The organism is Blastopirellula marina DSM 3645 (genome assembly GCF_000153105.1).
GTDB classification, from domain to species: Bacteria; Planctomycetota; Planctomycetia; order Pirellulales; family Pirellulaceae; genus Blastopirellula; species Blastopirellula marina.
Map to the genome: position 1 here is coordinate 1,503,090 of NZ_CH672377.1, position 55,540 is coordinate 1,558,629.

Sequence of the window (55,540 nt, forward strand, 5' to 3'; positions counted from 1 at the left end):
TTGGGCCACGATACCGGCCATGATCAACAAGCTAATCCCGTTGCCGATCCCGTATTCGTCAATCTGCTCACCCAACCACATCAGGAAGATCGTGCCGCAGGTCATGATCATGACCGCGACAAATTGCCAGCCTAAGGTGAGTGTTGGATTGTCTGGACTCGTCCAGAAGGCGGAATTCACAATGGTGTCACCATCGGCGCCTGGCAGCAGCATCATCCGGACATAGACGAAGCTTTGTATCAAACAGAGCACGACCGTTGCGTAGCGCGTGTATTCGTTGATCTTCTTTCGCCCGGTCTCTCCTTCCTTCTGCAGGTCCTCGATCGGTTTATAGACCGTTCCGAGCAGCTGGAAGATAATCGACGCCGAAATGTACGGCATGATTCCCAGACCAAAGATCGTCATCTGTTGCAGGCTGCTAGCGCTGAAAACCGACACCTGTTGCAGAAACTGCGAAAAGGTGTCGTTTTGCTCAGCGCTCTGCCGTGCGATCGCTTCAGCGTCGACCATCGGCAACGTGATCTGCCACCCGACGCGATAAATCGCGAGCAAGAAGAGGGTGAGCAGAATTCGCTTGCGAAGTTCCGGAACGGTGAATATGACGCGGATCTTTTCCCACATTGTTCCGTATCCATTTCGACGGAACCATGATCGGGAAAATGCGTTTTCCGCCGTAGTTCCGTGCGATGCTATTGCAATGAAAGACAGCAGTATAAGTCACCGACTCGCATCGGCGATAGGTTACTTCTTCGCTTTCGCTTCGCGAGCCGCTTTCTTCTTATCTTCCACCGGCGTTTTGCCAGGGATGATAACGCACGAGCCGCCAGCGGCTTCGATCTTTTCTTTGGCCGAGGCGCTGAAGCGATGAGCCGACACCGTCAGCTTCTTCGTCAGTTCACCAGTGCCCAAGATCTTCAATTCGTCATAACGACGCTTGGCCAAGCCTTTAGCGCGAAGCGACTCTAGCGTAACTTCTTCGCCGGCGCTGAATTCGCGTTCGAGGTCCGTGATGTTGATCGCGGCGACCGTGATGGCGAACTTGTTAAAGAAGCCCCGTTTCGGCACCCGACGAACCAACGGCATCGTACCGCCCTGGAAGATCGGATTGCGCGAGTAACCGGCACGGCTCTTGGCGCCCTTGTGACCACGTCCCGAGGTCTTACCGTGACCGGAACCTGGTCCACGACCAATACGCTTGCGTTTGCGGTTCTTTTGGATACCGCTGTGTACTTCGTTGAATTCCATTAGAGGGCGACTCCTCGCAGGCGTTGAATGTCGTCTCGAGTGCGCAACTGCTTCAGACCTTCGATCGTGGCTTTCACCAGAATGACCGGGTTGGTCGAGCCGAAGCTTTTGGTCAATACGTCGTGGATTCCGACCGCTTCACAAACGGCGCGAACCGATGCGCCCGCGATGATACCGGTACCCGGACGAGCCGGAACCATGACCACCTTGCCGGCGCCGTAGCGGCCAATCACCTTGTGAGGGATCGAGCCGTTGACAATGTTCACCGCCGCGAGCGAACGTTCGGCTTGTTTAACAGCCTTTTCCACGCTCGGCGGAACTTCATTGGCCTTGCCGTAACCGCAACCGACTTTGCCTTTACCGTCGCCACACACAACCATGGCGGCGAAGCTAAAGCGGCGACCACCCTTCACCACGGCGGCACAGCGCTTGATCTTTACGACCTTTTCCACAAAGGCGCTTTGTCGGCCGCCCTTATCTCCGCCGCGTCGATTGTCTTTCGCCACGTTTGGCTCCTTTTCGCCCCTGGGTTTTCCCCGGGACTCGATCAATATCTAGTATGTATTAGAACTGCAGGCCAGCTTCACGCGCGGCGTCGGCCAGCGCGGCCAAGCGGCCGATGTATCGAAAATGTCCGCGATCAAAGCAAACCTGAGTCACGCCAGCGGCGGCGGCTCGTCCGGCGATCGCTTTGCCCACGGTTGCGGCGGCGGCGCAGTTGCTGCCCGACGCGTCGCTACGCAATTCGGTATCGCGAGTCGAAGCCGAGGCCAGCGTCACGCCACGCTCATCGTCAATCAGCTGACAATAGATGTGCATGTTACTGCGAAAAACCATCAGACGGGGGCGTTCAGCCGTACCGCGGACTTTTTTTCGGTTATGACGACGACGACGAAGTCGCTGCTTATTGATGAATTTTTCGTGATTCACGTTACGTTTCTCTCCTCGCTGGGATGAACCCTGTGATTCGCCATGCGATCATAAACGCGTTAATTATTTGGATGCAGCCTTGCCAGGCTTCAACTTGATCAATTCGCCTTGGTATCGCACGCCCTTGCCTTTGTACGGCTCTGGCTTGCGCGCCGAGCGGCATTCGGCGGCGAACTGCCCAACGCGCTGTTTGTCGATCCCTTTGATCAGCACATGCGTCTGATCCGGGCACGTCACGGTCAAATCAGCCGGGATCTTTTTATGGATCTCGTTCGCATAGCCAACCCGCATTTGCAGGATGTCGCCAGCGATCGCCGCCAAGTAGCCGACGCCCACGATTTCGAGACGCTTCTCGTAACCTTTGGAAACGCCTTCTAGCATGTTCGAGACCAAGGCGCGAGTCAGACCATGAAAGGCCTTCGACTCCCGCGAATCGCTCGCAGCGGCGACAACAACTTCGTTGCTGTCGGAATTGACCGTAACAGACACCTCTGGGCGATGCTCATACGAGAGCTTCCCCAAAGGGCCTTCTACGTTGATTACACCGTTAGTAACCGAGATGGTTACTTTTTCGGGAATCGCAACTGGTTTTTTGCCGAGTCGTGACATCGGAAGGATAATCCTGTTTCGTCAGTGAGCCCGCTTTGCAATTGGGCCCTGAAGCGGTAGCGCGACGCTTACCAAATCTCACATAAAATTTCGCCGCCGACGTTCTTTTGTCGGGCTTCGCGATCGCTAATTACGCCATGGCTCGTGCTGATCACACTGATGCCCAGGCCGTCGAGGACCGGTCGTAGGTCGCGGCTTTTGGTGTAAATACGACGTCCCGGCTTACTGATGCGACGGATCGTTTGGATCACGCGCTCACCGTTCGGACCGTATTTTAACTCTAACCGGATTTGATTGGCCGGTTCAGCCTCAACCTCTTCCCAGTCCCAGATGTAGCCCTCGCGCTTCAGCACGTCGGCTACGCCTTGTTTGACCTTCGAAGAAGGCATTTCGACGTGCGGGTGTTCAACGCGAACCGCATTGCGGATACGTGTTAGCATGTCGGCGATCGGGTCAGTCATCATCGTCTATGGGTCCCCTTTACCAGCTCGCCTTGCGGAGTCCAGGAATCAAGCCGCGGTCGGCCAATTTGCGGATGCAAATACGGCAGACCCCAAACTTGCGATAGACGGCGCGCGGCCGGCCGCACAGATTGCAACGCCGTTCGCTACGCGAGGAGAACTTCGGCTCCCGCTTCGCTTTTGCGATTTTGGATTTGCTCGCCACGGTACTCTACCTGTGTGGATGAAAAAAAGCTTTTCGATTGGAAGCGTTGCGTTAGCGACGAGCGCCGGGCTTCGACTTCTTCTTGACTTTACGCTTCGCATCTTTCGAGAATGGAAGTCCCAAGAGCGATAGCAGCTCCAGCGATTCTTCATCGCTCTTCGTCGAACAGACGAAGGTGATGTCCATTCCTTGCGGACGCGTGTACTTGTCCGGGTTCAATTCCGGGAACACCAGCTGTTCGCTGATGCCCATCGTGTAGTTTCCGTTGCCGTCAAAGCATTTCGGGCTGATGCCGCGAAAGTCGCGAACCTGCGGAAGCGCCAGTGAAATCAGGCGATCCAGAAATTCGTACATTCGTTGGCGTCGCAAGGTAACCTTGCAACCGATCGGCATTCCTTCGCGTAGGCGAAAGTTTGCGATGCTTTTGCGAGCGCGGCAGATCAATGGACGCTGACCGGTAAATTCGGCCATCGCCGAGACTGCCTCGTCGACGTGCTTCTTTTCCGAGACGGCAGTACCGACGCCCATATTGACGACGATCTTCTGCAATCGAGGAAGCGACAGTCGATTGGTGCGACCGAGCTTCTCCGCAAGTGCGGTGAGCACTTCGTTCTCGAACTTTTCTTGTAAACGGGGTTTCATCGTTTACTCTTTCCCTTCGCGGCTGCGAAGGCACATGTATCAGTGGATGAATTTACGACTAACTAGCAGGTTTCCGGGCCGGGGCGATTTCGCCCTGGTCGGCGTTACACTTCTTGCAGAAGCGAACTTTGACGCCGGAATCAAGCTGCTTGACTCCCAAACGCGAACGTTGACCGCAAGCGTTGCAAACGTACATGACGTTCGACATTTGAATCGGGGCTTCCCGAATCAAGCGTCCGCCTTGCGGATTTCGCTGCGAAGGCTTCACGTGCTTGTACATTTTGTTGACCCCTTCGACGACTACTTTGCCAGTCGACGGAATCACTTTGAGCACTTTGCCTTGAACAACCTTGTCAGCTCCCTTGGCGGGGCGAGAGCGGTATTCGCCGGCGATGATCTCAACTCGATCATTCACTTTAATAAGCATTACAGCACCTCGTTGGCCAAGCTGACAATTCGCATGAATTTCTTCTCTCGCAGTTCGCGAGCAACCGCTCCGAAGATGCGAGTGCCACGCGGGTTGCCGTCTTTGTCGACGATGACCACTGCGTTGCTATCAAAACGGATGTAGCTGCCGTCAGCTCGACGCGTCGGTTTTTTGACGCGGACGATGACGGCTCGCACGACCGCTTTTTTCTTTACGTCGGCGCCGGCAATCACTTCCTTCACCGAGCAAATGATGACGTCGCCCAGGCCGGCGGTTCGCTTGCGCGTTCCGCCCAGAACCTTGATGCACATCACTTGCTTGGCGCCGGTATTGTCAGCGACAGAAAGTCTGGTTTCTTGTTGGATCATGACTGTTTCGTCCTACTACCCGCAATGTGCAGGAGCTATGCCTTACGATTCGCTCGCCAGATTCTCGGCCGCCTGATCGCGGGCAGCCTTGAGGGCGGCGACATCGACTTCACGGCTCTTTTCTACGATACGAACGAGCGCCCAACGCTTTGTCTTCGACAGCGGTCGGCTCTCGATAATTTCCACCATGTCGCCCTGGCCCGACTCGTTAGACTCGTCGTGAACGTGGCAGACCATGCGGCGGGAGTAGTACTTACCGTACAACGGATGACGCAAGCGACGGGTGATTTCGACGCGACGCGTCTTATCCATCTTGTCGCTGGTCACTTTCCCGACCAATACTTTCTTGGGCATCGTATCTAATTCCGAAGCTGAATGGTTAGCGAATCGACCGCTAGTTCGCCGTTGCGGCGGCTCGCGTTCGTTCGTTTTGAATCGTTTTAATACGGGCGATCAGGCGACGACGACGAAGCAGCTCGGTAGGAGCGTCAAGTCGTTCGGTCTGAGCCTGCATCTTTAAGCGAAAGATCGATTCGGCGGCGTCCTTCAAGGTCGCAACCAATTGATCGTCGCTCATTTCCCGCAGTTCGTTCGCTTTCATCGTTCTCTACTCTGCTGACTTGAGCTGGAGCCAAATTACGCGTCGCCGGCGGCGGTCGTCAGGTCAGGACGCTTACGTACGAAGCGACAACGAACCGGCATCTTGTGAGCTACACGAGCTAAACAAATACGTGCTTGCTCTTCAGTTACGCCTGACAACTCGTACAAGACGGTGCCTGGCTTTACGACGGCAGCCCAGTAATCCACTTCGCCTTTACCCTTACCCATGCGGGTTTCGAGCGGCGTCGAGGTTACCGACTTTTGCGGAAAAATCCGAATAAACAAGCGACCGATTCCGCGGACATATTGTTGAGCGGCGATACGACCGGCTTCGATCGTGGCTGCTTTAATATATCCAGCTTGCGTCGTTTGAAGACCGTAATCGCCTAGCTCCACGGTGTTACCGCGGGTAGCGTTACCTCTTATACGCCTTCTTTGACTTTTTCGGTGCTTGACCCTCCGCGGCATTCGCGACATCGGATTCATTCTCCTCGTAAAAACCGTTGTTTATCCAAACCTGGACCCCGATGTGTCCCTGCGCTGTTTTCGCTTCGGTGAAGCCATAGTCGATCTTCGCACGGATCGTCGACAACGGAATCGAGCCTTGAATCGCTTTTTCGCGACGAGCCATTTCGGCCCCGCCCAAACGACCAGCCAGCTGCACCTTGATGCCGCGGGCGCCAGCTTCCATCGTCGATTCCAAAGCACGTTTCATCGTGCGGCGGAAGCTCGAACGCTTCGCAAGCTGATCGGCTATATCTTCCGCCACCAATTGAGCACGCAGCTCGGGGCGACCGATTTCCTCGATCTTCATGTTGATGCGGCGGCCGACGAGGTTCTGCAGTTCTTCCTGCAGTTTCTCGACTTCTTGACCCTTCTGACCAATGATCAGACCAGGTCGCGCCACGAACAACGTTACCTTGACTTCGTCGCGAGTACGGTCGATCTCGATGCGATCGATACCGGCGTTGCGATACTTCTGTCGAATTTTTTCGTCCGGATGTCCGCCGATGAACTTGCGAATCCGCTGATCTTCAAACAGCAGATCGGCGTAGTCCTTCTTCGACGCGAACCAGCGGCTTTTCCACCCCTGCATCACGCCTGTACGGAAAGCGATCGGATTAACTTTTTGACCCATGCGTCAATATCCTGGTCGAATCATAAACGGCGAACCGCTTATACTTCGATCTCCTCCAAGGTGACGTGAATATGACTGGTACGCTTCAGAATCGGGTAAGCGGTGCCGCGTGCCCGAGGGCGAAAGCGTTTGATAATCGGTCCGCCGTCGACTCGCGCCTCGGCGATGACCAAATTATCTTGCTTCAACGACTGTCCGCGACTCTGACTGACGTCCTGAGCGTTACCCAGGGCGCTTTGAATCACCTTCTCGAGCATCCGTGCGCCGCGGTGCGGCTGAAAACGCAGGATGTCGAGCGCCTCATCGGCAAACTTGCCCCGCACCAGGTCCGCGAGCGGACGCACCTTGCGGGCGCTGATGCGAGCCAGCCGGTGGGATGCTTTAAATGCCATGACGATTCTCCGAAAAACCTTCGCCTTCGCGAAGTTTGCACTGGGCTACGTGTTATTTCTTCTTCTTGTCAGATCCGTGACCACGGAAAGTACGCGTCGGGCTGAATTCGCCCAATTTGTGCCCGACCATGTCTTCTGTCACGTATACCTTCAAGTGCGCTTTGCCGTTGTGAACCATGAACGTGTGCCCAATGAATTCCGGCACAATCGTGCAGGCGCGGGCCCAGGTCTTGATGGGGTCTTTGCGGCCGGTGTCTTCCATCTTCTGCACTTTGAAGTACAGCTTCGGTTCGACGTACGGCCCTTTTTTTTGTGATCGACTCATATGTAGGTCTCGTTAGGCGATATCTGCTTTCGCATTCTGGGCGGCTTACTTGATCAGTTTCAAGACGCCGTACCGACGAGAACGACGGCGACGAATAATCGCCTTGTTCGAAGCCTTTTTCTTGTGACGCGTGTGGCCGCCCTTGGTTGGCTTGCCTTGCGGCGTCACCGGGTGACGTCCACCCTTGGTTCGACCTTCACCACCACCATGCGGGTGATCGACCGGGTTCATCGCAGTACCGCGAACATGCGGACGACGACCCAACCAACGCTTACGGCCAGCTTTACCGAGCACGACTTTCTCGTGTTCCGGGTTGCTAACTTTCCCGATCGTGGCGCGGCAACGGGCCGGAACGCGACGAATTTCACCGCTGGGCAAAGACAACTGAGCCCAGTCAGCTTCGCACGCCATCAAAGTGGCGCTGGAACCGGCGCTTCGGCACATCGTGCCTCCGCTTCCCGGCGCCAATTCGATATTGTGAACCGTCGTACCAGCCGGAATCTTGTTCAACGGCAAGCAGTTGCCAACTACCGGCGGCGCTTCAGGCCCGCTCATCACCATTTGGCCAGCGACCAAACCATCAGGAGCGAGGATGTAACGCTTTTCGCCATCGATGTAGTGCAACAGGGCGATGCGGCCAGAGCGATTCGGATCGTATTGAACCGAATCAACCTTCGCAGCGACGCCATCTTTGGAACGACGGAAGTCAATCACGCGGTAACGGCGTTTATGACCGCCGCCGCGATGACGAACCGTAATTTTACCTTGATTGTTGCGACCGCCATTCTTCGTGATTTTACGAAGCAGGCTCTTCTCCGGCTGAGCGCCCTTCGTCAATTCGGCGAAGTCACTGACCGACGCGTTTCGGCGTCCAGCGGAGGTCGGCTTGTATTTGCGAATTCCCATTGTCTTTTATCTCGTTGGCTGAACAGGCTGAAGAGCCATGTCGCTCGTCATGATGAACGGTTTAGAAGAAGTCGATGCGATGTTCGGCGTCGAGCGTCACCAATGCCTTCTTCCAGGCCTTCGTCATGCCGTTACGAAATTTGTAACGGCGAGTCTTCCCTTTTCGCGTTTGCGTGCGAACTTTGGCGACCTTCACTTCGAAGAGCGTTTCGACGGCGCGTCGAACGTCTTCTTTGGTCGCTTGCGGACTCACTTCAAATGCGTATTGATTCTGTTCCGTCGAACGCTCCACACCTTTTTCGGTGACAAGCGGACGGACGAGGACCTGATGAGGGTCCAGCGTTAGTTTTGAATTGTTCGTGGTCGTAGCCATTGCGGCCTCTACGTGCTAACGAAGCTGATTCGCGTTACTCGGCGGTATCGCCTGACGGCGCCTTGGCGGACTTCGCCTGAGCAGCCTTCTCTTTGATCGCATCCATCGCCGACTTGGTGACGACCAAGCGTTTGGGGGACAGGATCTTCAGTGCGTTCAGCTCCGAAACCGGGCTGACCGTGACTTTTTCGATGTTGCGGGCGCTCTTGTAGACTTTGTCGTCCAAGCTCGCGATCGTGATCAACGTCGAACCGCCGTAAACCTTCAAGGCCTTCAGCGTGTTGGCGACTGCCTTGGTTTTCACTTCGGCGAGAGCCAGTTCGTTCAGGATGACCACTTGGCCGCTCTGAATCTTCGAGGCGAAGGCCATGCGAGTGGCCAACTGCAACGCTTTGCGATTCAAACGATACGAATAGTCGCGAGGACGCTTCGCATGAATATGACCGCCGCCGCGACGCACGCCGCTACGCTTGTGACCAGCACGAGCGTTACCAGTTCCCTTTTGACGATACATCTTCTTCGTCGAACCGGCGACTTCACCGCGAGCTTTCGTGCGGTGCGTACCTTGTCGCAGGTTCGCCTGGTACATAACGACCGCGTCGTGCAGCAATTGCTTGCTGATTCGCGGGGCGATATCGGTTAGCTCGATGTCGTAGCTACCGACTTTCTCGCCAGTGGTATCAAATATGGGCAAACTGGGCATGTCTCGTGACTCTTCTAGGTTTCGCTGGATCTCGCTCGACGCGCGACCGGAAACTAAACCATGTTCGTTGCTTTGACGACGACAAAACCGCCGTTCGGACCAGGCGCCGCACCGTAGACGAGAATCAGATTATTCTCCTCGTCCACCTTCACGACTTTCACGTTCCGCTGCGTCACTTTCGCATTGCCATACTGACCCGACATGTTCAAACCTTTGAACGTGCGGCTCGGATAGGCGGAGCAACCGGTGCCGCCCGTGTGACGATGAACTTTTTTCACGCCGTGCGTGGCTCGCTGACCTGCAAAGTTGTGACGTTTCATCACACCTGCATAACCGCGACCTTTGCTGGTGCCAACGATATCGACGGCCTTCACATCGGACAGGACGCCAACACTGACTTCTTGACCGATTTCAAACCCTTCGGTCGAACCACGCAATTCGCGAACGAATCGCTTGGGCTCGCAATCCGGCTTGGCGGAAGCTTCGACACCGGCGGCGGCGAGCTTCTTAGCGCGTTTACTGGAGAGAGGGGCGACTTGACCACGTTCGCTACGATTGGCCAGGCGGCGAGGCTTATCATCAAAACCCAACTGCACTGCTTCGTAGCCGTCGCGCTCCTGCGACTTCAGCTGGAGCACGTGACACGGACCTGCTTCGATGACCGTAACCGGGATGATGTTGCCAGATTCGTCAAAAACCTGGGTCATCCCGACCTTGCGGCCGAGTATGCCTTTTGTCATTTTTCGTATCTCTGTGTGGTCTGTCGCCTTGCCTGCCAGGATCGACCTGTCGGTCGATTACCCGAGAGGCTTCCAGCCATGCAGATACATCCGGGTAAAAAAATGAATGGGAACCATCGCGACTATCGCGAGGTAGCCTTGATCTTGATATCGACGCCAGCCGGCAGATTGAGCTTGTTCAAAGCTTCAATCGTCTTGGCGGTCGCCTGCACAATGTCGATCAGACGCTTGTGCGTACGAATCTCGAACTGCTGCCGAGCCTTCTTATCAACGTGCGGGCCCGACAGAACGGTGTAACGCTCAATGCGGGTCGGCAACGGAATCGGGCCATGGACTTCGGAATGCGTTCGCTTGGCGGTATCTACGATTTCTAGAGCACTCTGATCCAGGATCGAGTGGTCGTAGGCTTCCATCCGAATGCGAATAACTTCTTGGGCCACGGAACCATTTCCTTCGCTGCAAAGCTCGACTCTCGTCGAGTGAATCTCTCTTTAAGCATCCCAGCGAGTAACTGGGAAACCGCCAATCTTAAAAATTGCGGGGCCCGTCGTCAATGGGCCGCGAGTGGTTTGGCGATGAATTTCATCCGAAAAGCGAAAACTCACACCGGACCTGGGGAAATCTCGTCGCTAGCGACGACCAGGCCTGCCCCAATGGGACGATTACTACATCAAAAACGTGTTCGCGATTTCCTGCGGAGCGGCGGCATATTTCAGCGGTTCCATCGAGGAACTAGCCCTTCCCTGGCTTAAACTCCGCATGGCGCTGGAATATCCGAACAATTCGGCCAACGGCGCATGGGCCTCGATCAGCGCCTCTCCGCTACGGTGTTCCGTTTTCGCGATTTCACCGCGGCGTTTCATGATGTCGCCGACAAAATCCCCCAGATTCTCTTCTGGAGTAATGATTTGCAGCTTCATAATCGGCTCCAACAGGACCGGTTTGGCCGCTCTCATCGCTTTTTCAAAGGCATCGCCCGCCGCAATGGCGAACGCGGTCTCGGTCGAGCCGACTTCCGCGGCCTCGACGTCGAGCACTGTAATCCGGATGTCGCCAAGCGGAAAACCGCCGATAATACCGCCCCCGGCGCCCCGTTGCCGTAACTCTTCCATGGCGGCCTCGACCATGCTGAACGGCACATTGTCGGGACTGCTCTTGGTGATCACGGTGATCGGCTGCGAAGGATTGTCGACATGCTCCAGCTGAATTGTCACCTTCGCGAACAACTGCTGGCCGCCGACCATGCGATGACATTCGCCAGTCACCTTCGCCGATCCGCCGACGGTCTCGCGATAACTGACACGCGGTTTATGAACCTTCACATTCAGCTTGAAATCACGCAGCAAGCGATGGCGAATCACCTCCAAATGCAGCTCGCCCATGCCGCTGATAATCGTTTGTCCCGTGTCGGCGCTCTCCGTCGCGCGGAACGTCGGATCCTGACGTTTCATCATTTCCAACGTATCGTGCAGCTTGTCACGCTCGGCCGAAGACTCAGGCTCGATCGCCATCGCGATCACCGTCTCGGGAAACTCGATCGACTCGAGCAAAATGGGCGATTTCGTATCGCACAGCGTATCGCCGGTCACCGAGTGACGCAGGCCGATCACGCCGACGATGTCCCCTGCTCCTGCAGACTCGACCTGGTCTTTGCGGGACGCCTGGATGTGCCACAGTTGGGCGCAGTTTTCTTTGAGATTTTGCCCCGGATTGAGCAAACGCGAGTTTTGCCGGAGCGTGCCAGAATAAATCCGCACCCACGTCATATCCCCATGCTTGGCGGGCAATATCTTGAACACCAGGCCGCAGAACGGCTCATCTGGGTCAGGTTTTCGCGACTCCTTCGCATCCTTTTTGCTTGGATTCGTGCCCTCGACCGGCGGAACATCTTGCGGACTGGGCAGATAGTACGTCACCGCGTCGAGCACCGGCTGCACGCCGATTCCATCGAGCGCCGAGCCGCACAAAACCGGCTGTATTTGATGCGACAAAGTCGCCTGACGCAGGGTTTTGCGAATCAGATCGCCCGGGATCGGCTCTTCGGCCAGACTCAACTCCATTAGCTCTTCGCTAAGGTCGTAGAGCGGCTCTAGCATCTTCTCACGCCATTCTTGTGCGCGTTCGGCCTGATCTTCCGGTATCTCCGCCAGCTTCACCTGCGGCGGCGAGACGCTGTTGTCAAACGTCAGCAGCTTCATCTGCACCAGATCGATCACTCCGCTAAAGGCATTCGCCAAATGAGGCGGACCGCTGCCGATCGGAATCTGAATCGCCACGGGATTGGCTTTTAGGCGATTTCGAATATCGGCCAGAGTCCCTTCGAAATTAGCGCCCTCGCGGTCCATCTTGTTGATAAATGCGAACCGGGGAACCTTGTAGCGATTCGCTTGGCGCCAGACGGTTTCGCTTTGAGCTTCCACCCCTTCTCGCGCACTAAAGACGACCACGCCTCCGTCCAGCACGCGCAAGCAGCGCTCTACCTCGGCCGTGAAGTCGACGTGCCCAGGAGTGTCGATCAAGTTGACGACGTGCCCGCTCCATTGAAACGTGACGCACGCCGAGTAGATCGTGATTCCACGTTCACGCTCTTCTTCGTCAAAGTCGGTCTCAGTCGTGCCTTTGTCGACGGCGCCGACGCGATGCGACGTGCCGGAGTAATAAAGCATCCGCTCGGTTACGGTCGTCTTGCCGGCATCGATATGGGCGATCACCCCGATGTTGCGAATTGTCTCAAGCTTACGGTTCATTTCTCGTGTCTCTGGCCAGCACGTACTCTTAGGGAATCATTCATTTTCGGCTTCGCGACGACGGACGGCTACCCCCTTCGAAACGGACGCGAAAGGTTCGCTGAGCGCATAAAAAAACCGCACCGACATAAACCGGTGCGGTTCCTTTTGATTTGTCGCAACTACCAAGCGAAGTGGGCGAAAGCCTTATTCGCGTCGGCCATGCGGTGAACGTTCTCGCGACGCGTAACAGCGGCGCCTTCACGGTTGAATGCGGCGAACAGTTCGTCGGCCAACTTCAAGTGAGTCGGACGCCCCTTTTTGTCGCGAACGGCGAGCAGCAACCAGCGAATCGCCAGCGATTGCTGACGCGTGCGGTTGACCTGCATCGGCACCTGATAGGCGGCGCCGCCGACGCGCTTCGAGCGAACCTCGATATGCGGTTTCACATTCTCGATCGCCTGCGTGAAGACATCGAGCGGCTCCACATCAGGAGCCTTCTTCTTCAGTTCATCAAGAGCATTGTAGAAGACGTTTTGAGCGACCGTCTTCTTGCCGTCGTGCATCAAGCAATTGATGAACTTGCTGACCAGCAGCGACCCGTATCGTGGATCGGGCTTCAATGTTTCGCGGCTGGCGGTAATCCGGGCCATGTTTCTTTCCTAAGCGTTTGTTCGGGGTTGCGAGCGCGTTAGCTCTTCTTGGCGCCGTAACGGCTGCGAGACTGCTTACGACCGTTCACGCCGAGGGCGTCGAGCGAGCCGCGGACAACTTGATAGCGAACGCCCGGCAGATCGCGAACGCGGCCGCCGCGCACCAGCACGATCGAGTGTTCCTGCAGGCTGTGACCTTCGCCCGGGATGTACACGGTGACTTCTTTGCCGTTCGACAAGCGAACGCGACAAATCTTACGAAGAGCCGAGTTCGGCTTCTTCGGGGTCATCGTGCGAACCTGAAGGCAAACGCCGCGCTTTTGCGGGCACTTCTCTAGGACCGGCGACTTCGAGAATTTGCGTTTCTTCTTACGCGGCCGCCGAATCAACTGGTTAATCGTGGGCATCGAAAGTCCGTATGGCTGCTACTATTGGAGCAATTGAGTGCAGTGGAAACCAATCAAAATACCGGATCGGCGGCGGCTGTCAAGCCGTAATAGCCCGCTGGGACCGGTCAAAAAAGCAAAGGCATGCGATCTTAGAGGAAAATCTAGGAGCACGCCGAGCTGATTATTTCTGCTGATCGGCAAAATGGGAAAACCGCAACGTGCGATTTCCCCCTCGAATATCTTCTGCGTGATCCGCAAGCAATCTGCGGATCACGTGTTTTTTACATAAGGTTCGCAGCCGAACTAGCCGTCGTGTTCGTCACCGCCCAAATCGGACGGATCGAAAATTGTCGGTTCCGATGGAGCCGGACTCGGGCTTGGGCTCGGGTCTATCGGTTCCGGACTGGGAGTCGGAGTCGGACTGGGGCTCGGAGGAAGCTGGCCGCCTCCCAGCAAGTTATCCAGTGCCGACGGCGTGTTCGCGGCGCCTTCGTCCATCAACAGCGGGAAGCTCTCTTCGCGGGTCTGCTCGCGACGGAAGTTTTGCGCCATTTCGGCCAACGCTTCCGGATTGATGCGAACTTCGGCCTCTTGGAAGCTGCGGAAACCGGTACCCGCGGGGATCAAGTGCCCCAGGATCACGTTCTCTTTCAACCCGACCAGATGATCGACCTTGCCCGCCAGTGCGGCTTCGGTCAGCACCTTGGTCGTTTCCTGGAAGCTCGCCGCCGAGATAAAGCTGGAGCTTTGAACGGCCGCCTTGGTGATGCCGAGCAATTGCGTCGACGCCGTCGCCGGCTTCGGTCGCGAACCCTTCGTCGATTTCCCACCGAGAGCTTCGATCTGGGCGTTCTCTTGCTCCAATGCATCCTTCGGGACGATCATCCCTTCGCCGAACTGTTGGCTGTCGCCTGGATCGGAGATTTTCAAGCACTTGGCGAGATGCTCGTTGGCCGAGCGGAACTCAATTTTGTCCATCACCAACCCCGGCAGCAACGTGGTGTCGCCAGGCTTATCGACCATCACTTTACGCAGCATGCGAGCGACGATGATTTCGATGTGCTTGTCGTTGATTTCCACTCGCTGGCTGCGATAAACCCCTTGAATCTCGTGAAGCAGGTACTGTTGCACCGCTTCTTCGCCCGAGATTCTCAAGATATCGTGCGGCACGAGCGGCCCGTCAATCAGTGATTGACCGGCGCGAACGATGTCGCCCGAGTGAACCAGGAAGCGTTTACCGTGCGGAACCAAGTGCTCGCGTTCGACTCCGGCCTCGTTGCGGACGATGATCGTGCGTTTGCCACGCTTCTTTTCGCCCAGGATCTCGACGGTTCCATCGATTTCGGCCATGACCGCCGGGTCTTTCGGTTTGCGAGCCTCGAAAATCTCGGTAACTCGCGGCAGACCGCCGGTGATGTCCTTAATACCGCCTGATTCGCGCGGCGTATTGGCGATGACGGTACCAGCGTTGATGACGCGACCTTCGTCGACTTCGATGTTCGCCTTTTCCGGCATGTAGTAAACGTCGAGCGGCTTACCGTCTTCGTCTTCAACCACCAGCTGCGGATGCAGATCACCCTTGTGCTCGGTGATCGTACGGCGAATGGTGCCGCTGGTATCGCGTTCCAGCCGCATCGTTTCGCCTTCGACGATATCTTCGTACCGGACCTTACCGCTGACTTCCGACAAAATCGGAATCGCGTGCGGGTTCCAGGTGCAAAGAACGGCGCCGGCTGCGACTTCGTCGTTCTCTTCGACATCCAAGATGGCGCCGGTCGGAACCGAGTAGTTCTCGATTTCACGCCCCTTGGCGTCAACGATCGCGATCTCACCGTTGCGGGTCAGCACGACGTTTTTACCTTCGTCGTTCTTCGCCAACCGGAGACGCGTGAATTTGACGATACCGCCGCGATTCGACAGCTTTTCGTGTTCTTCCGTATCGGTAACCGCCACACCGCCGATATGGAACGTACGCATCGTCAACTGCGTACCAGGCTCACCAATCGATTGAGCGGCGATAATGCCGACCGCCATGCCTTCTTCGACCATGGCGCCTGACGACATGTCCATGCCGTAACAAGCTTTACAGGTGCCGAGGAATGCGTCGCAGGTCATCGGGCTGCGAACCTGAATCTTCTCCAGGCCCAATTTTTCGATGCGGCGAGCCGTTTCGAGCGTGATCATTTCGTTCTCACGAACGATCACTTCGTCGGTGATGGGATGGACGATGCTCTGACGGCTGACGCGACCCTTGATCGCATCGGCCAAAGCGACTTCCACCTTTTCTCCGCGATAAATCACGCCCTTGGTGATACCTTGGGTCGTTTCGCAGTCGTCCATCGTAATGACGACGTTCTGCGCCACGTCCGCCAGCTTACGCGTTAGGTAACCCGAGTCGGCCGTCTTCAACGCCGTATCGGCCAGACCCTTACGGGCGCCGTGCGTCGAAGAGAAGTACTCGAGTACCGTCAAACCTTCACGGAAGTTCGACTTAATCGGGGTTTCGATGATTTCGCCGGACGGCTTGGCCATCAAACCACGCATACCTGACAGCTGACGAATCTGTTCGGTACCACCACGAGCACCGGAGTCGGCCATCAAGTACACCGGGTTGATGTAGCCGAGACCGCCGCGGTCGTCGTTCTTCATCGCTTCCATCATCTCGGCGGTAATCTGCTCACGAGCATGAGTCCACGCATCGAGCACCTGATTCTTCCGCTCTTTGTCGGTGATGATGCCGCGATCGTACTGCTTCTTGAACTTCATCGCCTTCTTATCGGCTTCGGCGATAATTTTCGGCTTCGAGTCAGGCGTCACCAGGTCGTCGGTCGCAAACGACAAACCGCTGCGGGTGCTTTCGCGGAACCCGAGTTGGTTCATATCGTCCAACAGTTCGATCGTGGCGCGACGGCCTAAGCGTTGATAGCAATCCGAGATGACCTTCGACAGTTCGCTCGATCCGAGCGAATGGTTGTAGAAGTCCATGCCGTTCGGCAGCATGTCGTTAAACAAGATGCGACCGTAGGTGGTTTCGATCTGGCTGCCGTGCTTGCCGTCTTCTTCTTCCGACTTCAGGCGTTGGCCCTTCGGCAGGCGGACCTTGATCTTGGCGTGCAGATCGATGACGCCCTGACTGAAGGCGTAATCGGCTTCGTCAGTCGACGAGAACGACATCCCTTCGCCGGGGCGATTGGGAAGCGTAATCGTGATGAAGTTACAACCCATCACGACGTCCTGCGACGGGCTCATGATCGGCTTGCCGTTCGACGGTGCGAAAATGTTGTTGGTCGACAACATCAGCGTGTGCGCCTCAACTTGCGCTTCAATCGACAGCGGCAAGTGAACCGCCATCTGATCGCCGTCGAAGTCGGCGTTAAAGCCTTTACAGACCAACGGATGAAGGTGAATCGCGTTACCTTCGACCAGGATCGGCTCAAACGCTTGGATACCCATGCGGTGCAACGTCGGAGCACGGTTGAGCATCACGGGGTGATTCTGAATCACCGATTCCAAGATATCCCATACTTCTTCGTCCTTCCGCTCGAGCATCTTCTTCGCGCTCTTGATCGTGTCGGCGTGACCGAGCACTTTCAGCTTGCGGATGATGAACGGTTGATACAGCTCCAGCGCGATCTTTTTGGGTAGGCCGCATTGGTGCAGCTTCATGCGCGGACCGACCACGATCACGCTACGAGCCGAGTAATCGACGCGCTTACCGAGCAGGTTTTCGCGGAAACGACCCTGCTTGCCCTTGATCATGTCGGTCAGCGACTTCAGCGGACGATTGCTGCTGCCGAGAACCGGACGCTTGCAACGGTTGTTGTCAAACAACGCGTCAACCGATTGCTGCAGCATTCGCTTTTCGTTGCGAATAATGACTTCCGGCGCGTTCAGATCGACCAGCTTCCGCAAACGGTTGTTGCGGTTGATGATGCGGCGGTAGAGATCGTTCAAGTCGCTGGTTGCGAAGTTTCCCGAATCGAGCAGCACCAACGGACGCAAGTCCGGCGGAATGACCGGAATAACGTCGAGCACCATCCATTCCGGCTTGTTGTCGCTGTCGCGAATCGACTCGACAATCTTCAGCCGGTTGGTCAGGTCTTTTTTCTTCTGCTTTGAACCGGTCTCCTGCATATCTTTGCGGAGATCGATCGACAGCTGCACCAAATCGAGCGAACCCAGCAGTTTGCGAACCGCTTCGGCGCCCATGTCGGCTTCGAACGACCCTTCGCCGTATTGCTCGCGAGCCTGACGGAACTCTTCTTCCGTCAGCGTCTGAAATTTCGCTAGTTCGGTCGTGCCGGGATCGACGACGACGTAGTCTTGGAAGTAGATGACCTTTTCCAAGCTTGACGTCTTCATCGCCAGCAGGTTGCCCAACCGGCTGGGCATCGCTTTGAAGAACCAGATGTGAACGATCGGCGCGGCCAATTCGATATGGCCCATGCGTTTGCGACGAACGCGGCTGTGCGTGATTTTCACGCCGCAACGATCGCAGATCATCCCCTTGTACTTCATGCCGCGGTACTTGCCGCATGAGCACTCCCAGTCCTTTTCCGGGCCGAAGATGCGTTCGCAAAATAGCCCGTCTTTTTCAGGACGGTAGGTGCGGTAATTGATCGTTTCCGGCTTCTTCACTTCGCCGAACGACCAACTGCGGATGTCGTGCGGCCGCGCCAGGCTGATCTTTACCGCGGTGTAGTCGTTAATCCGGTCATACGAGCCTTCGAGAATGCTCATGTGCCTGTGCTCCTTGATGTGATCGCCGTAAGCGGCGCTGGATAATTCAGGGGAGGGGAGGCCGCTGCGGCGATTCGCAGCGGCCTTCGACCGGACGCCATTACATGCGACGTTTTTCGAGCTGCATATTCAAACCGAGACCACGAATTTCGTTGGTCAACACGTCAAAGCTGGCAGGCGTGCCGGCTTCCAAGGTGTTTTCGCCTTTGACCATTGCTTCGTAAATCTTGGTTCGCCCTTCGACGTCGTCGCTCTTCACCGTCAGCAATTCCTGGAGGATGTAAGCGGCGCCATAAGCTTCGAGCGCCCAAACTTCCATTTCTCCAAAACGCTGACCGCCGAAGCGGGCCTTGCCGCCCAGCGGCTGCTGGGTAATGAGCGAGTATGGTCCCGTGCTGCGGGCATGCACTTTGTCGTCGACCAAGTGGTGCAGCTTCAACATATAGATGTAGCCGACCGTGGTCTCTTGGTGCATCAGTTCCCCGGTACGGCCGTCTTTCAAACGAATCTTGCCGTGCCGCGGAAGTCCCGCCTCTTCCAAACAGTTATTGATGTCTTCTTCCGAAGCTCCATCGAACACCGGAGTGATCGATTGGAAGCCGAGCTTGGCGCCAGCCCAACCCAAGTGGGTCTCGAGAATCTGACCCACGTTCATACGGCTAGGCACGCCCAGCGGGTTAAGCATGATCTGAATCGGAGTTCCATCGGGCAAAAACGGCATGTCTTCGACCGGCAGGATCTTCGCGATCACACCCTTGTTACCGTGACGACCGGCCATCTTGTCGCCGACCGAAATGCAACGCTTGGTCGCGATGTAAACCTTGACCATTTGCAACACGCCGCTGCGAAGTTCATCACCCCGCTTCATGCTGTTGAGCACGCGGTCACGAACGTCCAACGCCGCTTCGACCAATGGCCAACTCGTAGCGTAGGCTTCGCGAATTTGCTGAATCCGCTCGTCGCTGCGCAAGTGCTCCACGATCTTCTTCAGGCGGAACTGCTGAGCTTGTTCCGCGATGAATTTCGGATCCTGATCTTGCGTCAACGGCGTGCCGTCTTCATCGGTCAGGGTTTTTCCAAGGATCCTCTCGAACTCGACGATCATCGCCGCGAACGCTTCCGAAATCTTGGAGTTCCCTTCGGTTTCAACTTCCTTCAGCCGCTTTTCAAAGGCCTTGCGTTCGTCGTCCGACAGGCTCATCCGACGTGCGAACTTGTCGGTGTGGATCACGATCCCTTCGATACCGGAGGGAACTTCCAACGAGTCGTTCTTCACGTCTTCGCCCGCACGACCGAAAATCGCGTGCAGCAATTTCTCTTCCGGCGTCAGTTCGGTCTTCGACTTTGGCGATACCTTACCGACCAGGATGTCGCCCGGTTTGACAAAGGTGCCGACCTGAACCACGCCTCCTTCGTCCAAGTTGCGAAGCATCTTTTCGCTGACATTGGGGATATCGCGAGTGAAGTCTTCGCGGCCGAGTTTCGTTTCGCGAATCTCCACGTCGAATTCTTCAATGTGCAGCGACGTGTAAACGTCTTGCTTCACCAACTCTTCGCTGAGGATGATCGCGTCTTCGTAGTTGTAACCGTCGAATGACATAAAGCCGACCAACACGTTACGACCCAAAGCCAACTGGCCATTGTGCGTCGCGGCGCCGTCCGCCAACACCGTACCGACTTCGACCTCTTGGCCGACCGAGATGATCGGGCGTTGGTTTAAGCAAGTACGCTCATTGAGACCGACAAATTTTCTCAATGTGTAGTTGTCAGTGCGGCCTTCGGTCGTCTTGATCACGATCCGTTCGGCGTCGACGTATTCAATCACGCCAGCACGTTTGGCCCGGATCATCATGCTCGAATTACGAGCGACTTCCGTTTCCAAGCCGGTGCAGACGATCGGCGGTTCCGCAATCAACAACGGCACCGCTTGGCGCTGCATGTTGGACCCCATGAGGGCGCGGTTCGCATCGTCGTGTTCCAGGAACGGGATCAAGCTCGCCGACACGCCGACCATCTGGCAAGGCGCCACGTCGATGTACTGGACCGTCTTCGGTTCGACCAGGTCGAAGTCAGAACGGTAACGAGCAATGATCAAATCGCCCAGCAATTGCCCCTTCGCGTCGGTCGGGGTATCGGCCGGAGCCACATACGCATCCGACTCTTCGTCCGCACGCAGCCAAACGATTTCGTCGGCGATCTTGCCGTCGCGAATCACTCGGTAGGGCGTGATCAAAAAGCCGTATTCATCCACCGCCGAATAAATCGCTAGGCTTGAGATCAAACCGATGTTCGTACCTTCCGGCGTTTCAATCGGGCAAATGCGACCATAGTGCGAAATATGAACGTCGCGAACCTCAAAGCCGGCTCGCTTACGATTCAAACCGCCCGGGCCAAGAGCCGACAGACGACGTTCGTGCGTCAACATCGAGAGGGGATTGGTCTGATCGACGACCTGCGACAATTCGCCGCGACCGAAGAAATACTCAATCGCCGCCGAGATCGACTTCGGGTTGATCAAGTTGCGAGGAGTCATGTCCTCCGCATCCTTCAGGCTCATCCGCTCTTGGACGGTGCGGCGGAGCTTCAGGAAGCCCTTACGCAATTCGTCGCAAGCCAATTCGTCGATGGTCCGCAGACGACGATTACCCAGGTGGTCAATATCGTCTTTGCGAGCCGTGCCGTCGCCGTCGAGAATCGACATGACGTATTTAATGGAGTTGATCAAGTCGCTCGGGCGAAGCGTCTGCTCCCCTTCGTTGACTTCGATCCCCAACTTCCGGTTCATACGGAAACGACCAACGCGACCCAAGCGGTAGCGGTTGTCGTCGTAGAACTTTTCGTCGAATAACGTCTTCGCTTTTTCCAGTTGCGGCGGGTTGCCCGGTCGCAGACGTTGGTAAATGCGAAGCAACGCTTCTTCGTGGCTGGAAGTGTTATCTTCGATCAACGTGTTGAAGATGATCGGAATCTTCGGCGAGTCCATCACTTCGATCTCTTCGGTGATGCCTACCGAGCAGATCAATTCGGCCGTGTTACGGCTGATCTTCTGGCCCGCCTCAACGATGATTTCGCCGCCGCGATCGCTGTCGATCGGGTAGACGATATCGTCGACGGCGATTTTGCCTTCGATCTTGGTGATGCTGCGTCCATCCTTCACGTGCACTTTGGTCGTGTCATAGAAGGCGCGAATCAAAGAGGCGTCATCACTTAGCTCGGGCGACATCGCTCGCAGCAAAGTGGTCGCAGCGAATTTCCCGCTTTGGTCGATGCGGACCGTGAACGAGTCTTTCTTCGTAATATTGATCTCAATCCAACTGCCGCGTTCCGGAATGATCCGGCAGCTGGGCAACCGACGATCCGAGGTCGTTTCGGCTTCTTCCACGAAGTCGACGCCGGGGCTGCGGTGCAATTGGCTCACCACGACGCGTTCGGCGCCGTTGATGATGAATTCGCCGCCGCCAAGCATCACGGGCATGTCGCCCAAGTAGACTTCTTCCTCAATCGGCTCTTCCTTGTTCAGGCGAAGCCAAATGCGGAACGGGAGGCCGTAAGTCAAACGAAGTTGTTTGCACTCCTGCGGCGTATATCGCGGTTTACCGAGCTCATAACGGACGTAGTCCAATTGGACGGTTCCGTCATAGCTATTAATCGGGAAGATCTCGCGCAGCACGCTTTCGATACCAATTTCAGGGTCTCTCGCGTCGGAATCTAATTCCTCCTGGAGAAACTTGGTATAGCTGTGTGTTTGAATTGTCGTGAGATCGGGGGGCGACATATAAATCGACCCGCTACCGAAACGACGAACTTCCGTAGTTTCAAGACGTCGCTTGTACGATGTAGCCATAGGACGCTGCTACTCCTGGGCAAGTTCGGAGATCGAACGACTGCGCTGCTAGCAGTACATCGCGCAGAGAAGAATCCCTGGCGACAGACGTGCGAGCGAGCAAAGGGGGAGTGAAAGACGCACGCGTGGACAAGAATTACCCCGTGGGCGGAACGTAGTCCCTTCTTGGGATATCGCCCCCTCCCTGCCGTTCACTGCGCGCACCACTCCCTGGGAATCGTCCATGCGCAGGAGAAAAGTAGAGAAACCGGTTAAATTCAAGACCACACCTCGCGACGTCGCCTCTTAGTATACGGGAGGCGACGTCGAAGTGAATACAGGTAATCCGTGAAATCGATTCGAGAAGTCGGAATCCGACTACTTGATCTCGACTTCGGCTCCTGCGTCGGTCAGTTCGGCCTTGACCTTTTCGGCGTCTTCTTTCGACACGCCTTCTTTGACCTTGCTCGGAACGCCTTCGGTCAATTCCTTGGCTTCCTTCAGACCCAAGCCGGTGATGCTGCGGATGGCTTTAATCACCGAGATCTTGTTTCCGCCGAAGCTGGTCATGACGACGTCGAATTCGGTCTGAACCGCGGCTTCTTCAGCCGGGCCAGCAGCCGGACCGGCCATCATCACGCCGCCGCCAGCGGCAGCTTCGATACCGTGGGCGTCTTTCAGGTAGTCGCCCAATTCGACCGCTTGCTTCAGGGTCAAAGTGGCGATCTTGTCGCCGAGGGTCTTCAGTTCTTCCGAAATTTCGATCGTGGCAGTTTCTTCGGACATCTTCGTGTCGATCCTTTCTCATCAAGCGCCCAGCCAAGGCCAGGCATAAAAATCTATATGTTTATTTCGTAACGGGTTTGGCGTAACAGCCGTGTGCGGACAGTTGGTCGTGAGCGACGAATTATTCGTCGTCTCCTTCGCCCAACTTTTTGATCTGACTCGCGAGCTTCGCTCCCGGGCCCTTGAGCAGGGCGCCGAGGTTGCGACCCGGACCAAGAATCTGGCCGACCAACAGGCTGAGTTGCTCAGCACGATTGGGCCATTTGCTGACTTCCACCAGCTTTTCTGCCGACAGAGCCTCGCCGTCCATCACGCCGCCTTTGGCGGTGAATTTCGGCATCTTCTTGTCTTCGTGCAGCTTGACGATCTCTTTCGCCAGGTCGACGATATCCTCGCCGCCCCAGACGATCGCGGCGCTGCCTTCGATGTCGGAGAAGGCCGGGCCGAGCGACGTGCCTTCACAGGCGCGACGGGCCAGCGTCTTCTTCACCACCAACAGGTTAATGTTGCGGCTGCGGAAGCTGCGACGAACGGCGACGGTCGAGTTCGCATCGAGACCGGCGACGTCAACCACCAAGAGATCGTTCACCCCGTCAAGGCGTTGCGAAATCTCTTTCGTCATCAACTCTTTTACGAATTTGCTCATAACTGTTCTGCTTTAAGATATATCCGCAACGGACGGACGCTTGGATTGATTTGGCCTACAGGGAGACGCGAACGCCGGGGCTCATCGTCCCTGCGATCGCGATGCTCTTCACATAAATGCCTTTCGCGGCGGCGGGCTTCATGCTGAGGATTTGATTCGTGAAGGCGCGAATATTTTCGATCAGCTTCTCTTGATCGAAGCTCATCTTGCCGACGACCGCGTGCACAATGCCGGTGGAGTCGTTGCGGAATTCGACCTTACCTGCTTTGTATTCTTTAACCACGCGAGCCACATCCGGGGTAACCGTGCCGGCACGAGGCGAAGGCATCAGACCACGCGGACCGAGCACCCGACCCAACGGACCAACCAGCCCCATCATGTCGGGCGTCGCAATACAAGCGTCGAAATCGAGCCAGCCATCTTTGATCTTCTTGGCGAGGTCTTCCGCGCCAACCGAGTCAGCGCCCGCTTCTTCGGCCAAGCGGACATTGTCACCCTTGGCGAAGACGACGACCCGCAACTCTTTGCCGATACCATGCGGCAGCACGATCGCGCCGCGGACCAGTTGGTCGGCCTGCTTCGGGTCAATGCCCAAACGCATGGCGCAGTCGACGGTCTGATCAAACTTGGTGGTGTTGTAACCCTTCAAGATCTCCACTGCCTTTTCGAGCGGCAGAGAATCTTCCGTGGCCTTGGCGGCTAGGGCGCGATATCGCTTGGAATGCTTTACCATCGTCGGACTCTTTGTTCTTCTGTGCGTGGTCTTGTATCGGAGTGCTGCGCGGGACGTAATCGCCCGACCGCCTATTCGGTAACTTCAATGCCCATGCTGCGAGCGGTGCCAGTGATCATCCGGCGAGCATGCTCCAGGTCGCTGGCGTTCAGGTCGTCCATCTTCTGCTTGCAGATTTCGTCAACCTGCTCGATCGAAACCTTGCCGACCTTGTCGACATGCGGACGACCAGCGCCGCTTGCGATACCGGCGGCCTGCTTCAACAACGCGGCGGCAGGGGGACTCTTGCAAATGAATTCAAAGGTGCGGTCGTTGTAAACGCTCACGACGACCGGAATCGGCATGCCGTTGAATTCCTTGGTCTTGTCGTTGAACTGCGTAACGAACTGACCCAGGTTCACGCCGAACTTACCGAGCGACGTACCTACCGGAGGCGCCGGAGTAGCCTTGCCGCCGGGCACTTGAAATTTCGCTTTACCAACCAGTTCCTTCGCCATGTCTCTTTTCCTCGGCGGCGAACGTTCAGTTCACCGTGGATTGCTGAATTACTTGGGTATTCGGTGGGCCGAAAACGACATCCGATCGGTCGCACTCAGGCGACGCAACCGACTGCGGCAATCGACAGGCCGACGACTCGCAATGGTTACACCGGCTCCATTTGCCAGTGTTCCATCTCGACCGGAGTCGTCCGACCGAAGATGTTGATCATGACCGTCACGCGGCCATTGGTTTCGTCGATTCCTTCGACATCCCCTTCGAAGTTCTCGAAGGTTCCTTCGGTGATGCGAACATGGTCCCCCAACTTGAAACGGATGTTGGTCTTGACCGGCTCTTCACCCGTTTCTTCGTCTTCAACCTTCTTCGTGATTCTCTCGACTTCGTGCGCCAGCATCGGAGTCGGTCGTCCTGCGGCGCCAGTGAAGTCGCCGATCCCGCCCGTCTCACGCACCAAAAACCAGGTATCATCGTTGATCGCCATGTGGACGACGATATACCCTGGATAGAGCTTACGCTTGGTGATCTTTTTCTTACCGTTTTTGAACTCGACGATGTCCTCGGTCGGAACCATGACCTCGTCAAAGTACGCTTCTAGCCCGGCCATTTTGACGCGACGCCAAAGGTTCGCGCAAATCGACTTCTCGCGATTGCTCTGCACCTTCAGGATGTACCAATCCATCTCGCCGACTTCGACAGGAGCTTCTTCCTCCTCCTCAATCAGTTCGAGCGGACCGCGGTTGCGTCCCTTCTTCGGACGAGCCGGTTTCGGCGATTCCTCGGCGACAACTTCCTCTGTCGACTCCGCGCCAACAACCGCTTCGGCCATTTCGGCCTCGGGCTCCGTCGCTTCGACTTCCGGTTCCGCAGTTTCGGCGTCGGGGGCGACGGCTTGTTCCGCTTCGGCCGGCGATTCGGTTGACTGCGATTCAAGCTGCGGCGCGTCGGACGACTCTGCCGCTTCCGGCGCAGCGCCTTCGGCGGTCACGTCCTCAGCAGACAATTCGTTTTCGTTTTTCGACTCGTTATCCACAACCTAATCCCTTGGCCAATCGCCACACTAATTGAATGCGTATCGCAGGATATCGATCCATCTTTTCAGCACAAACTGCCAAAATACGTCGTACGCAAACAGCACGGCCGCCAAAGCGAACACAAACAGGATCACGACGGCGCTGGCCCGAATCAACTCAGCCCGTGAGGGCCAAGACACTTTATTCATTTCCGCTTCGACCGCGATCAAAAAATCGGCGAACACCGGCCAATTGATCATGCGGTAAGCGACCCAAAACCCGACGATCAGTAACGCAGCCGGAACGCCGACCTGAATCCAACGATCCTGGCCTTGGTTCCGAAATACGTCGAATAACTGCCATGCTGCAACGCCGACCAACGCCCAAAGTGCGAGCATTGTCGCCTGCCGAGCGGTTCGACCTTGCGAACGCTTATAGCGTCCGGTCTGCGCCAACTCTTGGACGAAGTTTCCGGCTGTAGCGGCGGCTCTCTCTTTTGCCATCGCTGCGTGACTTTCTTCCTAAAACGTCGCTGGCCGAGCCATAGACGATGACTTAATTTACGGAACGACGAATCGATCAAAGGCGAAGGCCCCAAATCAACCGACGAAAGCAGGGGCGGAGGGAATCGAACTCTCAACCTCTGGTTTTGGAGACCAGCGCTCTGCCAATTGAGCTACGCCCCTAAATTACGGACGCCCGACCCATGTTTTCGGGCCGGGCGCCGCAAAATTTTTACTCAACGCCGTTAGGCGATAATCTTCGTCACAACGCCCGAACCCACGGTACGGCCGCCTTCGCGAATCGCGAAGCGAACGCCGTCATCCATCGCGATCGGCTTGTGCAATTCGACTTCAATGCGAACATTGTCGCCTGGCATGCACATTTCGGCGCCGATCAGGTTGGCGGTTCCGGTCACGTCAGTCGTGCGGAAGTAAAACTGCGGACGATAGCCGGAGAAGAACGGCGTGTGACGGCCCCCTTCTTCCTTCGACAAGCAGTAAATTTCCGCTTCAAACTTGGTGTGCGGGGTGATCGTACCCGGCTTGGCGAGCACCTGGCCGCGCGAAATATCTTCACGCTTGACGCCGCGGAGCAAGCAGCCGACGTTGTCGCCCGCATAACCCTCTTGCAGGATCTTGTTGAACATTTCGATACCGGTGACCGTGGTCTTGGTCGGGGCATCGTTCAAACCGATGATCAGCACTTCTTCGCCGACCTTCACCACGCCGCGCTCAATACGTCCGGTGGCGACCGTTCCACGACCTTCGATCGAGAACACGTCTTCGATCGCCATCAGGAACGGCTTGTCAGCTTCGCGAGTCGGCTCCGGAATGTAAGTATCCAGCGCTTCCATCAACTCAGTGATGCACTTGCTGGCTTCCGGATCGGCCGGATTGTTGTAGGCCGGCAGCGAGGCGCCGCGGATAACCGGGCAATCGTCGCCAGGAAATTCGTACTTGCTGAGCAGTTCACGAACTTCCAGCTCAACCAGGTCCAACAACTCTTCATCGTCGACCAGGTCGCACTTGTTCAGGAAGACGCAAACGTACGGCACGCCAACCTGACGAGCCAACAGAACGTGCTCCTTCGTCTGCGGCATCGGACCGTCAGCAGCCGACACAACCAAAATCGCTCCGTCCATCTGGGCGGCGCCGGTGATCATGTTCTTCACGAAGTCCGCGTGGCCCGGGCAGTCAATGTGGGCGTAGTGACGGTTCGGGGTTTCATATTCGACGTGCGCGACCGCAATGGTCACCGTCTTGGTCGCGTCGCGAACCGTACCGCCCTTGGCGATTTCGGAATACGCTTTGTTCTTCGCCAAACCCTTGGCCGCCTGAACGGCGAGGATAGCGCCGGTCGTGGTGGTTTTGCCATGGTCAATGTGGCCGATGGTGCCGACATTGACGTGCGGCTTAGTTCTTTGAAATACGTCCTTGGCCATGTTCTTTGTCTTTCGTAATCCCCACTGAATCAGTGCAAACTTGGAGCAAGCGGAAATAAACAACTAGCGAAGAGCTGCTGATGGGACTTGAACCCATGACCTCTTCATTACCAATGAAGTGCTCTACCACTGAGCTACAGCAGCGACATACGCGGAGTGCGCATGATCGCCACAGGTTTTCCAGAGAGAACTACGCGTCCTCTCTGAACTGCGGCTAAGCGCCGCCCAAGCGGGTGAAGGGAATCGAACCCTCGTCTTCAGCTTGGAAGGCTGTTGCTCTACCATTGAGCTACACCCGCACTCATCTCGCAACGATACCCGTCGCCATCTTACGGCAGTCGAGATCGTCGCCATTCTCACCTTTTACAACCACATCACGCCAGCGGGCATAAGCCGTTTGACGCTATTTTTTTGTAAGTGGGGGGTACAGGATTCGAACCTGTGAAGGCATTGCCAACAGATTTACAGTCTGTCCCCTTTGACCGCTCGGGAAACCCCCCGCACTTAACACCGTGTCCCACGCCCTTATCGCCGCATCTGACTGCTGCGATCGCCCGCCCGAAGGCTGGCGCGGATTCGCTTGAGTACGAAAAGCCGCATCGCGGAAGCTAGCGGAGGGAGTCGAACCCACAACCTGCTGATTACAAATCAGCTGCTCTGCCAATTGAGCTACGCCAGCCCGTTAGTCGGGCTATAATCGAAAACAGACTAATATACCGACTTGGGCAAACCCCGCAAGTCGCCTTCGCCCGCTGCTCGCCAAAAAATCATCCGAAAGTTTCTGCTGTCGAGCTCGTGCTTTCCTGGCTTACCAAATAGGTAAATTCTAAGGCTGTTTTGGCCCCTCTTTCTACTAGACGGAGCCACTCCGGGAGAGGTTCATCCCGGCTGCCCGATTCGCCATTGTAGATCAGAAATGGGATTTCAATCTCGAAGAGCGAAGCCGGTATCCGCCGCAAAATCGGCCTGGACAGCAAAACAAGGGGAGGGTGTCGCCCCAAACAGGGCGTCATTGCCGCGCAGGTTCTTAGCAGGCCTGTTCAATGTTCAGGCATATCACGCGAAATCATTGATTTCTGCTGATATTTTCATCTTCGATTTTATAAAAAGCAAAAAATCCTCTCGTCGCAAACTGATTGCCTTCCAGTGCTTTCAGCGGCTCGTCGAGAAGTGGGCATTTTAGGGCCATCGCTTCGGCACTTGCTTTGCTGACATTGCCAGCCTGTCTTCTCATCTTTTACCTGGAAGAAGTCCGCTGTGTGCAATTTCCGCAAACAGCCTTATCCATCCTTTCCTTATCTTGGATGAATTCCTAATGAACTCCCGGCACACTCGAAAATTCGGATTTACGCTTGTCGAATTGTTGGTCGTCATCGCTATCATCGGAGTTTTGATCGCATTGCTCCTGCCGGCCGTGCAGCAAGCTCGAGAAGCGGCGCGGCGCATGCAGTGCTCCAACAACATGAAGCAGTTGGGACTGGCGCTGCACAATTTTGAAAGCACCTACAAAGAACTGCCGATCGGCAACGACACCAACCACAACTGGAAAGTTCGTATTCTGCCTTTCGTGGAACAATCGGTGCTTTATGACCAACTCGATACCAGTGGGACCTATAACGCGTTCGATGGCCGCTACTTCGTCAACAATCAAGTGCTTTACACCGCGAGCGTCTCCGGACTCGTCTGCCCCTCCAGTCCACTTCCAGAGCGTAACCCGGCGATGACCTACTCCGGGACGTCGCCCAATTGGTCGCAGGTGCATGACTATGTCGGCATCTCCGGAGCCTACCCTGATCCGCTAGGACGCTCGAGCGTCTGCACGGCGGTAAATGCCGTTCAATCGGGCACCTACTGCAACAACGGCACCTTTATTAACTTCAAAGGGCGCAGGCTAGCCAATCTGATCGACGGCACCTCCAACACCTTTGTCGTGGCCGAGCAGTCTGGGCAGGTCGACGGTATCGAGAATAGCGCCAATGGTCTCGGCGGCTGGGGTGGGCTGCGAATCAATACCGTTACCAGCAGCGACGGCCGGAATACGTGGGACAAAGATACGCAAATCAGCAACATCACCTACAGCAGCGGCTACACCCAAGGAACTGCCACGTTTCGGTATCCGATCAATAGCGCCTGGCTCTCTGGAGCACCCTCTGGCGCCAACTGGTGGTTCGACGTCAATACGATCCTTAACTCGTACCATCCTGGAGGAATCGAAGTTCTGGGCGGGGATGGCTCGGTCCACTTTGTTGCAGAAGTAGCCGACATGGAAATGCTTCGCCGAGCGTTCACTGCGGATGATGGCCTCGTTATTGAAGCCAACTTCAACTAGACGCGTTCGAGGCAAGCTGAAACGCTTTGTTGTCATTGCACCAGGAAATTCCATGTCGTACCGGCCACAACGTCAATTATTGAACTCGCTGACGATCTGGTTGAGCTGTTGCGCGCTCGTGGGCTGCAGCCATCAACCGCGCTCCAATATCGAGCGCACCGACATTTCGGCGACCGTAACCAACGGAGGAAGTCCGCTTACCGGCGCTCTGATCGACCTCTCCAATCCCGAAAACGGCGAAGCGTACGGCGGAACGCTCGACGGGGAAGGGCGTGTAAGCCTTCTAGGAGTCGCTATCGGAAACTATACGATTACCGTACAGCCCCCCGCGGGCGACCCGCTCCCCGAGGCGCCAAGCCGAGTCCCGGTGGATGTTTTGCAGATCCCGCGGCAATTTCGCGCTCCGCATCAGACGCCGCTGCATGCTACCGTCTCCGACGAAAATTCGACTTTCACCTTCGACCTGCAAGACTTCGAAATATCGAAGAAACAATAAGCGTGTCAGTGCCCATAAAGCGGCCTAGAAACAAAAAAAGAACCAGAAGCCCGAAAGCCTCTGGTTCTTGCATGATGGAAATGTCATTCGCAAAGGGGCGAATGCTAGTTCACTTCAGGAATATCGAGTTTCGCTTCTTGGGCGGCGACTCGCAGCTTGTTGAGCGCTCGGGCCTCGATCTGGCGAATCCGCTCTTTCGTGACACCCAACTCGGCGCCAACTTCTTTCAACGTTTGCGGTTCGTGATCGTGATCCAAGCCGTATCGACGGATGATGATCTTCTGCTCACGTTCGTCGAGCCGATTCAAAATCCGCTGAATCTGACGTTCGCGCTGCTGTTGCATCGCTTCCTGCTCGTACTGATCGCTGCGATTATCGACTCGACCTTGGAACAACTCGTCCAAGCTCGTACGGAATCGATCGCGATGTTTGAACTCGACCGGAATTGTCCGAGCGAAGTTCTTCATGATCGCCCAACTGCAGTACGTGCTGAACTTGTTGCCGCGTGAGTAGTCGAACTTTTCGACGGCTCGAATGAGCGACATGTTGCCGTCGCTGACCAGTTCAAAGAACTCGTCGGCGGCGCCCAAATGACGCTTGGCGATCGAGACGACCAAACGCAGGTTCGATTGCACGATCTGGTTCTTCACCTCGACCGCGGCTTCGTACAAGCGTTCAATCTCGTCCATCACGCTCGCTTTGGCCTTGCTGGTTTCGACGCTCTCACGCAACTTCGCCGCGTGATGCTTTAGGTAGTTGAACTTACGGAACAGGTGATATTCCTGCTCGCGAGTCAACAGCGGAGCTTCGTACAGCGACGCGAGGTACGACGGCAAACCGGCTGGCGGTCGCGTGCGACGCGTCGCCGTTTCGGCCACCGGCAGCGGGCCGAGGATCTCTTCTTCCATGCTCGGATCGTCGAACACTTCGTTGTAAATGCAGTCGAGCGGCAACTCTTCAATATGGCTGGCCCGAACTTCATTCACGACGCGATAAACGCTGTTCTTCGTCCGATGATATCGCTCGGCCAAACGATCGACGGTCGCCCCGTCGCGATACGCTTGGAAGATTCCTTCCTTGGCGTCGTCGCTGAGCGGGCCGGTCGATCGCGGGAAAACGGCCGTGTCGGCATTCTTTTCGTCGTAGTTCTTCAGCGTGTAGCGAATCGTTTCGACGCTGCGGTTCATCCGCGTTGCGATTCGACGAGCAACTTCCGAGGGTCCGCCGCCGGCTCGCGCCAAACGTCGAGCACGTTCGATGATCTCGTCTTTTTCGACGTCGGTCAGCTGGCTGAATTGACGGCCACGCTCGATCCGATCGGCATTGGTACGAACGAAACGCTCAACGCTGCTCTTTAAAAAGCCGACGCGTTTGCGACCTTCAAACAAAAACCGGCGGCTCACGAGCCCCTGTTGTCGCCAACGAGAGATCGTTTTGGTGGAAACGTTGAACTTGCGGCTTAGCTCTTCGACCGTCAGAACTTCTTCCCCCGCCAACTCCACCGGAATATCGGCCGAATCGGAGAGATCTTCGACGAACAGCCGGAGATCGTGCGCCGTCTCTTTTCCTTCAACGGTTCCTTTCGGATTGTCATCCGGACGGAAGTCGGTGATGCGGAAATAGAGATATTCATAGGGATAGGTCTTTTTCGGGTCGATTTCGCCGAGTAGGCGTTCGGCCCGATTGGCCTGATCCATCTTTTTATCGCGCGGCGCGAACCGAACTTGTTGGTCGCGAAAACGCCGCATGCTTTCAGATTTGTAGTTCGTATTCACGGTGTCCCTCACTAGGTGAGCTGTGCCAACGGCGATTATCCCTGCGAATAACTCGCACGCGTCGGACTTTTGGGGTGCAGCGTCCTTCCCGGACGCACGTCACTCAAGCACTGGGACTGAAAACCTGCAAAGCAGGGGCCTCTTTCTGTCGAAATGCTTGCCGCTGCCGAAAAGAATTGAAATTCACTCTCTTTTTATTAGTGAACCCAAAGACTATTCGTCAGCGAATTGTTCATTGGTTTATACGCAGATAGGTGCGAAAAGGTTGCTGAAATGTTCGCATTTTTTTTCAAGTTCGCGATTGGGATATGGGAATCCCGAGATGAGAGGTGATGAGGTAGGAACCGTTAAACGATCGCCTGACTTAACTTTACGTCAAATTTTGGCTTCGTGTTCGTTCGTTATCTCACAACTCCATTTCGGTCAACCGCAGGAACAACCCCAACATCCCTCCCAATCGGCTGGACTTGGACGCCCGATTTTGACGATGCTTCCGAAGAAGCCGTTTTTCTCGCGCGACCACTGGGATCTCGTTACATGAACTTCGATGCACGATTGGCGTTATTCGTTTCGCTTTCCTTTTTCGTTCCGGCATTTTCTGCAGCCGCCGAACCAAGCGTCGAGCTGAAGGTAAATCCCGATGCCCAAAACCGTGTGGTCAAAGTAGTTATGGAGGTCGAAGGGACCGTTCGCGTAAATCCCGATGGGACCAAAATTCGCGAATTTCCCATGGCCCTGACCGGCACCCTTCAATATGACGAGCGAATCCTCGGGACAGACTCCCCTGTTGCGGCTATCCGCAAGTACGACGAAGCCTGGGCCGACATGAAGCTGAACGGCCAGGATGAGCGGACGACGCTCCCTGCCTCTAAGACGTTGGTCATCGCCGAGCTCGACGGGGGACGCCAAAATCTGTTTCTGGCCGAAGGGCACTTCAATCGCGCCGAATGCGATTTGATCAACGTTCAGTGCAGCAGTTTGCTAGCGGGGCATTTTCTGCCGAAAGAAAAAGTCAAAGTGGGGGATGAGTGGACTTTCGAAAACGATCGCCTGGCCGAACTCTTCCTGCTCGACGCCGTTTCGCAAAACGATATCAAGGCCAAGCTGATTCAGATCACAAAGACCCAAGCCAAGATCGACATCAGCGGCGCGATCGCCGGCGCCGCAGGCGGAGTTGCGACCGATCTAACGATTAAAGCCAAAGTCAATTTCAATCTCGAAAACGACACGATCGAATGGGTCGCCGCCGCGATTGACGAAAATCGCGCCATCGCCCACAACGCTCCCGGCTTCAAGGTCAAAGCAGTCATTCGAATGTTGTCGCAACCGGTCCAAGAGACCGTCGATTCGCTTAGTGACGCCAAACTGGCGAAACTCGACCTGACCCCCAACGCCGGCAAAATGCTGTTGGACTACGAGGCGAAAGAAGCTGGGTTCGGTCTGCTGCTCGAGCGTGACTGGACCATGATGAGCGAAACCGCCAAGCAGTCGGTCTTCCGTCTGGTAAAGCAGGGAGATCTGATCGCCCAATGCAACGTGACGCGGATCAGCGATTTGAAGGCCGGCGAGCAGATGACGCTCGAAGCGTTTCAGCAAGAAGTGCAGAAGTCGTTGGGCAAAAATTTCGCCCAGTTCGCCGACGCCTCGGAAGGGCTGAGCTCAAACGGTCTGCGACGCCTGCGCGTGACGGCCAACGGCGTCGCCGAGAGCATGCCGATCGAATGGATCTATTACCTGTTTTCGGACGACTCGGGTCGCCGCTATTCGATCGTCTTCACGCTTGAAACAACACTGGCCGAGAAGTTCGCCGAGGCGGATCGCAATTTCGCCTCCGGTTTCGAGATGCTCTCGCTTCCCGAACCAAAAGCGACCGCGACAACCGAAGCTGGTGCACAGCCGATGGTTCGCGCGGCAACAGCGCCGGAAGCGAGCATCCTGAAGAAGTAACCGCGCTAGGCGGAACTCTTGGGCAGCTTGCGGGGGAACGGCGAAGGCTGATAGGGAGGGAGCGGTTGCCCCGTCTCCTCTTCCCAGCCGTGGCGCTCTTCTTCGCTCGCGTAGTAGCGAAGCCAGACGTCCGGGTCGTCGTCCGGCGGAGCACAATTGAACGACAGCGAGTGGGACGGCAAGTCGACCATCTTCTCGTATGACGTCAAAATGTCCCGTTTCAAAATGCAGTAAAGCTGCCGATCGCTGAGATGATCGGTGAAGTCGAGATAGATCCGCTTGCTAGCTAGAGTCTGGATCGAATTCCAGAGAAGCTCGTGGATTTGTTCATCCGAAAGCGAATCGGGCGACGGAAGCTGCAGAGGAGGAGAGAACCACTCCCCTAACGGTAATATCGGAGCACGTTCCCAAGCCAGAATTGCGGTCAGAAATTCGTTCTCGACATGCAACGGAACGCGTCCGTTATCAAGGCACGCGATCGACTCGTCGAAATACGGCTCTAACTCATCGCGCAACTGCGCGTTGAGGAGCAGTTGGTCGACTTCGTCAGGGTGCGGGCGGCGAATTCTCACAGTGGGCAGGCCTTCATCAAAACAGCCAGGCGAAACTTCATCAATGCTCTTCGAGATGCACGTTCTCCATGACTTTAACAACAACCGATTTTGCTTCAAGATTTCGAGCATGGTTACCGGGGCAGATTTCTAGCAGTTCTGCAAACGGGACGTGTGCGATCGTTACAATCCCGATAGCTTTCCCGTTACAACCGTTTTAACCAGGCGAAATTCGGCGTCTGTTCAAAAGATTTTTGCAAGAATAACTGGACTTGCCGGAGCTAGCGGTCGACGCCTGGGCTTGCAGCGATTGCGACGCCTACTTTTTTGACCCTCTTTTTCGCCTTCAAGTTGAAAACTAGGCGGCAAGCATCTCAAGAGAGCGGCGTACGTCGGCAACGAGATCCTATCGCCGCCAAACTCTGGCGTTACAACAGCCGCTGCTATTGTCGACAACTTATCCCGAGACCGGCGACATTTTCGGAGCTGTCAAAGCTCGCCCGTAGAGGGGGAGAGCGTGAGCGTCGCCGCTAAGCATCTGTCGAGGGAAGATTCCTGCCGACTAGAGACGAAGCGAGCTGCTCACTGCGGGTCGACGCCCTGGATGGCGATCGATTCGAGCGACGTGTGGAGCACAATTCGTGATGCAAACTACAGATCCTGGGTTGGCGATCGCTAGCCCGGCGTCTTACGATAGGAGGTAGAGAGAGAACCGATCTCGCCCCCAAGGCAGCCAGCGTTGTGCCGTACGTTCAGCCCACCCACCTAATTCGTCAGTTACATCTCGCCCCAAACCAACTGGTGATGGCGGTCGCCGGCGGCGGCAGCGAGGCGATCAGCCGCCTGCTGCAAGTTCCCGGCGCTTCGCTCACCTTGTTGGAGGCGACCGTACCCTATTCCAGCATCGCACTGACCGATCTGCTGAAACGAACTCCCGAACAGTATTGCAGCGAAGCGACAGCTCGCGCCATGGCGGTCAGCGCCTTCTTGCGAGCCCGCAAGTTGTGGCAGAAAGCGGTCGAGTCCGGGCTGGCCAGCGGCGAACAACCCCCGTTGATGGGCGTCGGTTGTACGGCGAGTCTGAAATCGCATCGCGCGAAAAAAGGTCCGCATCGCGTCCACTTAGCGATTCAGACTCCGGAAGCGACCACCGTCGCTAATCTGGTGCTCACCAAAGAAGCTCGCACGCGTGACGAAGAAGAAAAACTGACCGCGGAATTGATCTTGGATCGACTTGCCGCAGCGGCCGGTCTAACCGAGACGCTACGTCTAAGCTTGCTCCCCGGCGAACAGATTGACGAAACGGTCTATCGTGCTCAACCCAGTTGGCGCGAACTGCTGCAAGGCGATATTCGGGCATGCGTAGGCGCCGGCGAGACAGTATCTCCGAGTGAGAATTCCGGCGTGGTGATGTCCGGCGCTTTCAATCCGCTGCACGAAGGTCACCTCGAAATGGCGGCGGTCGCCGAACAGATTTTGGGGCGTCCGGTCGAATATGAGATCTCGATCGAAAACGTAGAAAAGCCGCCGCTCGACTTTGGCGAAATGGCGGAGCGCGTCGACCAATTTGAACCCCCGCAGCGCTGCTGGTTGACGCGAGCGCCGACCTTTGTGGAGAAGTCGAGAATCTTTCCGGAAACGACTTTTGTGGTCGGCGCGGACACGATCGTGCGGATCGCGGACCTGCGTTACTACAACGACTCAGAAAAAAAACGGGATGCCGCTATTCGAGAATTTAACGAGCAAAACTGCCGCTTTCTGGTCTTTCCACGACAGGTCAAAGGGGAGTTCACGACGCTGGAAGAGATCGAACTTCCCACGGCGTTGCGCAGACTGAGCGATGGTGTCAGTCCAGCGATGTTTCGAGCGGATATCTCGTCTACCGAGATCCGGCGGCGAATCAGCGAGTTGGGCTAAGCACTTTTTGCGAATCTCTTTTTGTCGATTGTGACCGGCCGTCTGCTTGCCTATAGTAATTTTGTCCTCCTGGACGACCACTTCGGTCTCAAACGACAAATTCGCAATAGCTCATCTGGACGATTTCCTCCCCGTGACGACTCCTCCCTTCTTCTTCGGCGTGGACGTTGGTGGAACCAACATCAAGATCGGCCTCGTAGACGACGAAGGCCGCACGTTGGCCTATCACAAAATCGCGACAGAAGAATCGCAGGGTCCCGCGAGCGCCATCCGTCGCGTCGCGGCCGAATTGCATACGATGCTGGCCGATATTGGGCACACGATTTCTGACGTCGCAACGATCGGATTGGCGATGCCGGGAATGATCGACATCGTCAACGGCCGGACGATGGAACCGCACAATTTGCCTCATTGGTTTCACTTTCCGATTCGGCAAGCTTTGGAAGAAGAGACGGGCGCGACGGTCATTCTGGCCAACGACGCCAACGCAGCCGCGTTCGGCGAGTATTGGCTCGGTTCGGGACGCGAATTCCGCAGCATGGTCTTGCTGACGCTCGGCACCGGCGTCGGCGGCGGCATCATCGTCAACGACACGTTGGTTGAAGGGGATCATAGCTTTGGTTCGGAGTGCGGCCACATTATCATCGACTTCAATGATGACGCACGGCAGATCCCTACCGGCCAGCGCGGCCATTTGGAAGCCTACGCCAGCGGCACGGCGATCGTAAAGCGAACGCAGGAAGCATTAGAGGCGGGCGAAAAGAGCTCGCTAATGGCGCGAATGAACAAAGGCGAAAAACTGACTCCGCTGATGGTCGCCGAAGAGGCGGAACGCGGCGACGAACTCTCGCTGTTTATCGTGATGGAAACGGCTCGCTATCTTGGCGTCGGCGTCGTGTCGCTGATGCATACGATCGATCCTGGCGCCGTCGTGCTGGGCGGAGCGGTCAATTTTGGCGGCGCCGACTCGCCGCTGGGCACGATGTTTATCGAACGCGTTCGTGAAGAAGTCAAACGTCGCGCCTTCCCGGTTCCGGCCAAAAAGACGGCGATCCGCTTCACCTCGCTCGGTACCGACGCGGGTTATCTCGGCGCGTGTGGTCTGGCGCGACAAGCCTATCTGCGCGATCAACAAGCGCCCGTGACTTCGTAGCGGACGCTCGCTTTGGCGGCGATGATTGTGATTGACTCGGCGTGCGCCTACACTAAGCGAATCTCTCTCGATTCGTTTCTCTTTTTCGTATGCGCCCCACGATGAGCGATTTCGCCAACTCGAACGAAGACGTCGACGCCAAAAAACTGGGGCCGCCGGAAACGCCGCAATCCTTTTCGCCAGACGACGCGTTGCCTGAAGTAAAGCCGCCGACATCGAAGTTCTTGATGCAGCTATTTATCGCGCCGCTGCTGATCGTTCTAGGTGCGGTCTCGTTCGTATTGATCCCGCAATTTCTCGCCGGCTGGCACGGCGATCCTCGCACTTATGTCGAAGAACTGCAGCGCCCCAGCGACACCGCTTGGCAATCGGCCTGGAACCTGGCCGAGGCGCTGCATGATCGTCGCAACGAAGAGCTGAAAAACGACCCGGCGTTCGCCGCCCAGTTGTCGCATCTGCTGGACGAACAGCTGACCGACTCAGGCAAACTCGGCGAGAAAGACATTTGGCTGCGCAGTTTCCTCTGCCGCGCGATCGGCACGTTAAAGACGCCGGAAGGTTTACCTACGCTTTTACAAGCCGCCAATCAGGACGCTACGCCCGAAGATCAACAAGTTCGCCTGGCAGCCGTCGAAGCTTTAGCCGAAGCGATCGACAACCTGGGCGCCGCTGGGCTGCGAGACGATCCTCAGATCTGGGAGACGCTACAGGCGGCGTCGACCGCGCGCAGCGATTCTGCTCTCCCATTTCCGCAGCGCTATGAAGATCAGCTCCGCAGTCGAGCCTGTTTCGCATTGGGCGTCTTAGGAGGCGATCGCGCTAACGATCGCTTGGCGGAACTAACCAGCGACTCCTTCTCTGACGTTCGCTACAACGCGGCGACCGGGCTAGCGCGGCAAGGAGATCTGCGAGCGACGCCGATGCTGCTCGAGATGCTCGATCCGAACGTCCTGCCCGAGAAAGAGTTGGTCGCGCCCGCCGATATTCTGGACACGATCAGCCCTGACGATCTGCAAATTCGACAGCGCGTTCAACAAGCGTCGACAATGAACAACGCAATCCGGGCCATCGTGATTCTGGCGCATGAGAATCCCCAATTGGATCGCGCCCCGGTGATCAAGCAGCTCGAGGCGCTGCTGAAATCAGAGATCCCGCTGCAACTGCGTGACGTTGCGAGCGAAGCGAAACTGGTGCTGGAGGAGCCTACCGACTCTCTGATGCAGTAGCGCACTACTCTTCCAAAAATCGGAAGTGGTGGAAACCAACAGCGTCGATCTTGGGCTCCGCGATCGCATCGCCGACTCCCGTCGCAATCGCGCCGCGAACCGACTCCAGTTCCGGCTCATTCAATTGCGTCCGGGTAAACTCGCGAATCTTGAGAATGATCCCGTTTCGCACGCGTCGCTGTTTCAGGGCGAACTCGGCCTCAAATTGTTCGAGCTGGTACTTCGGCATGATGACGTAGGCGTGAAAGTCCAGCATGATCGTGCTGTTGGTCTTATCTTGCGGAATCGTAATATCGAACGTTCCCAAGTCGAACTCGGCCGGATCAGTCGGTTTCGGCAGGTTCTCGACATCACGAAACTGCATCGGCACTTCGCCGCATCCCAGTGCGACCAACAGCCAACAGAGTGCGGCGATCATGCTTCCGCTTCGATTCATCGCTTTGCCCAAACCTCTAAAAAACCGCAATGCCTTACTAATGTAGAACGCCGTTTGCGCCAGGGCTGACGTCGCAATCGAAACAATCGCTACAACCGCTCAGTTGCGGTAAAAACAATTTCCCATCACGAAATTGCGATCCATATTTCGGTGTCGACTTTCAAAGCTTCTCTTCTCTCTCATCTCTGGCTAAAGAACGACATGCTGACCTTATCGCTGCACAAATTGTTATGGCTGATCGGATGTCTGGCCGCTTTGGCGTCAGCATTCGGCTGCGGATCAAGTAAGCCTGCGCCAACTTCCTTCGAACCATGGATCGAAGAGAAGGTGAGCTGGGAAGAAATCGAGTTAGGCGAGTTTTCGATCACCGTCTTGGCGGCCGATGATCCGACGCGAATGCCTGACCTGGACGAATATCAAAACAGCGTCGCGATTCACTTCAACACGCATTGCCTGGTCGATCCCAACGACAAAGCCAAAGTGGTCGAGATTTTAGAATCCAGAAAAGGCCGGCTTTCGGATGAAGTGATTCGGACCTGCCGCAACGCTAACTTGATTGATCTCGCGGACCCAGAATTGCGGCTCGTCCGAGCTCAACTGCGTGACTTCTCGGATCAGTTAGTTGGGCCAAGTTTGATTAAGAGGTTCGTTTTTACCAATGTTACGCTTGAACGCTATTAGACATCTCCTATTGTTCAGCTGCGCGTCATTGGCGCTGCTTGCCGGCTGCGCGAAAGAACCGCCGGTAGAAGCGGCTCAGTCGGCCGATCTGCCTGAGGTCCCTCCGGTGGAGATGGAGATCGGCGATTTCAAGTTTCGGATGTCTGATCCGACCGCCGGCACGACCACCAAGTTTAACTTTACGCTGTATGGCCTGGTTCCCGGTGACCAGGTAACCGATGCCCAAGCGGCGATGGACGAGCGTGAGCAGCGGCTGCGTGACCGCGTGTTGCGAACGGCCCGTGAAGCGAGTCCCGTCGAACTGGAAGATCCCGATTTGACCATGTTTCGCAAACGGATGCTGCTGGAGGTCAATCGCGAGCTCGGCGAAATGTACTTCCAAGAGCTATTTCTCGACCGTTATTGGGTGAAGACGCGCTAGTTGGGACCTGCTCTCGGCAGTTTCGTGCTGTCGCTCACTCGCCGTCGACGACGAGTTTGCTAAGATGACAGGGATGACTGACAGCTCCCCCCCTGAACCGACTCAGCGCGAGACGCTCGACTCGTATGACTCTGTGCCGCCGACGCCGGCAGTTTCGCGCGCTGAAGGTGCGCCTGCGGCCGCCCCGTCGCGTCCTGTTCGCCAGCGTCGCGTCTTGCTGCCGATCTTGCTGTTTGTCGCAACGTGTCTCTCTACTTTCTTCGTCGGTTGGACCCGTTGGCAGCCGACGATGTTGCTGGGAGGAATGGTCGACGCCGAATACGATCCGCTCCTCTCCGATCCGCTGGTCGAAGGGATCCGACTTGTCCTGCGACACGTGAGCGTAAGCGACGGATTGATCTACATGGCCTGTCTGCTGGCGATCTTGTTCGCCCATGAGATGGGACATTTTCTGATGACGGTCCGCTATCGAATTCACGCTAGCTATCCGTACTTCATTCCGATCCCCATTTCGCCGATCGGCACGATGGGCGCCGTGATCGGCATGGACGGTTTGAAAGCGAATCGCCGGCAGTTATTTGACATCGGACTGGCCGGTCCGCTGGCGGGCTTGGTGATCGCGATCCCGGTGCTCTACGTCGGCATCCTGCAAATGGATTTAACCAAAACGGCGCCTTCGCCTTATTCGCTCGATGTTCCGCTGGGACTGGCTTGGGCGATGGCCTGGTTTCAGGTCCCCGGCTACTCGCTTGGCGATCCAGTCGCCCAGGCGCAGTTGAATCCCTACTTCATGGCAGGCTGGGTCGGGCTGCTGGTCACCGGTTTGAACATGCTGCCGATCAGTCAACTGGATGGAGGCCATGTCGCCTACACGCTGTTTGGCAAATGGTCCTACTTTCTGGCCTGGGGCGTCATCATCGCCGCAGTGACCGCGATGGCGTTGGGCGCTGGTTGGACCTGGATCTTGATGTTGATCCTGGTGTTAGTGATTGGTCCCTCGCATCCGCCGACCGCCGATGACAGCGTCAAAATCGGGGCCGTCCGTTGGATTGTCGGCTTTACGTCGCTGGTGATCCCGATTCTTTGCTTTCCGCCGCAGGCGATCATCACGTAGCGCCGAGCGTTCGGACGGTAAGTTGCGCATGAATTATTTCGCACACGGCAGGCTCTTTCTCGATCGACCTTACTTTCTGGCCGGCACGGCTGTCCCCGACTGGTTGAACGTCGTCGATCGCAAGATGCGCGCCCGATCGAAAGGGGCGCTGCCCCACTGCGACGCCGATGACCCTTGTATGGCGGAAGTCGCCCGCGGCGTCGTTCAGCATCATCATGACGACGATTGGTTCCATCGCACCAAAGCGTTTGGCGAACTCTCGTGGGGATTCACCGTCTTGATTCGCGATCAGGTGGGCGCCGACGACGGACTTCGTCCCAGTTTTTTGGGGCATATTGTGGTCGAACTGCTCTTGGACGCCGAACTCGCACTGCGAAATCCCGGCTTGTTGCCGGCTTACTACGACGCACTTGCGCAAATCGAACCGACGAAAGTGGAGACCGCCGTCAACCAGATCGCGACCCGCAGCAGCGACCGCTTGGCCTGGTTCATCGAACGATTCCTGGAAGTCCGTTTCCTGGAAGACTATGCCGAGGATGAAAAGCTGACTCTCCGCTTGAATCAGGTGCTTCAGCGCGTCAAACTACCGGCACTACCGAGCGGCTTCGCTCCGCTGCTGCCGACAATGCGATCAGCCGTCGCCGAGCATTTTGACGATTTACTTTGCCCCGAAGCTGACTCTTCCCATTAGATCCGCCCCTTTGCCTTGATAAGTTTTGGAGAACACCCATGAAGTTCGGCATGAACCTGCTGTTATGGTCCGGCGATCCCGATGAGAGCCTCTTGCCGGTGATCGAAAACTTGAAAGAAATGGGCTTCGACGGCGTGGAAATTCCGCTCTTCAATCTCGACGTCGACAAGTGGGGCAAGTACGGCGAAAAGATCAAAGACCTGGGTCTCGCCTGCACCGCGGTAACTGTCCGCAACGAAGAGGATAACCCGATCAGCGCTGACGCCAAAGTGCGAGCCGAAGGAGTTCGTCTGAACAAACAAACGCTCGATTGCTGCCAGGCGCTGGGCGCCGAGACGTTGGTGGGCCCTTATCATTCGGCGATTGGTCTATTCAGCGGCAATGGTCCGACCGCCGACGAGTGGAGTTGGGGCGTCGATTCGATGCGTCAAGTCGCCGAGCATGCCGGCCAGGTGAACGTGATGCTGGGCGTCGAAGCGCTCAACCGCTTTGAGTGCTATCTGCTCAACACGCATGCCGATTCGGCGCGCTTCGCTCGCGAAGTGAACCACCCTAACTGCCAGGTGATGTACGACACGTTCCACTCGAACATCGAAGAGAAGTGTATCGCCCAAGCGATTCGCGATTGCAGCGACGTGCTGACCCATGTCCATATCTCAGAAAATGATCGCAGCACCCCCGGCACAGGGCACATCCACTGGGATACGAACTTTGACGCTTTGAAAGAAGTCGGCTACGACGGCTGGATGGTGGTCGAAGCGTTTGGTCTCGCCTTGCCGGAAATCGCCGCAGCGACCAAGATCTGGCGCAAGATGTACTCGACCGAGCTCGATCTGGCTCGTGACAGCCTGGCCTTTATGAAGAGCGAAGTCGCGAAGCGTTGGAACTAAACGCCGCAAGAGGTCGCCGATGAGCAACCAGTCGCAATCTGATGACGAGCAGTTCAGCGATGACCTGGACGAAGGGCTATCGCTAGAAAAGCTGAGCGCCGCCTTCGCAGCTGCGATGGGGGGAGACGAACCGTACGCCGACAGCGAGGAAGAAGAAACCTCGCAGCCGGCGGCCGAGGAAGAGTCGTCGGAAGACGCGGTCGCTCGGGTTTTGGCGACCGAAGATGAACCGGACGACTGCGAACTCTCTCCCCGAACCATCCTCGAGTCGATGCTATTTGTCGGGAGTCCCGATAACGCTCCTCTATCCGCCGAGCGGGGATCTGCACGGATGCGGGGAGTCGCGGTCGATGAGATCGCCGACCTGGTCGAAGAGCTTAATCAGGCTTACCGAGATGAAGGCTGTCCTTACGAGATCGTCGCCTCCGGGGGCGGTTTCCGCATGAAGCTACGCGACGAGTTCACTCGCTTGCGCGAAAAGTTCTATGGCAAAGTTCGCGAAGCGAAACTCTCGCAGCCAGCGGTCGACGTGCTGGCGCTGGTCGCCTACAACCAAAATGTCACCCGCGAAAAAGTCGACAAGATGCGGGGCAAACCAAGCGGCCCGCTACTGAATCAACTCGTGCGGCGCGAACTGCTGAAGCTGGAAAGAACCGGCAAGGGGAAAGAAAAGCAGAAGACCTATGCGACGACCGAGCGTTTTCTCGAAATGTTTCAGCTCAGCACGCTCGACGATCTGCCGCAGCCGCAAGGCTTGGATCTAGAAGATTAGTCCAGTGAGAGCGTCGCGTCTTGATCGCGGGCTCCATGCAGAACGCGCAAAATAAACAAGGTGTTTTGCGAGGAATGTTAGTAGATTGCGTAACGCTTCATCAAGAAACAGCGACACTCGCCGATCTCGCCTATTTTCCGCCTTTCTCCCAGCTCTGAATTTCTCGCCAATCGCTCAAAGCGCTGCTGAAATCCAATCATGAGCCGATCAGCTGCTGCGAGACTTTCTTCCGCAAGATAGAGCCAAATGTGACTCAAATCGCTGCGAGCAGACGACGTTACGCGAATTTCTAACATCCGCTATTGGCGCGTTTTGAATCCAGCAGTTCGCGCCCCATTCGCTTGATATCTTCGACATCAAATGTGTGATGGTCTCCTTGCTCTAGTTCCTGAAAGGCGACAACCAATCGCTCAAACTCTACTTGTCGATCACGAAGTAAACCAAGTGCCGCTTCAACGACCTTGTCGGTCGACTCATAGGCGCCGCTGGCGACCTGCGCTTCGGCGAATTTCTGCTGCGCTGGCGTTAGCTGATAAGACAATGATCACTCCTCAGGTCAAAATCCGCTGTTTCCGCAATTCTAACTTCCGCGGCAGTGCGAACTAAGCTTTCGCCGTAAATGCTAGCACCGTGTTGAATTGATCTTGGCGAATGCGGGGGACTAGGTATACTCCGCGCCGCCTTATTTCTCGCCCGGCGGTTTTGTGCGCCAGCCGTCGCGGGCGAATTGACCAAGTTGCATTAGAGGACAGTTCGACATGTCCACGGCGAAAACCCGCCTTGTCGGCTTTGTTTGTTTCGCAATCGTTTTGACCTTTTTCTCGTTGCCGCTACGCAGCGAAGAGGCTGCGTCCGATGCTGCGCCGGCAAATACAAAGCAAGATGATATTGCGCCGACTCCGACGCCCAGTTCGTTTAACTCGCCAAGTCGTTTGCCGCAGTCGCCGACGAGCGGCGAATCCGTGCTGCGTATCAAGACGCCGCTGTCGAAATATCCTGACACCAAGAAAAACCGATCGCAAAACGATGGACCGCTGAAGATCTCGCGGATTCTCGACGGCAATGAAGTAAAGCCAAAAGCGAAGCCGCCCGAGCCGGCGCCGCCTATCGAGTCGAAACCGGTCACACCGATCCAACCGGCGCCGGCGATGCCGAAACCAGAACCGGTAGCGTCCGCCAAGCCAAGCGGCGGCCTCCAATGGCTCGTCGCCGGCAAGGCGCAACGGAGCCAAGTGGTTGCGTTATGGGGCGAGCCAGCAAGTCAATCGATTGTTGATGGACGCAAGCTGCTCGTTTTTAATGCGGCAGGTTTTGAACGCGCCGAGGCGACCTTTCAAGACGATACGCTAGAGACGCTTTTTTTGGTTTTGCAGGAACCAACCTCAGCCGATCAGGTTCGCCAACAATTGAAAATCGTCGAAAGCGAAGGGGCGAAAGTCCACGACGAGTTTGGCGTGCTGTTGGGCTTGGTCTATCCTGAGCGAGGCGCATTGTTCAGCTATGCTCCGCAAGAGCGACAGTTTTTGGTCGAAAGCGTCGTCATCCAACGACCAACGGCCGAGGCTTTCCTGATTCGCGCCAAGGGCTATCAGGCCGATCGAATCGAAGCGAAGCTGGCCGACCTGAACGCCGCAGTCAAACTAGAATCGTTTAACGCCTCCGCTTGGCACGAGATCGCGATTCTTCAACGTCGCTTGGGACATATGCCGGACGCACTTTCGGCCGCCCAAACTGCCGCCTCCGGCGTTGGCGCCAAGCCCGAATATCGTCTGACGCGAGCCCTGATTCAGGCCGAAATGGGCCAATATGACGATGCGTTGAATGTGACCAAAGCAATCGCCGAGAATATGGCGATGCCCAAAGAAGTTCGTGCTCGAGCCTATTGCCAATGGGGTGATTTGGTCGCACGCGGACCAAGTGAAGACGTACGCTCAGCGCTGGCTCACCATCAGTTGTCAATCAAATTGGCGGCGGAAGAAATTCGCAATCCGCTCGACGAAGTACGTCGCGCGGCCAAATTGATTCTGGTCGACGCTCACCTGGCGGTCGCGTCAGATCTGGCCGCAGGTCAGTGGCAAAATCGTGAATTAACCGTTCCTAAATGGGTCGATAGCACCGATGCCTTCGTCGCGAACCTGGTGGAGAAAGAAGGCTTTTCGCGTGAATTGGAACTTGCTCGCTTGCAGAAAGCGATCGCCGCGTTCAACTATTTTGAATCCGATTATGACACGACCGAATCGGTCGATGCGATCTTGAGCGTCGGACGTCAACTGTTGTCGCAGACCAGCGATCCCTCGTATCAGACAGTGATCGAGTGGGAAATGAGCCAAGCGTTGATTCAAGCGGTGACGATCGAGCAAAACCGGGGTGAGTTTGACGACGCAATGCGGATCGCACGCGAGACTGCGGCGCTGCTCGAACATGCGACCCAGACGCGGCAACTGTCGATTTCGGACCGGATGACGCTCGGCAATTTCTACTTTCGCGTCGGCGCCGCTCAGGTCGTCAGCAAAGGGGACCATGACGAGGCGATCCGCTGGTATGCAGACGCCGAAAAGCAATTTAAGCATTCCGACATCAAGAACGTCGCCTGCGGGCAGCGCGGCGAAGCGCTAGCCAGCATGGCGGTTTCATACTGGGAATCAGGTCGCCATCAGCAGGGTTTGGATTTAACCGAGCAAGGAGCGAATCTCCTTAAACAGGGAGTCGATGCGGGTGAAAACCAGATCGATTCGCTGATCGCTCCTTACGCGAATTTGGTGACGATGTACGAAAGCCAAGGAAACGCCGCCAAACAAGCGGAGTATGCCGGGAAACTGGCGAAGCTCCCCAAACCGGCCGCCGAAGCGGTCCCGCGACGATAGCGCCAGATTGGACGCTGAGGTGCGGCGCCGAAAAACTACTTCCTGCCGATCGGGTGATGCCGTATCATGGACGAGCAGTTCGCCGCAGCGGACTGGTAGATTGCCCCCGTCATCGTCGTTCCACACCATCTCTCCATGGAATGAAGGCCCCGCTTCCGCCATGGTCTTTGATCACATCGAAAAACTAAAACGCGAATACACCGACAAGTACGTCGTTGTCGATCATGATCGTCCTGAGCTCAAACGCTTTGCCGAAATGACCGGCGTCGTTCGGACGGTCAACATGAGCGGGCGAGCGCTGGTCGAATTCGACGGCATCAACAACATCGGCTGGTACGATATTAATGTCGACTTTCTGAAGGTCGTCGATAAACCGACTCCCAAGCCGGTTGCAGAGAAAAAGCCTGTCGCTAAAAAGCCGCCCGCGTCAGGCTCAGCCGCCAAACCGACGAGTGCGGCCGATATTCTGGCTGCCGCACGAGCCAAAAAAGGGGCCGCTACCGCCCAACCGGAAGCGAAAAAACCTGCCCCCGGCGCCAATACGGCCGACATCTTAGCAGCCGCACGCGCCAAAAAAGCGGCGCCCAATACGGCCGACATTTTGGCCGCCGCACGCGGAAAGAAGCAAGAAAGCAGCGAACCTGCCGCGGCGAAATCATCTCCTGCACCGGTGAGCACCGCCGATATCCTGGCCGCCGCGCGAGCCAAGAAAGCAGACGCTCCCGCCCAACCGGAAGCGAAGAAACCTGCTCCCGGCGCCAACACGGCCGATATTTTGGCCGCCGCACGAGCCAAAAAAGCGGTTTCGCCAGAAACCAAGCAGCCGGAGCCTGCGGCGGAGAAGAATGAACCTTCGACTCCAGCAGAAAAGCCGTCGGCCGGCCCTTTGCCGACAGCGACGGCCGATATCCTTGCTTTCTGCCGCGAGCGCGACGCATAGTCGATTACGGCCAATTGGCGTAAAATGGCGGGCCGCTCTCCGTAGATTTTTCCGCCTCAACGACCGACGCGCCCATGATCTTGCTGATCGATAATTACGACTCGTTCACGTACAACCTGGTCCAGCGACTAGGGGAAATTGACCCCGGTCTGGATCTGCGCGTCGTCCGCAACGACAAAATCACCCTCGACGAAATCGAGCAGTTGGCGCCTAGCCATTTGATCGTTTCGCCCGGCCCCTGTACGCCCAACGAAGCGGGGATCTCGGTCGAGTCGATCCAGCGCTTCGCCGGCAAACTGCCGATCTTGGGTGTCTGTCTGGGGCATCAATCGATGGGACAAGCCTTTGGCGGCGTCATCGTCCGGGCCGAACGTCTGATGCACGGCAAGACCGACGAAATCCATCATGACGACAAAGGCCTGTTCGCCGGCATGCCTAATCCTTTTATCGCGACGCGGTATCACAGTCTGGTGATTCGTCCTGATACGCTGCCGGAAGGATTTGAGGTCTCGGCTTGGAGTTTCCTCCCCAACGGCGAACGAGAGATCATGGGCATTCGCCATCGCGACTGGCCCATGGAAGGGCTGCAATTTCATCCAGAGAGCTTTTTGAGCGAAACCGGTACCGATATGCTCACGCGGTTTCTGCAGATGACCTCTCCGCAAGCGGCCTCAGGGATAAAATGATCTCGATCACCGAAGCGCTGGACCTGATTGATCAACACGCCGCCAAGTCGCCGGCCCAGCAGGTCGCCGCACTCGAAGCAGTTGGCTGCTTGCTGGCTGAAGATGTCGCCAGCGACATCGACTCTCCTCCGTACGATAAAGCGATGATGGACGGGTATGCCGTCGTGGCCGCTGATCTGGCAAGCGACTCCGCCGAACTGGACGTTATCGAAGTGATCACCGCCGGCAACGTGCCGACCAAGAAAGTCGCTGCTTCCCAAGCGGCGCAGATCATGACCGGAGCGCCGATTCCTGCCGGCGCCGACGCTGTTGTGATGATTGAGCAAACGCAAATGATCGGCGAAGCTCGTGTACGGATCGAAGCGCCCAACATCACGGCGGGCAAAAACATCATGCCGAAGGCAAGTTCGCTTGCTCGCGGAGCAACCGTTCTCTCGGCCGGCAAGCGTTTGCGTCCGCTGGAGGTGGGCATCTTGGCCGAAGTGGGACGCGATCATGTTTCGGTCGTTCCTCAGCCGCGCGTCGCTATTCTTTCGACTGGGGACGAGTTGGTGGAAGTTGGAGAAATGCCTGGTCCGGGACGCATTCGGAACAGCAACGGGCCGATGCTGGCCGCGCAAATCGCCGCCGCTGAAGGCACGCCCATAAACTTGGGAATTGCACGAGACGTGCGGCAGGAACTGACCGAGAAGATTGCTCGCGGCTTGGAAGCCGACATTCTGGTTCTCTCAGGCGGCGTATCGGCCGGCCTGTTAGACCTGGTTCCGTCAGTCCTGGCCGAGCATCAGGTCGTCCAGATCTTCCACAAGGTGCAACTCAAGCCGGGCAAACCGATCTGGTTCGGCAAGCGAGTAGTCTCAGGCAAGACCACGCTGGTCTTTGGCTTGCCGGGCAATCCGGTCAGTAGCATGGTCTGTTTTGAACTTTTTGTCCGCCGTGCCATCGGCCTTTTAGCAGGTCGAACAGAAAACGAACTTCGCAGCGCTGAGGTAGAACTTGCCGAGCCCTTCTTCCATCGGGGCGATCGTCCGACGTTGTTCCCGGCGCGCTGGGTCAACGCCGCGCAGCGAACCGCTGCGCCGCTTGCGTGGAAAGGCTCGGCTGATCTCGCAGCGATGGCCGCCGCCGACTTGCTTCTCCAATTTCCAGCAGGGGATGCCGAATACCTGGCCGGGGATCGGATCGCTGGATTAGTTTTGTAGCAGATACCCCTGAAGGCAGGTGCCGCCAGACTAATGTGGTGGTACGATTGGCAATGTTCGACAATAGCAGGCCATTTTCGGACAACACATGCAGCAAACGGAACTTCAGCGGGGCAAGACCAGATGGACGATCTTAAGGCGCTAGCAGGTCAATGGTTTGAAGAAGTTTGGAACCAGCGCTGCGATAACGCTATTTTTGAATTGACAGCAGAGAATGCCGTCGCGCACCTAGAATCGGGCGTCGACATCAATAGCGCTGACATTTTTAAATCGTTCCGCGATAATCTTCTCGCCGCATTGCCAGACATGAAACTCAAGGTCGAGGATGTCATGGCCGAAGGCGATTCTGCAGTCGTTCGCTGGAGTTTTATCGGGAATCATCACGGCGATGGGTTTGGCTTCAAACCAACCGGCCGAGAGATCCAAGCTCGCGGGCTGACCTGGTTTCGCTTCGCTGATGGAAAGGTCATCGAGGCCTGGGATAGTTGGAATCAAAGCTCCATGTTTCAGCAAATGATCGGTGATAACCCGGCGTCGAGCGTCGCTTTTCGCGCTACTTAATGAGAATCCGACATAGCGAGTAGGCGGCCCAGGCCCTATCTTATCTCACTCCTGCTGCTTGCTTCCTTCCGACGATGGCCGCCCTGTGAACGATTCTGTCTCTTTGAGCGACAAGCCAACTATGCCGCTGATGTCGCTGCGCTGTGTCGCCGGCTGGAGCTTGTTTAGCGCGATCACGCTGTATCTCTCTTTTCCCCCAGCGGGACTTTGGCCGCTCGCTTGGATCGCGCCGCTAGGCTGGCTAGCGATCGTACGCGCCGAACGCCTAACGCGACGCGCATATGCGGTGATTTATCTCTCTGGCGCCCTCTTTTGGCTCGCGCTGCTGTATGGAGTCGGCAATTCGCATTGGGCGACACGCCTGTTTGGCTGGCCGACGCTTTGTTGTTATCTGGCGGTCTATACGCCGTTGTTTGTGGCGACGTGTCGGACAGCGGTCCAGCGCGGCAAGATCCCGCTCACCATTGCTGCGCCGGTCTGCTGGGTCGGTTGGGAGTTTGTTCGCGCCCACTTTGCGACCGGTTTTGCTGTCGGATTGATCGGTCATAGTCAGGCGGCGCAATTGCCGCTGATTCAGATTTCCAACTTAGTGGGAGCATACGGCGTTAGCTTGGTTGTCGTGCTGTTGGCGGCTGCGATCGTTGACGCGGGTCTGATCGACCGCTGGATACGCCCCCAACCGGCGGCTCCAACTCTTTCCCTTCGACTCGCAACGATCACCACGGCGATCGTTTTGCTGCTGGCGACGCTGGTTTATGGCTGGCGACAACTTGCGTCTCCAGAAGCCGGCGCCAGCGAGACGCTGACAGCGGCGCTTGTGCAAGGTTCAATCGATACGTCGTTTGACGATCCAACTCAGCCGCGGCGCACCTTCGAGCAATACGTTCAACTCACCGATGCAGCGACGCGCAACCGCGATGATCTCGATCTGATTCTCTGGCCCGAGACGACAATGGGGAACCACGCGCTGATCGAAGTCGATGGAGAGCTCTCGGCTCCCCCGGGCGCGACGATTACTGACGAACGATATCGGGAACTGTTGCTGCGTTACCGGGATGAATACTTGCTGCTCGTTGACGAATTGGCCAATCGACGTTGGAAAACGCCGTTGTTGCTGGGAACCTCGACGCTTCGCTATAGCAAGCAACGCACGCAAATCTTTAACTCGGCCTTCTACGTGCCGCTAGATCAGGCCCCCCAGCTGCGCTATGACAAGACGCATCCGGTGATGTTTGGCGAATATGTCCCGTTGGGAAGCGTCTTCCCTTGGATTTATGAAATGACGCCGATCGGCGTTGGCTTAACGCCGGGCGCTGGACCGGTGGCGATCGATGTTGGAGAGCGTGTTCGCTTGATTCCCTGCATCTGTTTTGAGAACACCGTGCCGCACTTGGTTCGTCGACATGCGGCGGCGGCCGCCGATCCGACCAAGACCGAGATTTTGGTGACGCTGACCAACGACGGCTGGTTTTGGGGCTCGAGCGTATTGGACCTGCATCTGCTCTGCGCCCAGTTTCGCTCAGCCGAACTGCGAAAACCGATGCTCATCGCCGCAAATACCGGATTTTCGGCTTCGATTGATCGTAACGGTCGTCCGCTGGCAATCGGGCCGCGTCAACAAACGAAAGTACTGATCGTCGAAATCCCCCTCGACACGGCTCCGCCGACCATCTATCAGCGTTTTGGCGATCTGTTTGCCGGAACTTGCGGTGCGCTGACGTTATTGCTGCTCGGGTTTGGCTGGATCCTCCGTTGGCGGCGGAAGGACTAGAAACAGTCCCTTTGGGGGAGTCCTGGTGCGATAATCGGCTGTGGGAGGCCGGCAGATCCGGCATGATCCAGCGACATGCCGCAGTTGACCAGGCGAACGCCGGGAATGTACGACCGCAAGGTGAGTTGTAATCTATAGTTATCACGAAATCGGACCGTTTTTTCCCCGGATGGGGGCGAAATCCGGTTTTCAGCGGTGATCGCGGCAAAGATCGGCGCCGATTTTGTTGACACTTGAGAACGGCCACAATTATACTGAGCTTGCAACTTGCGTAATCTCCCCAACTTCCGCATAGCTTATCCTCGTTCGGCGTACGTCTTTGCGGCGGTTGCCGTTGACCGTCGGTCAAGCTTTTCGGTCGTTGTTCCCTTCCACTTTTCGTAGCGCCTGCGGCGCGTCCCGAAGCATCCTTTTTCGGGTTTGGCGTGAGCCACAAAGGAGTCGAATTCGATGAACCTCATCGGCAAGATATTCACGGTCCTCATTTTTGTGATGAGTCTCGTGTTCATGGCGTTCTCAGTCGCCGTGTACGCCACGCACAAGAACTGGAAGGACGAAGCGAAAACGCTGACGACCACCAATCAAACGCTTTCGTCGAAGCGAACCGAGCTGGAACAGCAGTTGGGTGAAACGAAACAAATGCTTGAGCAAGAACGAGCCGCGCGGCGCTATGCGTTAGCCGCGTTGGAAGTTCGCAGCTCGCAACAAGAGCGTCAGTTGGCGACCCAACAAGCGTCGCTCGACCAAAAAGTGAAAGAACTGGACCAGAAGAGCGCCGCGCTCGATCAGGCCAGCAAAGTCGCAATCGCCGCCGAAACGCGAAATACCGAGCTAGAAAACAAGCTGCAAACCGCTCAGCAAAATCGTGACGCAATGTTCGCCAACGTCGTCTCGACCAGCGACCGCGTGCAAACATTGCAAACCAACGAAGAACGTTTGAAAGAACGCGAAGGTCAGTTGGCCCAGCAAACCGCTCGCCAACGTCGCGTTCTGAACGCGAACGGATTGACCGAGTTCACCAACGTCGACGGCGTGCCGCCGAAGCTGGATGGACGAGTGACCGCGATCGGCGCCAACAACTTCGTCGAAGTTTCGCTCGGCAAAGATGATGGTTTAAGCATCGGCAACACGCTTGACATTTTCCGCGGCGACCAGTATCTCGGTCGGGTTATTATTCGAAAAGTGAGCCCCGATCGTTCGGTTGGTGAAATCCAACGCGAGTATCGCAAGGGCGAGATTAAGAAGGGTGATTATGTCTCCACAAAGCTCGGGTAATCCCCCCAAACAAAAGCTGAACATCTATTCGATGCTGCTGATCCTGTCGTTCATCGCTTTGCTGATCGGCGCGATCTTGATGTACCTCGAACTGAACCGGTTCGGCACTTTCCCGCAATGGAAGGTTTCGCAAGCTTCGCCCGCGACGGCGATCGCATTGCCCGCGGCGGCGCCATCGGCCATCGGCTAGTTTGGCGCTGGCGCTACTCGCCAAATTTCGTAAGCTATCGCGGCTGATCCATCTGGACCAGCCGTTTTTTATTGCGCTGAAAGGATTCGGGCATGATTCGGCTCTCGCGCGAAAACCTGGCGATCGATCTTGGTCCGGGCGCCACGATCATCTGTCGCGGCGACGAAGGAGTCGTCCTGGATGAACCAACTGCCGCAGCGGTCCAAACCAGCACCGGTCACATCTTGCACCAGGGCGCCGCAGTCGGGCGACTTGCGCAAGCGCTGCGTGATCGGACTCCCAGCGAAGTCGCCGTTTCCTATCCGCTAGCAACCGGGCGCGTGGCCGATCCGCTGATTTGTCAGGCGATGATGCGGCAGTTTCTGCAGAAGTGCGCCACGAGACGCTCATTTTTCGGCCCTCAAGTCATTTGCACCGTTCCGAGCGGCGCCACCGTGGTCGAACGTGCGGCGCTGATAACAGCTTTGCGCGGCGCTGGAGCGGCGCACGTTGGGCTGATTTTACGTAGCGTCGCCGCGGCGATTGGCGGAGGAGCACCGGTCTTAGAAGCAACCGCCGCATGCACTTGCGAAATCGGCTCAACGCAAACCGATATTGTCGCGACCTGTCTAGGTGAAGTGCTAGCTGAGCGCCGGTTGCCGATCGGCGGCGACACGCTGGATCAGGCGATCGTCGACGCCGTCCGCACCGATTTCAATCTACGGATCGGTACGAGTCAGGCGGCGACCCTGCGGATTGAATTTGGCTCCGCCTTTTCGTGCGAAGAAGAAGCAGCGCTCGAAATCCATGGTTCCGACGGGATTACCGGAGCTCCCCGCACTTCCCAAATTACTACGCAGCAGCTGCGAGAAGCGATTCAAAAGCCGCTCACCGAAATTGCACTTGGAATCCGAGAATTGATTCAGCCGTTGGCGCCGCAACTTGCCGGGGATCTGGCTCAGCAAGGAGTCTTGCTTTGCGGCGGGCTGGCGCTGACTCCAGGGATCGCCGCTTACTTTTCTCGAACCGTGGGCGTTCCCTGCCGCACGGCGAGCATGCCTCGCGAAGCGGCCGCGCTGGGCGCGGCTATCGTCGCCGCTGATTCTGATCGCTGGCGAGGAATTCTGCTGTAGAATGAATCGTCGTCGGCTATACCTGTGAGCCGGCGCCTACATCTGGTGCGTCAATTTGACGCATCGAAAACGCTTTCGTTCGTTGCGCAACGGGCGTACAGTTAATAGTGAAGGAGATGCAGCCATGAAAATGAACAAGATCCTCTTTCCGACTGACTTTTCGCACTGCGGCGACGCCGCGATGCGATTGGCGACAGCGATCGCCAAAGACTTTGGAGCCACGATCATCATCGTGCATGTCGAAGAACCGCCCACCGCTTACGGCGGCGGCGAAATGTACTACGGCATGATGGAACCGTCGCTCGACGAAGTGAAAAAGATGATGCATGAAGTTCGACCTACGGACGCCGCCGTACCATGCGTGCATCGTTTGGTCAGCGGCGACCCGCCGCAGGCAATCCTCCGCTTAGCGGAAGAAGAAAAGGTCGATTTGATCGTCATGGGAACGCACGGACGAACAGGTTTTTTGCACTTACTTATGGGCAGCAACGCCGAAACGATCGTTCGCAAAGCAAAATGCCCAGTAC

Annotated in this window: 61 protein-coding genes and 5 tRNA genes (2 of these 66 only partly in view); 22 read left to right on the plus strand and 44 right to left on the minus strand. The window is 56.5% G+C overall.

What is annotated here, in order from left to right; translation table 11 throughout:
- The 39 genes from secY to DSM3645_RS30560 all read right to left on the minus strand — a co-directional run.
- Window positions 1-621, minus strand: the 5' portion of a protein-coding gene (secY, locus tag DSM3645_RS25140; RefSeq protein WP_002655454.1) for a preprotein translocase subunit SecY. 750 nt of this gene lie to the left of the window's left edge; the window shows 621 of its 1,371 coding nt (coding positions 1-621); it begins with the start codon at window positions 619-621; the stop codon falls past the left edge of the window.
- 120 nt (window positions 622-741) lie between these two features.
- On the minus strand, window positions 742-1,245 hold the full coding sequence (gene rplO, locus DSM3645_RS25145; protein ID WP_002655455.1) for a 50S ribosomal protein L15: 504 nt from the start codon (window positions 1,243-1,245) through the stop codon (window positions 742-744).
- On the minus strand, window positions 1,245-1,751 hold the full coding sequence (gene rpsE / locus DSM3645_RS25150; protein ID WP_002655456.1) for a 30S ribosomal protein S5: 507 nt from the start codon (window positions 1,749-1,751) through the stop codon (window positions 1,245-1,247). Before rpsE ends, rplO begins: the two co-directional genes overlap by 1 nt.
- A 58-nt stretch (window positions 1,752-1,809) precedes the next feature.
- A complete protein-coding gene (gene rplR, locus DSM3645_RS25155) occupies window positions 1,810-2,175 on the minus strand; it encodes a 50S ribosomal protein L18 (RefSeq protein WP_040353008.1) in 366 nt (121 codons plus the stop codon).
- A 63-nt stretch (window positions 2,176-2,238) separates the two neighbouring features.
- Window positions 2,239-2,784: a 50S ribosomal protein L6 gene (rplF, locus tag DSM3645_RS25160; RefSeq protein WP_002655459.1), complete on the minus strand. Its 546-nt coding sequence runs from the start codon at window positions 2,782-2,784 to the stop codon at window positions 2,239-2,241.
- Between the two features lie 68 nt (window positions 2,785-2,852).
- The gene (gene rpsH / locus DSM3645_RS25165; RefSeq protein WP_002655460.1) at window positions 2,853-3,248 is read right to left on the minus strand and encodes a 30S ribosomal protein S8; all 396 of its coding nucleotides are present in this window, start codon (window positions 3,246-3,248) and stop codon (window positions 2,853-2,855) included.
- 16 nt (window positions 3,249-3,264) lie between these two features.
- The gene (locus tag DSM3645_RS25170) at window positions 3,265-3,450 is read right to left on the minus strand and encodes a type Z 30S ribosomal protein S14 (protein WP_002655461.1); all 186 of its coding nucleotides are present in this window, start codon (window positions 3,448-3,450) and stop codon (window positions 3,265-3,267) included.
- A gap of 51 nt (window positions 3,451-3,501) precedes the next feature.
- Window positions 3,502-4,092, minus strand: a complete 591-nt coding sequence (gene rplE / locus DSM3645_RS25175) for a 50S ribosomal protein L5 (RefSeq protein ID WP_002655462.1) — start codon at window positions 4,090-4,092, stop codon at window positions 3,502-3,504.
- A 58-nt stretch (window positions 4,093-4,150) separates the two neighbouring features.
- Window positions 4,151-4,519: a 50S ribosomal protein L24 gene (gene rplX / locus DSM3645_RS25180; RefSeq protein WP_002655463.1), complete on the minus strand. Its 369-nt coding sequence runs from the start codon at window positions 4,517-4,519 to the stop codon at window positions 4,151-4,153.
- Complete coding sequence (gene rplN / locus DSM3645_RS25185; RefSeq protein WP_002655464.1) at window positions 4,519-4,887, minus strand: 50S ribosomal protein L14; 369 nt, start codon at window positions 4,885-4,887, stop codon at window positions 4,519-4,521. The genes rplX and rplN overlap by 1 nt, the downstream gene beginning before the upstream one ends.
- Before the next feature lie 42 nt (window positions 4,888-4,929).
- Complete coding sequence (gene rpsQ / locus DSM3645_RS25190) at window positions 4,930-5,241, minus strand: 30S ribosomal protein S17 (RefSeq protein WP_002655465.1); 312 nt, start codon at window positions 5,239-5,241, stop codon at window positions 4,930-4,932.
- A 40-nt stretch (window positions 5,242-5,281) separates the two neighbouring features.
- Window positions 5,282-5,488, minus strand: a complete 207-nt coding sequence (rpmC, locus tag DSM3645_RS25195) for a 50S ribosomal protein L29 (protein ID WP_002655466.1) — start codon at window positions 5,486-5,488, stop codon at window positions 5,282-5,284.
- A gap of 35 nt (window positions 5,489-5,523) precedes the next feature.
- Window positions 5,524-5,973, minus strand: coding sequence for a 50S ribosomal protein L16 (gene rplP / locus DSM3645_RS25200; protein ID WP_449240100.1), 450 nt, complete (start codon window positions 5,971-5,973; stop codon window positions 5,524-5,526).
- Window positions 5,903-6,625, minus strand: coding sequence for a 30S ribosomal protein S3 (gene rpsC, locus DSM3645_RS25205; protein WP_002655468.1), 723 nt, complete (start codon window positions 6,623-6,625; stop codon window positions 5,903-5,905). The genes rplP and rpsC overlap by 71 nt, the downstream gene beginning before the upstream one ends.
- Before the next feature lie 38 nt (window positions 6,626-6,663).
- Complete coding sequence (gene rplV, locus DSM3645_RS25210; RefSeq protein WP_002655469.1) at window positions 6,664-7,017, minus strand: 50S ribosomal protein L22; 354 nt, start codon at window positions 7,015-7,017, stop codon at window positions 6,664-6,666.
- A gap of 52 nt (window positions 7,018-7,069) precedes the next feature.
- Complete coding sequence (gene rpsS / locus DSM3645_RS25215; RefSeq protein ID WP_002655470.1) at window positions 7,070-7,342, minus strand: 30S ribosomal protein S19; 273 nt, start codon at window positions 7,340-7,342, stop codon at window positions 7,070-7,072.
- A 45-nt stretch (window positions 7,343-7,387) separates the two neighbouring features.
- The gene (gene rplB, locus DSM3645_RS25220) at window positions 7,388-8,248 is read right to left on the minus strand and encodes a 50S ribosomal protein L2 (RefSeq protein ID WP_002655471.1); all 861 of its coding nucleotides are present in this window, start codon (window positions 8,246-8,248) and stop codon (window positions 7,388-7,390) included.
- Window positions 8,249-8,309: 61 nt separating this feature from the next.
- Window positions 8,310-8,621, minus strand: coding sequence for a 50S ribosomal protein L23 (gene rplW, locus DSM3645_RS25225; protein ID WP_002655472.1), 312 nt, complete (start codon window positions 8,619-8,621; stop codon window positions 8,310-8,312).
- A gap of 34 nt (window positions 8,622-8,655) precedes the next feature.
- Entirely contained in the window at window positions 8,656-9,324 is a 669-nt protein-coding gene (gene rplD / locus DSM3645_RS25230) for a 50S ribosomal protein L4 (protein ID WP_002655473.1), read from the minus strand.
- 53 nt (window positions 9,325-9,377) lie between these two features.
- Window positions 9,378-10,031 (minus strand): 50S ribosomal protein L3, encoded by a 654-nt coding sequence (gene rplC, locus DSM3645_RS25235; RefSeq protein WP_002655474.1) that lies wholly within the window; start codon window positions 10,029-10,031, stop codon window positions 9,378-9,380.
- 155 nt (window positions 10,032-10,186) lie between these two features.
- A complete protein-coding gene (rpsJ, locus tag DSM3645_RS25240) occupies window positions 10,187-10,504 on the minus strand; it encodes a 30S ribosomal protein S10 (protein ID WP_002655475.1) in 318 nt (105 codons plus the stop codon).
- Window positions 10,505-10,729: 225 nt separating this feature from the next.
- Entirely contained in the window at window positions 10,730-12,811 is a 2,082-nt protein-coding gene (gene fusA, locus DSM3645_RS25245; RefSeq protein ID WP_002655476.1) for an elongation factor G, read from the minus strand.
- 161 nt (window positions 12,812-12,972) lie between these two features.
- Window positions 12,973-13,443, minus strand: a complete 471-nt coding sequence (gene rpsG / locus DSM3645_RS25250) for a 30S ribosomal protein S7 (RefSeq protein WP_002655478.1) — start codon at window positions 13,441-13,443, stop codon at window positions 12,973-12,975.
- A 38-nt stretch (window positions 13,444-13,481) separates the two neighbouring features.
- A complete protein-coding gene (rpsL, locus tag DSM3645_RS25255) occupies window positions 13,482-13,850 on the minus strand; it encodes a 30S ribosomal protein S12 (protein ID WP_002655479.1) in 369 nt (122 codons plus the stop codon).
- 285 nt (window positions 13,851-14,135) lie between these two features.
- On the minus strand, window positions 14,136-18,572 hold the full coding sequence (gene rpoC, locus DSM3645_RS25260; protein WP_002655480.1) for a DNA-directed RNA polymerase subunit beta': 4,437 nt from the start codon (window positions 18,570-18,572) through the stop codon (window positions 14,136-14,138).
- Window positions 18,573-18,672: 100 nt separating this feature from the next.
- Window positions 18,673-22,416 (minus strand): DNA-directed RNA polymerase subunit beta, encoded by a 3,744-nt coding sequence (gene rpoB / locus DSM3645_RS25265; RefSeq protein WP_040353010.1) that lies wholly within the window; start codon window positions 22,414-22,416, stop codon window positions 18,673-18,675.
- 357 nt (window positions 22,417-22,773) lie between these two features.
- Window positions 22,774-23,181 carry a 50S ribosomal protein L7/L12 gene (gene rplL / locus DSM3645_RS25270; RefSeq protein WP_002655482.1) on the minus strand — a complete coding sequence of 136 codons (408 nt, stop codon included), beginning with the start codon at window positions 23,179-23,181 and terminating at the stop codon, window positions 22,774-22,776.
- A 121-nt stretch (window positions 23,182-23,302) separates the two neighbouring features.
- Window positions 23,303-23,827 carry a 50S ribosomal protein L10 gene (gene rplJ / locus DSM3645_RS25275; protein WP_002655483.1) on the minus strand — a complete coding sequence of 175 codons (525 nt, stop codon included), beginning with the start codon at window positions 23,825-23,827 and terminating at the stop codon, window positions 23,303-23,305.
- A gap of 55 nt (window positions 23,828-23,882) precedes the next feature.
- A complete protein-coding gene (rplA, locus tag DSM3645_RS25280) occupies window positions 23,883-24,560 on the minus strand; it encodes a 50S ribosomal protein L1 (RefSeq protein ID WP_002655484.1) in 678 nt (225 codons plus the stop codon).
- A 71-nt stretch (window positions 24,561-24,631) separates the two neighbouring features.
- Complete coding sequence (gene rplK / locus DSM3645_RS25285; protein WP_002655485.1) at window positions 24,632-25,057, minus strand: 50S ribosomal protein L11; 426 nt, start codon at window positions 25,055-25,057, stop codon at window positions 24,632-24,634.
- 146 nt (window positions 25,058-25,203) lie between these two features.
- A complete protein-coding gene (nusG, locus tag DSM3645_RS29000; RefSeq protein WP_002655486.1) occupies window positions 25,204-26,088 on the minus strand; it encodes a transcription termination/antitermination protein NusG in 885 nt (294 codons plus the stop codon).
- Window positions 26,089-26,115: 27 nt separating this feature from the next.
- Entirely contained in the window at window positions 26,116-26,571 is a 456-nt protein-coding gene (gene secE / locus DSM3645_RS25295) for a preprotein translocase subunit SecE (protein ID WP_002655487.1), read from the minus strand.
- A 110-nt stretch (window positions 26,572-26,681) separates the two neighbouring features.
- A tRNA-Trp gene (locus DSM3645_RS25300) sits at window positions 26,682-26,754 on the minus strand.
- 62 nt (window positions 26,755-26,816) lie between these two features.
- Window positions 26,817-28,013, minus strand: a complete 1,197-nt coding sequence (gene tuf / locus DSM3645_RS25305; RefSeq protein ID WP_002655489.1) for an elongation factor Tu — start codon at window positions 28,011-28,013, stop codon at window positions 26,817-26,819.
- A gap of 72 nt (window positions 28,014-28,085) precedes the next feature.
- Window positions 28,086-28,157, minus strand: a tRNA-Thr gene (locus tag DSM3645_RS25310).
- Between the two features lie 84 nt (window positions 28,158-28,241).
- A tRNA-Gly gene (locus tag DSM3645_RS25315) sits at window positions 28,242-28,312 on the minus strand.
- Between the two features lie 119 nt (window positions 28,313-28,431).
- Window positions 28,432-28,513 (minus strand) — tRNA-Tyr (locus tag DSM3645_RS25320).
- A gap of 106 nt (window positions 28,514-28,619) precedes the next feature.
- Window positions 28,620-28,692: transfer RNA gene (locus DSM3645_RS25325), tRNA-Thr, on the minus strand.
- Window positions 28,693-29,079: 387 nt separating this feature from the next.
- Window positions 29,080-29,247 carry a hypothetical protein gene (locus DSM3645_RS30560; RefSeq protein ID WP_154657820.1) on the minus strand — a complete coding sequence of 56 codons (168 nt, stop codon included), beginning with the start codon at window positions 29,245-29,247 and terminating at the stop codon, window positions 29,080-29,082.
- A gap of 81 nt (window positions 29,248-29,328) precedes the next feature.
- On the opposite strand from DSM3645_RS30560, the gene DSM3645_RS25330 reads away from it, so the two are divergent.
- Both DSM3645_RS25330 and DSM3645_RS25335 read left to right on the plus strand, forming a co-directional pair.
- Window positions 29,329-30,342: a DUF1559 domain-containing protein gene (locus DSM3645_RS25330; protein WP_002655491.1), complete on the plus strand. Its 1,014-nt coding sequence runs from the start codon at window positions 29,329-29,331 to the stop codon at window positions 30,340-30,342.
- Window positions 30,343-30,394: 52 nt separating this feature from the next.
- Window positions 30,395-30,838: a carboxypeptidase-like regulatory domain-containing protein gene (locus DSM3645_RS25335; RefSeq protein WP_002655492.1), complete on the plus strand. Its 444-nt coding sequence runs from the start codon at window positions 30,395-30,397 to the stop codon at window positions 30,836-30,838.
- 104 nt (window positions 30,839-30,942) lie between these two features.
- Here DSM3645_RS25335 and DSM3645_RS25340 read toward each other — a convergent pair whose 3' ends face one another.
- The gene (locus tag DSM3645_RS25340) at window positions 30,943-32,613 is read right to left on the minus strand and encodes a sigma-70 family RNA polymerase sigma factor (RefSeq protein WP_002655493.1); all 1,671 of its coding nucleotides are present in this window, start codon (window positions 32,611-32,613) and stop codon (window positions 30,943-30,945) included.
- Window positions 32,614-33,150: 537 nt separating this feature from the next.
- Between DSM3645_RS25340 and DSM3645_RS25345 the strand changes: the two genes are divergently transcribed.
- The gene (locus tag DSM3645_RS25345; RefSeq protein WP_002655494.1) at window positions 33,151-34,560 is read left to right on the plus strand and encodes a hypothetical protein; all 1,410 of its coding nucleotides are present in this window, start codon (window positions 33,151-33,153) and stop codon (window positions 34,558-34,560) included.
- A 5-nt stretch (window positions 34,561-34,565) separates the two neighbouring features.
- Here DSM3645_RS25345 and DSM3645_RS25350 read toward each other — a convergent pair whose 3' ends face one another.
- On the minus strand, window positions 34,566-35,132 hold the full coding sequence (locus DSM3645_RS25350; protein WP_040353371.1) for a hypothetical protein: 567 nt from the start codon (window positions 35,130-35,132) through the stop codon (window positions 34,566-34,568).
- Between the two features lie 720 nt (window positions 35,133-35,852).
- Here DSM3645_RS25350 and DSM3645_RS25355 point away from each other — a divergent pair.
- From DSM3645_RS25355 to DSM3645_RS25365, 3 genes are all read left to right on the plus strand, one after another.
- Window positions 35,853-37,028, plus strand: coding sequence for a hypothetical protein (locus tag DSM3645_RS25355; RefSeq protein WP_040353011.1), 1,176 nt, complete (start codon window positions 35,853-35,855; stop codon window positions 37,026-37,028).
- A gap of 133 nt (window positions 37,029-37,161) precedes the next feature.
- A complete protein-coding gene (locus DSM3645_RS25360; protein ID WP_002655498.1) occupies window positions 37,162-38,181 on the plus strand; it encodes an ROK family protein in 1,020 nt (339 codons plus the stop codon).
- Window positions 38,182-38,282: 101 nt separating this feature from the next.
- On the plus strand, window positions 38,283-39,407 hold the full coding sequence (locus DSM3645_RS25365; protein WP_002655499.1) for a HEAT repeat domain-containing protein: 1,125 nt from the start codon (window positions 38,283-38,285) through the stop codon (window positions 39,405-39,407).
- A gap of 4 nt (window positions 39,408-39,411) precedes the next feature.
- Here DSM3645_RS25365 and DSM3645_RS25370 read toward each other — a convergent pair whose 3' ends face one another.
- Complete coding sequence (locus tag DSM3645_RS25370; protein WP_002655500.1) at window positions 39,412-39,843, minus strand: hypothetical protein; 432 nt, start codon at window positions 39,841-39,843, stop codon at window positions 39,412-39,414.
- Window positions 39,844-40,044: 201 nt separating this feature from the next.
- Between DSM3645_RS25370 and DSM3645_RS25375 the strand changes: the two genes are divergently transcribed.
- From DSM3645_RS25375 to scpB, 6 genes are all read left to right on the plus strand, one after another.
- On the plus strand, window positions 40,045-40,524 hold the full coding sequence (locus DSM3645_RS25375) for a hypothetical protein (RefSeq protein WP_002655501.1): 480 nt from the start codon (window positions 40,045-40,047) through the stop codon (window positions 40,522-40,524).
- A 28-nt stretch (window positions 40,525-40,552) separates the two neighbouring features.
- Entirely contained in the window at window positions 40,553-40,945 is a 393-nt protein-coding gene (locus DSM3645_RS25380; protein WP_237564934.1) for a hypothetical protein, read from the plus strand.
- A 73-nt stretch (window positions 40,946-41,018) separates the two neighbouring features.
- Complete coding sequence (locus DSM3645_RS25385) at window positions 41,019-42,059, plus strand: site-2 protease family protein (RefSeq protein WP_131282829.1); 1,041 nt, start codon at window positions 41,019-41,021, stop codon at window positions 42,057-42,059.
- Between the two features lie 28 nt (window positions 42,060-42,087).
- Window positions 42,088-42,750 carry a hypothetical protein gene (locus DSM3645_RS25390; protein ID WP_002655504.1) on the plus strand — a complete coding sequence of 221 codons (663 nt, stop codon included), beginning with the start codon at window positions 42,088-42,090 and terminating at the stop codon, window positions 42,748-42,750.
- Between the two features lie 38 nt (window positions 42,751-42,788).
- Window positions 42,789-43,640, plus strand: a complete 852-nt coding sequence (locus DSM3645_RS25395; RefSeq protein WP_002655505.1) for a sugar phosphate isomerase/epimerase family protein — start codon at window positions 42,789-42,791, stop codon at window positions 43,638-43,640.
- 19 nt (window positions 43,641-43,659) lie between these two features.
- Window positions 43,660-44,412, plus strand: coding sequence for an SMC-Scp complex subunit ScpB (scpB, locus tag DSM3645_RS25400; protein WP_002655506.1), 753 nt, complete (start codon window positions 43,660-43,662; stop codon window positions 44,410-44,412).
- Window positions 44,413-44,489: 77 nt separating this feature from the next.
- Here scpB and DSM3645_RS31890 read toward each other — a convergent pair whose 3' ends face one another.
- Together DSM3645_RS31890 and DSM3645_RS25410 are read right to left on the minus strand one after the other, a co-directional pair.
- Window positions 44,490-44,708: a type II toxin-antitoxin system RelE/ParE family toxin gene (locus tag DSM3645_RS31890; protein WP_002655507.1), complete on the minus strand. Its 219-nt coding sequence runs from the start codon at window positions 44,706-44,708 to the stop codon at window positions 44,490-44,492.
- Window positions 44,702-44,953, minus strand: a complete 252-nt coding sequence (locus DSM3645_RS25410) for a ribbon-helix-helix domain-containing protein (protein WP_002655508.1) — start codon at window positions 44,951-44,953, stop codon at window positions 44,702-44,704. The genes DSM3645_RS31890 and DSM3645_RS25410 overlap by 7 nt, the downstream gene beginning before the upstream one ends.
- A gap of 217 nt (window positions 44,954-45,170) precedes the next feature.
- Between DSM3645_RS25410 and DSM3645_RS25415 the strand changes: the two genes are divergently transcribed.
- From DSM3645_RS25415 to DSM3645_RS25465, 10 genes are all read left to right on the plus strand, one after another.
- A complete protein-coding gene (locus tag DSM3645_RS25415; protein WP_002655509.1) occupies window positions 45,171-47,276 on the plus strand; it encodes a tetratricopeptide repeat protein in 2,106 nt (701 codons plus the stop codon).
- Window positions 47,277-47,436: 160 nt separating this feature from the next.
- Window positions 47,437-48,216: a hypothetical protein gene (locus DSM3645_RS29005; protein WP_002655510.1), complete on the plus strand. Its 780-nt coding sequence runs from the start codon at window positions 47,437-47,439 to the stop codon at window positions 48,214-48,216.
- A gap of 74 nt (window positions 48,217-48,290) precedes the next feature.
- Window positions 48,291-48,902, plus strand: a complete 612-nt coding sequence (locus DSM3645_RS25425; RefSeq protein WP_002655511.1) for an anthranilate synthase component II — start codon at window positions 48,291-48,293, stop codon at window positions 48,900-48,902.
- Window positions 48,899-50,104 carry a molybdopterin molybdotransferase MoeA gene (locus DSM3645_RS25430; protein WP_002655512.1) on the plus strand — a complete coding sequence of 402 codons (1,206 nt, stop codon included), beginning with the start codon at window positions 48,899-48,901 and terminating at the stop codon, window positions 50,102-50,104. The genes DSM3645_RS25425 and DSM3645_RS25430 overlap by 4 nt, the downstream gene beginning before the upstream one ends.
- 123 nt (window positions 50,105-50,227) lie before the next feature.
- A complete protein-coding gene (locus tag DSM3645_RS25435; RefSeq protein ID WP_002655513.1) occupies window positions 50,228-50,665 on the plus strand; it encodes an ester cyclase in 438 nt (145 codons plus the stop codon).
- Between the two features lie 85 nt (window positions 50,666-50,750).
- The gene (gene lnt / locus DSM3645_RS25440) at window positions 50,751-52,436 is read left to right on the plus strand and encodes an apolipoprotein N-acyltransferase (protein ID WP_131282831.1); all 1,686 of its coding nucleotides are present in this window, start codon (window positions 50,751-50,753) and stop codon (window positions 52,434-52,436) included.
- 450 nt (window positions 52,437-52,886) lie between these two features.
- On the plus strand, window positions 52,887-53,711 hold the full coding sequence (locus DSM3645_RS25450) for a hypothetical protein (RefSeq protein WP_002655515.1): 825 nt from the start codon (window positions 52,887-52,889) through the stop codon (window positions 53,709-53,711).
- Window positions 53,689-53,901, plus strand: a complete 213-nt coding sequence (locus DSM3645_RS25455) for a hypothetical protein (protein ID WP_002655516.1) — start codon at window positions 53,689-53,691, stop codon at window positions 53,899-53,901. The genes DSM3645_RS25450 and DSM3645_RS25455 overlap by 23 nt, the downstream gene beginning before the upstream one ends.
- Window positions 53,902-53,993: 92 nt before the next feature.
- Window positions 53,994-55,013, plus strand: a complete 1,020-nt coding sequence (locus DSM3645_RS25460; RefSeq protein WP_002655517.1) for a rod shape-determining protein — start codon at window positions 53,994-53,996, stop codon at window positions 55,011-55,013.
- A 124-nt stretch (window positions 55,014-55,137) separates the two neighbouring features.
- A protein-coding gene (locus DSM3645_RS25465) for a universal stress protein (RefSeq protein WP_002655518.1) crosses the window boundary here: on the plus strand, window positions 55,138-55,540 show its 5' portion. The gene runs 35 nt beyond the window's last position; 403 of the gene's 438 nt are visible here — the first part of the coding sequence; it begins with the start codon at window positions 55,138-55,140; its stop codon lies beyond the right edge, outside the window.

What these genes read in the sequence shown, in the direction of transcription:
- rplO (WP_002655455.1), bottom strand. Translation starts at nt 1,245, where the DNA reads ATGGAATTCAACGAAGTACACAGCGGTATCCAAAAGAACCGCAAACGC.
- rplF (WP_002655459.1), bottom strand. Translation starts at nt 2,784, where the DNA reads ATGTCACGACTCGGCAAAAAACCAGTTGCGATTCCCGAAAAAGTAACC.
- rpsH (WP_002655460.1), bottom strand. Translation starts at nt 3,248, where the DNA reads ATGATGACTGACCCGATCGCCGACATGCTAACACGTATCCGCAATGCG.
- rplE (WP_002655462.1), bottom strand. Translation starts at nt 4,092, where the DNA reads ATGAAACCCCGTTTACAAGAAAAGTTCGAGAACGAAGTGCTCACCGCA.
- rplX (WP_002655463.1), bottom strand. Translation starts at nt 4,519, where the DNA reads ATGCTTATTAAAGTGAATGATCGAGTTGAGATCATCGCCGGCGAATAC.
- rplN (WP_002655464.1), bottom strand. Translation starts at nt 4,887, where the DNA reads ATGATCCAACAAGAAACCAGACTTTCTGTCGCTGACAATACCGGCGCC.
- rpsQ (WP_002655465.1), bottom strand. Translation starts at nt 5,241, where the DNA reads ATGCCCAAGAAAGTATTGGTCGGGAAAGTGACCAGCGACAAGATGGAT.
- rpmC (WP_002655466.1), bottom strand. Translation starts at nt 5,488, where the DNA reads ATGAAAGCGAACGAACTGCGGGAAATGAGCGACGATCAATTGGTTGCG.
- rplP (WP_449240100.1), bottom strand. Translation starts at nt 5,973, where the DNA reads ATGAATCCGATGTCGCGAATGCCGCGGAGGGTCAAGCACCGAAAAAGT.
- rpsC (WP_002655468.1), bottom strand. Translation starts at nt 6,625, where the DNA reads ATGGGTCAAAAAGTTAATCCGATCGCTTTCCGTACAGGCGTGATGCAG.
- rplV (WP_002655469.1), bottom strand. Translation starts at nt 7,017, where the DNA reads ATGGCATTTAAAGCATCCCACCGGCTGGCTCGCATCAGCGCCCGCAAG.
- rpsS (WP_002655470.1), bottom strand. Translation starts at nt 7,342, where the DNA reads ATGAGTCGATCACAAAAAAAAGGGCCGTACGTCGAACCGAAGCTGTAC.
- rplB (WP_002655471.1), bottom strand. Translation starts at nt 8,248, where the DNA reads ATGGGAATTCGCAAATACAAGCCGACCTCCGCTGGACGCCGAAACGCG.
- rplW (WP_002655472.1), bottom strand. Translation starts at nt 8,621, where the DNA reads ATGGCTACGACCACGAACAATTCAAAACTAACGCTGGACCCTCATCAG.
- rplD (WP_002655473.1), bottom strand. Translation starts at nt 9,324, where the DNA reads ATGCCCAGTTTGCCCATATTTGATACCACTGGCGAGAAAGTCGGTAGC.
- rplC (WP_002655474.1), bottom strand. Translation starts at nt 10,031, where the DNA reads ATGACCCAGGTTTTTGACGAATCTGGCAACATCATCCCGGTTACGGTC.
- fusA (WP_002655476.1), bottom strand. Translation starts at nt 12,811, where the DNA reads ATGAACCGTAAGCTTGAGACAATTCGCAACATCGGGGTGATCGCCCAT.
- rpsG (WP_002655478.1), bottom strand. Translation starts at nt 13,443, where the DNA reads ATGGCCCGGATTACCGCCAGCCGCGAAACATTGAAGCCCGATCCACGA.
- rpsL (WP_002655479.1), bottom strand. Translation starts at nt 13,850, where the DNA reads ATGCCCACGATTAACCAGTTGATTCGGCGGCCGCGTAAGAAGAAACGC.
- rpoC (WP_002655480.1), bottom strand. Translation starts at nt 18,572, where the DNA reads ATGAGCATTCTCGAAGGCTCGTATGACCGGATTAACGACTACACCGCG.
- rpoB (WP_040353010.1), bottom strand. Translation starts at nt 22,416, where the DNA reads ATGGCTACATCGTACAAGCGACGTCTTGAAACTACGGAAGTTCGTCGT.
- rplL (WP_002655482.1), bottom strand. Translation starts at nt 23,181, where the DNA reads ATGTCCGAAGAAACTGCCACGATCGAAATTTCGGAAGAACTGAAGACC.
- rplJ (WP_002655483.1), bottom strand. Translation starts at nt 23,827, where the DNA reads ATGAGCAAATTCGTAAAAGAGTTGATGACGAAAGAGATTTCGCAACGC.
- rplA (WP_002655484.1), bottom strand. Translation starts at nt 24,560, where the DNA reads ATGGTAAAGCATTCCAAGCGATATCGCGCCCTAGCCGCCAAGGCCACG.
- rplK (WP_002655485.1), bottom strand. Translation starts at nt 25,057, where the DNA reads ATGGCGAAGGAACTGGTTGGTAAAGCGAAATTTCAAGTGCCCGGCGGC.
- secE (WP_002655487.1), bottom strand. Translation starts at nt 26,571, where the DNA reads ATGGCAAAAGAGAGAGCCGCCGCTACAGCCGGAAACTTCGTCCAAGAG.
- tuf (WP_002655489.1), bottom strand. Translation starts at nt 28,013, where the DNA reads ATGGCCAAGGACGTATTTCAAAGAACTAAGCCGCACGTCAATGTCGGC.
- DSM3645_RS30560 (WP_154657820.1), bottom strand. Translation starts at nt 29,247, where the DNA reads ATGAGAAGACAGGCTGGCAATGTCAGCAAAGCAAGTGCCGAAGCGATG.
- DSM3645_RS25330 (WP_002655491.1), top strand. Translation starts at nt 29,329, where the DNA reads ATGAACTCCCGGCACACTCGAAAATTCGGATTTACGCTTGTCGAATTG.
- DSM3645_RS25335 (WP_002655492.1), top strand. Translation starts at nt 30,395, where the DNA reads ATGTCGTACCGGCCACAACGTCAATTATTGAACTCGCTGACGATCTGG.
- DSM3645_RS25345 (WP_002655494.1), top strand. Translation starts at nt 33,151, where the DNA reads ATGAACTTCGATGCACGATTGGCGTTATTCGTTTCGCTTTCCTTTTTC.
- DSM3645_RS25365 (WP_002655499.1), top strand. Translation starts at nt 38,283, where the DNA reads ATGAGCGATTTCGCCAACTCGAACGAAGACGTCGACGCCAAAAAACTG.
- DSM3645_RS25370 (WP_002655500.1), bottom strand. Translation starts at nt 39,843, where the DNA reads ATGAATCGAAGCGGAAGCATGATCGCCGCACTCTGTTGGCTGTTGGTC.
- DSM3645_RS25375 (WP_002655501.1), top strand. Translation starts at nt 40,045, where the DNA reads ATGCTGACCTTATCGCTGCACAAATTGTTATGGCTGATCGGATGTCTG.
- DSM3645_RS25385 (WP_131282829.1), top strand. Translation starts at nt 41,019, where the DNA reads ATGACTGACAGCTCCCCCCCTGAACCGACTCAGCGCGAGACGCTCGAC.
- DSM3645_RS25390 (WP_002655504.1), top strand. Translation starts at nt 42,088, where the DNA reads ATGAATTATTTCGCACACGGCAGGCTCTTTCTCGATCGACCTTACTTT.
- DSM3645_RS25395 (WP_002655505.1), top strand. Translation starts at nt 42,789, where the DNA reads ATGAAGTTCGGCATGAACCTGCTGTTATGGTCCGGCGATCCCGATGAG.
- scpB (WP_002655506.1), top strand. Translation starts at nt 43,660, where the DNA reads ATGAGCAACCAGTCGCAATCTGATGACGAGCAGTTCAGCGATGACCTG.
- DSM3645_RS31890 (WP_002655507.1), bottom strand. Translation starts at nt 44,708, where the DNA reads ATGTTAGAAATTCGCGTAACGTCGTCTGCTCGCAGCGATTTGAGTCAC.
- DSM3645_RS25415 (WP_002655509.1), top strand. Translation starts at nt 45,171, where the DNA reads ATGTCCACGGCGAAAACCCGCCTTGTCGGCTTTGTTTGTTTCGCAATC.
- DSM3645_RS29005 (WP_002655510.1), top strand. Translation starts at nt 47,437, where the DNA reads ATGGTCTTTGATCACATCGAAAAACTAAAACGCGAATACACCGACAAG.
- DSM3645_RS25425 (WP_002655511.1), top strand. Translation starts at nt 48,291, where the DNA reads ATGATCTTGCTGATCGATAATTACGACTCGTTCACGTACAACCTGGTC.
- DSM3645_RS25430 (WP_002655512.1), top strand. Translation starts at nt 48,899, where the DNA reads ATGATCTCGATCACCGAAGCGCTGGACCTGATTGATCAACACGCCGCC.
- DSM3645_RS25435 (WP_002655513.1), top strand. Translation starts at nt 50,228, where the DNA reads ATGGACGATCTTAAGGCGCTAGCAGGTCAATGGTTTGAAGAAGTTTGG.
- DSM3645_RS25450 (WP_002655515.1), top strand. Translation starts at nt 52,887, where the DNA reads ATGAACCTCATCGGCAAGATATTCACGGTCCTCATTTTTGTGATGAGT.
- DSM3645_RS25455 (WP_002655516.1), top strand. Translation starts at nt 53,689, where the DNA reads ATGTCTCCACAAAGCTCGGGTAATCCCCCCAAACAAAAGCTGAACATC.
- DSM3645_RS25460 (WP_002655517.1), top strand. Translation starts at nt 53,994, where the DNA reads ATGATTCGGCTCTCGCGCGAAAACCTGGCGATCGATCTTGGTCCGGGC.